Below are 57671 nucleotides of genomic sequence, written 5' to 3' on the forward strand. Positions count from 1 at the left end.
CGGGCCCGGAGGCATCGCCCCCACTGGCACGGGCAGGGAGCGGGAAGACTCGGGCTGCTCGGGAACGCTGTCGTTCACGCTGTGACCACCCAGACTCGGTTGAAATCCATGTCGGGACTTTGGGCCTAATCTAGTACCCCGCAGCGGCCCGCGTACACCGGCCCCACCGTCCGTCCCGTCCGACGGGGAACGGGCCGCGACGGCGCGGTCGCATCGTGTCCCAAGCTCTCCCCTCCCGCACGCCGCGAGGAGGGGCCAAACTCACTAACTGATAATCCACCAAGACCTTCGGAATAACAAGCCGTCGCGGGACGCGCCGACGCGGACTAGCTTCTTGAGCCCGCACCGGATGCCCCGCCGGGGCCGGCGCTCCACCCCATCCTACGGACCGACATGCGCCTCGTCCTGCTGACCGGCCAAGGGCCCGAACACCGATACGTGACCGGGGTGCTCTCCCGCGCCTTCCCGGACGAGCTCGCGGCCGTCGTGGTGGCGGAGCCGCCGAGGCGCTCGGCGCTGGCCCGGTGGCGCAGCTACCGCCGCCGCTACACCCTCGCCCAGATCGCCTCGCGGGTGCGGGCGAAGGTGTACGCGCGGCTCACCGGCCGCGCCGCGCGGTGGGCGGCCGCGGCGGGCCGCACCCTGTTCGCGGGCGCCGACGACGGCGCGATGCCGCGCCCCGACCTGGTGCGCGTGTTCCCGGGCCACAACGGCCCCGAGTGCCTGGCGTTCCTCGCGGGGCTCAAGCCCGACGTCATCGCGGTGTATGGCACGGGGGTGATCCGCGAGGGCGTGATGCGGCTGGCGGGGCGCGCCATCCTCAACCTCCACACCGGCGTGTCCCCCCGCTACCGCGGCTCCGACTCGGTCTTCTGGGCGCTCCACAACGCGGAGCCGGAGTGGGTCGGCGCGACCGTGCACGTCCTCAGCCAGGCGCTCGACGCGGGCGGCATCATCGCGACGGTGCGCACGCCCATCGCGGGCGACGAGGACGAGGCCACACTGTTCTTCAAGACCGTGGCGGCCGGGGCGCAGCTGTACGTGGAGACGATCCGCCAGGCGGCCGCGGGAGCCGCCCGGCCGGTGCCGCAGCGGCTCGAGGAGGGACGGGAGTACCGGTTCGTCGATCGCACCGTGGCCGCGGAGCGCCGCGTCGAGCGGCTGCTCCGGGGCGGGCTGCTGGCGCGGTACGCGGCCTCGCGGCGGCCGTGAGCCGCCTCCTGGTCGCCGTGCTCCGGGCGGCCGGCCTGCTGCTCTACCGGCTGCGGCTCCACCGCGCCGTGATGTGGCTCGGCCGCCGCCATCCCAAGGTCCTGCTGTACCACGCCTGCGAGCCGGTCGAGGGCCCCGCCACCTACGGGCTGGCCTCGAACACCCCGCCCGCCCGGTTCGCGGCCGACCTCGACTTCCTGCGCCGGCACTACACCGTGGTGCCGCTGTCGGCGCTCGAGTCCGGGCGCGCGCCCCGGCGCGCCGCGGCCATCACCTTCGACGACGGCTACCGCTCGGTGTACGAGCACGCGTTCCCGCTGCTGCGCGAGCGCGGGATGCCGGCGACCGTCTACCTCGTCACCGACGTGGTCGGCACCGGCGGCATGGTCTGGGTCAACGAGCTGAACTGGCTGCTGCACGAGCGGGGCGAGGTCGCGCGGCCGGCCGCCGCGCGGGCCCTGGGCTGCCCGGCCGGCGCGACGCCGGAGGCGCTGCTCGACGCCGCGCGGGCGCGCTACGACGCCGAGGTCGTTCGCGCGCTGCTGGCGGAGATCCGGGCGGCAACGGGGCCGCCGCCCGCCGATCTGCCGCGCATGCACCTGAGCTGGGACGAGGTCGCCCAGATGCGCGCGCAGGGCATCAGCTTCGGCAACCACACCGCGAGCCACCCGAACCTGGCCCGGCTGAGCGCCGCCGACCAGCGCGCCTCCATGGTGCGGGCCCGCGACGTGCTGCGCGAGCGGATCGGCGCGCCGACCTCGCTCGCCTATCCGTTCGGCGACCACGACGCGACGTCCCGCGCCCTGGCCGTCGAGACGGGCCACGTGTCCGTGATGGAGGTGGGCGGCATCAACGCGCCGCTCGACCTCACCCGCGTGGCGCGCACGCCCGTCCAGGCGCGCTCCGACGCCGAGCTGTTCGCCGAGCTCGAGGTGATCGGGCCGGTGAAAGGGTGGCTGCGGCGGCTCACGCGCTCCTGACGGACGCCACCGCCGGGCGCGTCCGGTCCGCGCCGGCCACCCGCTCCCACACGGCATCCAGCTCGCTCAGCCAGCGCGCCGCCCCGAAGCGCTCCTCCACCACCCGCCGCGCCGCCCGGGCGCGCGCGCGCGCCTCGTCGGGCCGGGCCAGCACCTCGCGCAGCGCGGCCGCCAGCGCGCCGGTGTCGCCCGGCGGCACGACCCGGGCGCTCGAGGCGTCCACCACGCGGCCCACGCCGCCCACCGCGAACGCGACGATCGGCACGCCGGCCGCCATCGCCTCCAGCAGGATCATCGGCGTTCCCTCGGTGCGCGAGCTCAGCACCAGCACGTCGAGGGCGCTGAGCAGCCGGGCGGCCCGCGGTCGCGCCCCCGCGAACCGGAAGCCGGCGGCCGCCCGCGACCGGGCGGCCAGGGCCTCCACGCCGGGGCGCTCCGGGCCGTCGCCGATCAGCACCGCCTGCGCCCCGGGAAGACCGGCCTGCGCGAAGGCGTCCACGAACAGATCGGCGCCCTTCTCCACGCTGAAGCGTCCGACCCAGCCCACGAGCGGCGCCTCGCCCTCGACGCCGAGCGCGCGCCGCGCCTCGTCGCGGGCCAGCGGCGCCGCACCCACGAAGCCGTTGGTGATCACCGTCAGCCGCCCTGCCGCGCACCCGGAGCGCAGCAGCGCCGCGCGCACGGACTCCGACACGCAGACCACCGCCTCGAAGCGCCGCAGCAGCCGCCGGTCCAGCCACTCGTAGAGCCGGTTGCCCGGGCTCCCGCCCGTGTGGCCGTGCACCGTCGCGACCACGGGCACGCCGGCCATGCGGGCCGCGCGCCAGCCGACGAAGTCGGCGTGGTAGATGTGGGTGTGCACGACGGCGATCCCCTGCTCGCGCGCCGCGCGGGCCACCGCGCGCGCCTCCGCCAGGTAGCGGCGGCGGCCGCAGGCGACCTCGGTGACGGCGGCGCCCTCCTCGCGCAGCTCGGCGACCCAGGCGGCCGCCCCGGGGTCCTGCAGCAGGGTCGCGACCCGGAACGGCCGGCCGGCGCTGCGGCTGGCGGCCGCCAGCGCCCGGACGACGGACTCGGCGCCGCCGAAGGGGGCGGGCGCGATGACGTGCAACACCGGGACCTGGGGACCGCCCAACGCAGTTTCCTCCACGGCGACCGATGCGGCTATCTTGCTGCGCGTCAGGCGCGGCGGGCCCCGCACGACGGGCGCCGTCCAGCCCGCCGTTCGAGGCGTTCACCCGGGAGACGAACGGAAGAATGTGCGGCATCGTCGGCATTGTCCACCACGACACGGCGCAGCCGGTCGCCGAACCCGCGATCCGGCGGATGTGCGACGCGATCCGCCACCGCGGTCCCGACGACGAGGGGCGGTACGTCGAGGGACCGGTCGGTCTCGGGATGCGGCGGCTGAGCATCATCGACCTGAGCGGCGGGCACCAGCCGATCTTCAACGAGGACCGCAGCTGCGTCATCGTCTTCAACGGCGAGATCTACAACTACAGGGAGCTGCGCGAGGGCCTGCTCGCCCGCGGACACACCCTCACCACCCACAGCGACACCGAGGCGATCGTCCACCTCTACGAGGAGATGGGCGAGCGGTGCGTGGAGCCGCTGCGCGGGATGTTCGCCCTGGCCATCTGGGACACGCGGCGGCGCCGGCTGCTGCTGGCGCGCGACCGGTTCGGCATCAAGCCGCTGTACGTGGTGGAAGGCCGATGGGGCCTGGCGTTCGCGACCGAGCTGAAGGCGCTCACCGCCCTGGGACTCACCCAGCGCACGCTGGACTGGGAGGCGCTCGACGCCTACTTCCAGCTCGGCTACATCCCCGCGCCGCTGTCGCCGTTCGCCGACGTCCGCAAGCTCGAGCCCGGCTTCACCCTGGTGTGGGAGCCGGGGAAGGCGCCGGTGCGCCGGCGCTACTGGGACCTGCCGAAGCAGCGGGTGGCGGCGCCGGCCGACGCCGAGGACCGGGTGCTGGCCTGGCTGGACGAGTCGGTCAAGGCGCACCTGGTGAGCGACGTGCCGGTGGCGGCGTTCCTGAGCGGCGGGCTCGACTCGTCGGCCGTGGTGGCGTCCATGGCGCTGGCGGGCGAGGTCCCCCACGCGTTCACGGCGCGCTACCACGGCAGCTCGGCCGGGATGGCGGACGAGTCCGGCCTGGCGCGCGCGCTGGCGGACCGCTACGGCGCCAAGCTGTCGGTGATCGACGTGCGGCCCGAGGTGACGCGGATCTTCGAGCCGATCGTCACGGCCCTCGACGAGCCGCACGCGGACGAGTCGGCGATTCCGAGCTGGCTGATCTCGGAGGCCGTGGGGGCCCAGTACAAGGTCGCGCTCACGGGCACCGGCGGCGACGAGATGTTCGCCGGGTATCGCCGGCACATCGGGCTGCTGCTGGGCGGCTACGCCTCCCGCGTGCCCGCGCCGCTGCGGCGCACGGCGTCGGCGATGGCGAACGCGCTGCCGGAGCCGCGCGGCGGCGGGCTCGGCGTGGACCGCCTCAAGCGGTTCCTGCGGACCGGCGAGGGCGAGGCGCCCGACCGGCTGCTCGGCTACTTCAGCCGCCTCCCGGGCCCGCTGCGCGAGCGGCTGTACGCGGCCGGCGTCCGCGGCGCCGTGCCCGGCAACGCGGCGCTCGAGCGGTTCCGCGACGCGCACGCGGACGGCGGGTTCGACGGGAGCCTCTCGGCCGCGCTGTACCTGGACTACAAGACGTACCTGCCCGACGACATCCTGGCGCTGAGCGACCGGATGGCGATGGCGCACCACCTCGAGATCCGCGTGCCGTTCGCCGACCACGTGCTGCTCGAGCAGGTCTTCCCGCTGCCGGACCGCCTCAAGGTGGGCCTCGGCAAGGCCAAGCGGCTGCTGCGGCGCGCCCTGCGCCAGCGGCTGCCCGACGCGCACTTCCGCGCGCCCAAGCGCGGGTTCGTGGGCCCGACGGCCTCGTGGCTGCGCCACGAGCTCAAGGGCATGGTGGAGGACGAGCTGTCGGAGGCGCGGATGCGCCGCCTCGGGTACTTCGATCCCGCGACCGTGACCGGCCTGATGAGTGACCACTTCGGGCGCCGCCACAACCGGGAAGGGATGCTGTGGGAGCTGTTGTGCTTCGGCGTGTGGCACCGCGTCTACGTCGAGAGCCCGGCCCCGCCGGCGTACGGCGCGGGGTGACCGCCTCCTAGTCCCGCGGCTTCCGCGCCGCGCCCAGGAACGCGCGGCGCCATCTGGCGTAGCGCGTCGGCCCCAGCAGGCGCCGGAGCGAGCCCAGGACCGACTCGCGCAGCCGGCGCCGCGCCGAGAGCGACGGATCCGCCTCCAGGATGCGGCGGAACTCGGCCGGCTCGGCGGCGCCGCGCACCGTGGAGCGCCGGATCCAGGCCACGCCCTCGCGCGGCGCCTCCCGGTTGACCCCCCACCGCGACGTCGCGACCACCCGGTAGCCCGCGGCGCCCAGCAGCGGCCGCAGGGACCGGCGGGGCGCGTCGCCGCCCGGCAGCGCGAGGGCGACCGTCTCCTGGCCGAGGGCCGCGTCGATCTCCGCGCGCGCGCCCCCGACCTCCCGCTCGACCCCCGCCGCGTCCAGCTCCGAGAGGAAGGGGTGCGTCCGGGTGTGCGAGCCGATCTCCATTCCCGCCTGCCGCATGGCCCGCAGCTGGTCCCAGGTGACGTAGCCGGGCTGCCCGACCCGCGTCGTGATGACGAAGAACGTCGCGGTCATGCCGCGCGCCACCAGCTCCGGCAGGGCGTGCGCGTAGTGGCCGGCGGTGCCGTCGTCGAAGGTGATCGCGACCCGCGGGCCGGCGCCCGGGCGCGCGGCCTCGCCCACGGAGCAGCCGCGGCAGCCGGCGGCGGCGATGGCGTCCAGGTGCCGGCCGAACGTCTCGCGCGAGACGGCGAAGTAGTCCGCGACCGAGCGGCCCGGCTCGGACCCGGTGACCTCGTGGTACATCAGGCACACCCAGCCGCGGCTCACGTCGCCGGGAGCGCGGCCGGCCGCGGCGCCGCCACCTCGCCCAAAATGCCGAGCAGCTCGGCGGCCCGCTTCTCCCAGGTGTGCCGGCGGGCGACGGCCTGCCGGCGCGCGCGGGCGGCCGGGTCGCGCTCGGCCAGCGCGCCCGCCACCGCGGCCGTGAACGCCGCGCGATCGGCGGCGACGGTCACGCTGTCCCGGTACTTGAGGACCTCCGGGATGTCGGTGGTCACGACGGGGATGCCGGCGGCGAGATACTCGAGCAGCTTGAGCGGATCCACCGCGCGCGTCCAGTCGTTGAGCACGTACGGGATGATGCCGACGTCGAACGCCTGCACGTAGGCCGGCAGGTCGGCGTAGGGCCGCGGGCCGAGCAGGTGGACGTTCGGGAGCCGCAACGGCTCCACGTCCACGGAGACGGGGCCCACCAGCACGACGGAGCCGCCGGGATTCCGGGCGGCGAGATCGCGGATCATGTCGAGATCGCAGCACGCGCTGACGCCGCCGGCGAAGCCCACCAGCGGCCGGGGGAGCCGCGCCAGCTCGGCCGGCACCGGCCGCGGCGCCGAGAAGTGGTCGTAGTTCACGCCCTGCGGCAGGTAGTGCGTCCGGCCCGTGCGCGGGACCTTGGTGAGCGTGAGGCTCTTCGCCGTGCACACCACCGCGTCCACGCGGGCCAGCAGGCGCTGCTCGAGCGGGCCGATCATCTCGGCGGTGGCGCTCGGCAGGTGGAGGAAGTCGTCCATGCAGAGGTAGACGGCGCCGCGCTCGCCGAGCCGCCCGAGCGCGCCCACCGACGGCGGCGAGCCGGTCACGACCAGCGGCGGCACGCGGGCCCCGAGCCCGGCGAGCGCCCCGCGGATGGCGCCCACCATCGCCCGCACGTTGTAGCGGTAGACGAGCGGATGGTCGTGCCAGGGAAAGACGCGCGGCTGCACCACCACCGCCGGGTCCGGGTACCCGGCGCCGCCCACCAGGACCGACGTCTTGGCGCCGCCGAGCATCGCCCGCGCCTTGTGGAGGGCGCGCCCGACGTCGGCCATCCCCAGCCGCGGCTTCCGGTGGCCGATCCCGTTGACCCAGACGACCGGGAAGTCCGGGATGATCCACCGGAACAGGTGCTGCATGGTCGAGACGTTGCGGCCCCAGTCGTCGCCGAAGACGACGATCGGGGTGCCCGACGGCAGCGTCACGCCGCGCGCTTCTCCAGGATGATCAGGAACTTGTTGGCGCGGAACCGGTTCGGCAGCCAGGCGGTGAGCACCTCGTAGCCGTGCCGCAGCCACCCCAGGTTGTCGGACCACTTGCGGTCCACGTAGTGCACGCCGGTGACCCCGAAGCCGAGCCGCGCGAACGCCCGCCGGACCCGCCCCGGGCGCAGCGCGCGCTGGTTCGGCGTCATGGCGGAGATGCCGATGAAGCGGTTGACCACGTTGTTGGCCAGCCAGGTGAGCAGGTTCTGCGCGTTGGGCTCGTAGGCGATGACCTTGTCGCGCGCGACGCGCGACAGCTCGAGCGGCAGCTTGTCGAGCCTCGGGAAGTGATGCAGCAGCAGGAAGGTCCACGCCACGCTGACCGCGCCGTCCTTGAGCGGCAGCCGCTCCGCGTCGGCGACGAAGAACCGGCCGGGGAGCTTCTCCTTCGCGAACCGCGCCCGGGCCGAGCGCACGCCTTCGCGGGTGAGGTCCACGGCGATGACGTCGCAGCCGCGCCGCGCGAGCCGCACGGCGTGGGCGCCCGTCCCGCAGCCGAGGTCGAGGACCGGGCCGGCCGGCGGCTTGGGGAGCGCCAGGTCGTGCAGCTCCTCGTAGCCGCTGGTGATGTGCTCGTTCTCCGGGTTCTTCTCGAACAGGTCGGCGTAGAACTTCCGTTCGGCCACAAGGTCTTGCATCTCTCTCCGGTCTCCTGCTTGGGGCCGGGCCCCGGTCGGGCCGGGCCGGCGGTCGGTTCGTGGTCGGGAGCGCAGCCAAAAATAGCGCCTCGCGCCGATCCGCGCCGCCCCGGCGGGTCCCGCGGGATCGGGGAGCCTGGTTACATTCTTCCTCGAGACCCGGTCAACTTGTGGAGTCCCCAGGCCAATGAGTCGTCACCGAGAGCCGCCACCGCTCATTCCCCCGGCCCTGCTGCGCGCCGGGGACCCCATCGGCCGCCGACAGTTCGTCCGGACGGCCGGGGGGATCTTCGTCGCGGCTTCCGGCTTCGCCTGCACCGACAAGCTGCCCGGCGCGCTGCAGGTGCTCGCGCCCGACCCCGACCTGTGCACGGTGACGGTGTCGGCCGCGGCGATCGCCGCGGGCGGCACGGCGACGCTGACGCTGCAGGCCAAGGGCACGTCGGGCGCCGACCTCACCAGCGGCGGCGCCTCGGTGGTGTTCACGGCGAGCGGCGGCACGTCCGCCGGCACGATCTCGGCGACGGTGGACCACGGGGACGGGACCTACACGGCCGTCTACACCGGGACCGCCGCCGGCACCGCGCAGTCGATCGGTGCGACCGTGAACGGCGCGGCGGTGACGACGGCCATGCCCACGGTGACCGTCACCCCGGCGGTGGCCGACGCCACCCGGTGCACGATGAGCGCGTCGCCCGCCTCGATCGCGATCGGCGCGACCTCGACCCTGACGCTGCTGGCCCGGAACTCGTCGGGCGTCGCGCTGGCGACGGGCGGCGACACGGTGGTGTTCACCGCGAGCGGCGGCACGGCGACCGGCACGATCTCGGCCACCACCGACCACGGGGACGGCACCTACACCGCGGTCTACACCGGCACGGGCGCCGGCACCGCGCAGACCATCAGCGCGACCATCGACGGATCGGCGGTCACGACCACGAGTCCCAGGGTCACGGTGACGACCGCCGCGCAGGCGCCCGACCCGACCAAGTGCACGGTGACGGTCTCGGCCGCCACCATCGCGGTGAACGGCACGTCCACGATCACCCTGCAGGCGATCAACTCGGCCGGCGCCAACCTCACGACCGGGGGCGCGGCCGTGCAGTTCACGGCCAGCGGCGGCACGTCGCGGGGCACGATCTCCTCCACCGTGGACCACGGCGACGGGACCTACACCGCCGTCTACACCGCGACGACCGCCGGCACGGCGCAGACGATCGGCGCGACCGTCAACGGCGCGGCCGTCACGACGGCGCGGCCCACCATCACGGTGACCGCGGGCTCGCAGGTGGTGGATCCGACCAAGTGCACGGTGAGCGTGTCGCCGCCCACGGTGACGGTGAACGGCACGTCCGTCATCACGCTGCAGGCGAAGAACTCGTCGGGCGCGAACGTCACGGTCGGCGGCGCGACGGTGGTCTTCACGGCCAGCGGCGGCACCTCGACCGGGACGATCTCGGCCACCACCGACCACAACAACGGGACCTACACCGCCATCTACACGGGCACCGGCGTCGGGACGGCGCAGACCATCGGGGCGACCGTCAACGGCGCGGCCGTCACGACCGCGCTGCCGACCATCACGGTGAGCGGCTCGTTCCAGGCGCCGGACATCATCAACAACTACGGCTTCGAGAGCGGCTTCGGCCCGTTCAACAACGGCGGCGGGGGCACGCCCGACTCCGTGATCGACGCCACCCTGGCGTACGAGGGCACCCACTCGCTCAAGTACGCGTTCGCCCCGTCCGGCAGCGACACGGGCTCCAGCACGTACTCCGAGGCGTCGGCCAACTACGACCGGCTGTGGGTGCGCGTGTACTTCCGCCTCACCAACCACGTCACGTCCACCTGGAAGTTCATCCGCTTCTACGACAACTCGATCAGCACCAACGCGGGCGGGGTCTGGATCGAGAAGGACGGCGGCGCCCTGGGCGGCAACGGGCTGGTGTGCGTGGGCTGGGACCAGGAGAACGGCGCGATCATCACCACGATCGGGCTCACCGAGGCGCAGGTCATCGACGGCAACTGGCACTCGCTCGAGGTGGACTTCCAGCGCAACGGCGGCGCCTCGGGCTTCCCGGAGGCCGCGTTCTGGTTCGACGGGAACCCCCAGTACCCCGAGCTGAACGGCCACTCGACGGTGCAGTACTACGGCTCCGGCAACAAGTCCACCTGGGTGAACGGGCGCGTCAACGCCGGCGAGCGCGCGTCGAGCACGAAAATCGGCGCCATCGAGTGGATGGGCACGCTGAACGGGGGCAACGCGGCGAGCGGCCAGTGCAACATGGACTACATCGGCGTCAGCTCGCTGGGGCGGATCGGGCCGTGACCGTGGCGGGCGAGCCACGCACCACGTAGCATACCGGGGCCCGACGACGGCCCCGGTTTCGCAGGCGGGACCGCGCGCGGGCGGGCCCCAGCCAGCGCCGAGCCGCGCGTGGAGGACGGGATTCCAGCCGATCTGCCGCCGGTCGTCCGCGTCACCCACGTGGTCTTCGACTTCGAGGGCGGCGGCCTCGAGAGCCTCGTGGCCGCCATGGCGGGGCGGTTCCGGGGCACCCGGGTCGAGGTCTCGCTGATCACCCTGGGCGGCCGCGAGGGCCGCCTCGGCGCGGCCACCCGCGACCGCTTCGACCAGTTCGTGGTGGCGCGGCCCACCCGCGGGCTCTCGATGCTCCGCCCCGTCGGCCTGGCGGCGGAGATCCGCCGCACCCGCGCCGACGTCGTGCACCTGCACAGCGGATCGTGGTACAAGGGCGCCAAGGCCGCGCGGCTGGCCGGCGTCGGGCGCGTGGTGTACACCGAGCACGGCCGCGAGCACGACGACCCCCGGCTCATGCGGTTGCTGGACCGCCGCGCCGCCGAGCGCACCACGGTGGTGGTCGCCGTGTCGACGCGGCTGCGGGACTACCTGGCGGACACCGTCGGCGTCGATCCCGCGAAGCTCCGGGTCGTGCACAACGCGGTGGACACGACCGCCTTCGCACCCGGCGCGGCGCCGGCCGACCTCAGGGCGCAGCTCGCGATCCCGGCGGACGCCTGGATCGTCGGCAGCGTGGGACGGCTCGAGCCCGTCAAGGCGTACGAGCGGCTGATCGACGCGGCTGCGGCGCTGCGCGGGGGCCTCGGCCGGCCGCTGGCCGTCGTGATCTGCGGCGACGGCAGCCAGCGCGCGGCGCTGCGCGAGCGGGCCGAGCGCCTCGGAATCGGCGACCTGGTGCGCCTGCCCGGCTGGACCGACCTGCCGGTGCGCTTCTACCGCCTGCTGGACGCGTTCGTCCTGAGCTCGAGGAGCGAGGGGGAATCGGTGAGCCTCATGGAAGCGATGGCCTGCGGGATCCCGCCGGTCGTGACCGACGTCGGCGCGAACGCCGAGATCGTGGGTGCCGACCTGCGCGACCGGGTGGTGCCGGCCGAGCGGCCGGACGCGCTCGCGGAGGCGATCGCCGCGACCCTGAACGCGCCCGACCGCGCGGCCACGGCGGCGCTGGTGCGGCGGCGCGCGGTCGAGCACTACGGCCTCGACGCGATGATCGCGGCCTACGAGCGGCTGTACCGCGGCGCGAACGGCGCCGCGGGGGCTTCCTGACGTGGCCGGCGCGGGCCGGCTGAAGCGGGCGGCGGCCGCGGCCGCCCTCCTCGCGTTCGCGCTGCTCGTCGCCGCCGGCCTGGCGGAGGGAGCGCTGCGGGCGCTCGCGGCGGCGGGCAACCGGCTCGCGCGGCAGGTCGCCGCCGTCGATCCGTTCGCGATCAAGATCGAGCCGCACGGAGCGTTCGGCTACCGCCAGCGGCCGGGCGCGGTGCTGGTGTACGGGAACGGCACCCGCGCCACCGCCAACGCCGAGGGATTCCGCGGCCCGGAGGTGACGGTCCCCAAGCCGCCCGGCACCTTCCGCGTCGTGCTCCTGGGCGAGTCCTCGACCCACGGCTGGTACGTGGACGACAGCCTGACCATCGACGCGTACCTGCGGCAGATCCTGGCGGCCGAGCGCCCCGACCTGCGCTGCGAGGCGGTGAACCTCGCCTACGACGGATACGACGCGTACCAGATGTGGCAGCGGCTGCTCGACGACGGCGCGCGCCTGCAGCCGGACCTGGTGGTGGTGAACGCGGGCGCGAACGACGTCCGCAACGCCAAGTACGCGGGCCTGGGCGATCCCGACCCGCGCACGCTCATCTGGGAGGCGGACCTGCGGCGGCTGCGGCAGGAGCGCGCCGCCGGAGGGCCGTCCGCGTGGACGCGGGTCAAGCACTGGCTGTACCTGGCGCGCTTCCCTGGCGTGGTGCGCGAGGACCTCGCACGGCGCCGCGGCGGCGCACGGGGGACCGCGCCCCGCGGCCCCTACCCCGACGCGGCGAACAACTTCGAGCGCAACCTCGAGCGCATCGCCGACGTGGCGCGCGGCCTCGGCGTCCCGCTGCTGCTCTCGACCCCGCCGTCGGCCCTGCTGCTGCCGGACGCGCCCCGGCACATGCCGCCGCGCGACTACTGGCTCGCGGACGCCGCGACCACCCAGCGCTATCGCGACACGCTGGCGGCCCGGCTCCGGGGTCTGGCGGCGCGACTGGAGGCGGCGGGCCGGCCCGTGCGCCTCGTGAGCCACACGATGCCCGGCCGCTTCTTCCTGGACGACGTGCACCTCACGGCCGAGGGGAACCGGCGGATGGCGGCGGACTTCGCGGCGGCCATCACGCCCTTCCTGCCGCCCAAGCGGTGAGAGGCTGAGCGCGGCGCCGGGCGTCGCGCCAGCGCCGCGCCACCATCGCGGCACGTGCTGCGGCGTTGCGCAGACGCCATACCGCGCCTCGGACGACGACCCGGCCTCGGAATGGCGGAAGGCGAGTCGCCGCATCGAGATAGGCGCGCGTTGCGGGTTTCGCCGCATCGGCATGAGATTTGTTCAGGATAGTGCGGATGAAGTGCCCCAACCGTCCCGCCGTGAGGTAGACAGCTGACTCAGGTCCCGATGCCCCAGTTCCTCCCGCTGATGGCGCCGCCGCGCCGGGCCCCCAGCCCTGCGGCGAAGGCGCCGGCCGCCAGGGCGGAGCGGACCAGCGGGATGCTGCTGTTCCTGTACCTGATGTGGGGCTTGAACGTCTTCGACCCGCAGTGGTGGATCGCCAGTCTGGGCCCGCAGATCGCCCTCAAGGTGCCCACCCTGCTGTTTGCCGTGCTGCTGGTCGTGACGATCCTCCGGGCGCCGCGCCGCCTCCTGGCACCGCTCCTGGTGTTCCTGGCGTACACGCTGGTCTCGCTGCCCTTCGCCTACGTGCGCGGCCAGGCCATGGATGTGGCCAAGGCGCTGATCGTCTACTACACGCTCGCCCTCGCGACGATGACGCTGGTGCGCACGGCGAAGCAGGCCGTGCCGATCATCCTGATGGCGCTGGCCGTGCAGTACGGTGTGTGGGTCGTCCTCGGGGCCAGGACCGGACAGGTCCTGTGGCACCCCGCGTACTTCAACTACGACAGCTTCGGCCCGTTGATGGTCCTGGGGATGGCCGGCCTGTACTGGGTCGGCATGGCGACCAAGAACCGCCGCTGGCGGCGCGTCGCCTTCCTGGTGGCCGCCGGCTGCATCGTCGGGCTGGTGGTGTCGTTCGCCCGCGGGGCCGTGCTGTCGGCGGGTGTGGTGGCGTTCTGGGTCTGGGTGCGGTCGCCGCACAAGGTCCGGACGGCCTCGATGGGCATCGCGGCCCTGGTCATCCTGGCCGTCGCGGCGCACTTCTACAACGGCGCCAAGTCCGCCGTCGAGTCGGGCAAGGCCTCCACCAACTTCTGGACGGAGATGGGCACCAGCTTCGACCCTAACGAGGGGACGCGGCAGGACCGCCAGGTGCTGTGGCAGCTGGCCCGGCGGGAGTACGTGTCGAACCCGGTGTTCGGCGTCGGGCCCAACTGCTTCGGGGCCTACGCGGCCGATCACTACGCGGCGGGCACGGTGGGCGGCCAGTACGACGAGAACCCCAAGACGCTGTGGGGCCGGGCGCTGCACAACACCTACTTCCAGCTGCTGTCGGAGTTCGGCACCGTGGGGGCGGCGATCTTCCTGTGGATGGTGTGGGATTTCTTCCGGCTCAACCGGAAGCTGCGCCACCAGCGGCGCCGGGAGACCTGGGCCGCGCAGTCCGGCGGGCAACTCGACCTCCGGTACCTGTCGTTCGGCCTCGAGGCCAGCATGCTGGCCTTCCTGCTGACGGCCTACTTCTACAACCAGATCTTCGACGTGCACTGGTTCTACACGCTGCTCACCATCAACGCGCTGCTCGTGCACCTGACGCGACCCAACGGCAAGGCGGCGCCGGCACGGGCCCGCGGCGCGGCCGGAGCGCCGGCGCTGGCGATGGTCGGCCGGCCGCGCTGACGGCGCGGCGCGGCGCTCAGAAGATCGTGTAGATGAACGGCGCCAGGGCCGACCCCTGCGCGAAGATCAGCAGCGCCCCCACCAGCAGCAGCACCACGATGATGGGCAGCAGCCACCACTTCTTGCGGACCTTCATGAAGGCCCACAGCTCGCCCAGCAGCCCCCGCTTGGCCATGGTCGGATCCTAGAATTGGCGTTCGATGTCGCTGCGCCCACCCGAGGCCGGCGGCGCCCAGAACCCCCCGTCCCGCTCGGGGTGCACCAGGGCGCGGCGTCCCAGGAGCCGCATCAGCAGGCCGATGGGCGTCACGACGACGAAGAACACGACGCCCATGAAGACCGGGGTCGTGACCTTCGAGATGAGCCGCGCGAGCCCCATCCACGCCCGCTCGAGCGGCCCGAGCCGCGTGGGCACGAGCAGCGCCGCCAGCACGAGCAGGCCGCCGAGCCCGGCGCCCACCGCCGCGGCCGCCTCGCGGTGCCGCCAGAAGTGCAGCAGCGCCGCCAGCACCAGGAACGCGAGGCCGACGGTCAGGCCGAACTTGCGGCCCTGCGCCGCGGTCAATCGAGCTGGAATTCCTGCTTCCAATTCTCCGTCTCCTTCCAGGCCGGCTGCTCCGCCTTGTGCAGCAGGAACGGGCCGAGGACCAGGGCGTCGATGTGGGTCCGCATGAAGCAGGTGTGCGCGTCCTTCGGGGTGCACACGATCGGCTCGCCGCGGACGTTGAACGACGTGTTCACCACCACCGGGCAGCCGGTCAGCTTCTCGAACTGTCCGATGAGGTCGTAGTAGTCGGGGTTGACGTCCCGGCTCACGGTCTGCACCCGGGCGGAGTAGTCGATGTGGGTCACCGCCGGGATGTCGGACCGCGGCACGTTGAGGAGGTCGAGTCCCCACAGCCGGCGCTGGTCGGTCGTCATGGGGATCTGCCGCTCCTTCTTGACCGGCGCCACGAGCAGCATGTACGGCGAGTCGCAGTTCATCTCGAACCAGTCGCATACGCGCTCGCGCAGCACGCTCGGCGCGAACGGGCGGAACCCCTCCCGGAACTTGATCTTGATGTTCATCTGCGCCTGCATCCGCGGGCTGCGCGGGTCGCCGAGGATGCTGCGCGAGCCCAGCGCGCGCGGGCCGAACTCCATCCGCCCGTTGAACCAGCCGACGATCTTCTCGTCGGCCAGGAGCCTGGCCGTCGTCTCCAGCAGCGGCTGGCGGTCGAGCCGGTGGTACACCGCGCCCGCCGACTCGAGGAACGCCTCGATTTCCGCGTCGCTGTAGGACGGGCCGAGGTACGCGCCCTTCATCGTGTCCCTGCCGGGCGTCACGGTGCGCGGCCGCTTCAGGTGGCGGTGCCAGATGAGCTGCGCCACGCCCAGCGCGCCGCCCGCGTCGCCGGCGGCCGGCTGGATCCACAGCCGCTTGAACGGGCCCTCGCGCAGGATCTTCCCGTTGCCCACGCAGTTGAGGGCCACGCCGCCCGCGAGGCACAGGTTCTCCTGGCCCGTCACTTTGTGCACCGTCCGGGCCATCCGCATCATCACGTCCTCGCACACGTCCTGCACCGAGCGCGCGAGGTCCATGTCCCGCTGCGACAGCTTGGTCTCCGGCACGCGCGGCGGCCCGCCGAACAGGTCGTGGAACCGCCCGTTCGTCATCGTCAGGCCACCCAGGTAGTCGAAGTAGTCCTGGTTCAGCCGGAACGAGCCGTCGTCCCGCAGGTCGATGAGGTGATCGTAGATCAGCTTGACGAACCTGGGCTCGCCGTACGGCGCCAGGCCCATCACCTTGTATTCGCCCGAGTTGACCTTGAAGCCCGTGTAGTAGGTGAAGGCGGAGTAGAGCAGCCCGAGCGAGTCCGGCCAGAACAGCTCCTTCAGCAGCTCGATGTCGTTCCCCTTCCCGACGCCGAACGACGCGGTGGCCCACTCCCCCACGCCGTCCATCGTCAGCAGCGCCGCCTCCTCGAACGGCGAGGGGAAGAACGCGCTCGCGGCGTGCGACTCGTGGTGCTCCGCGAACAGCATCTCGCCCTCGTAGCCCAGCTTGGCCCGCAGGTCCCGCTCGGTGAACAGCTTCTCCTTGATCCACAGCGGGCCCGCCATCAGGAACTGCTTGAAGCCCCGGGGAGCCGTGCCCAGGTACGTGTCGAGGATGCGCTCGAACTTCAGGATCGGCTTGTCGTAGAAGCCGACGGCCGTCAGGTCCTGCGCCGTGATGCCCCCCGCCTTGAGGCAGTAGGCCACGGCGTTGGCCGGATAGTTCGCGTCGCCCTTCTTGCGGGTGAAACGCTCCTCCTGCGCGGCCGCCACGATCTCGCCGTCCCGGAGCAGGCAGGCGGCGCTGTCGTGGTAGAACGCGGAGATGCCGAGAATCAGCTGTGGCGTCGTGGTCACGCAGCCTCGTGGCGGTAGATCGGGATGCCTGTCAAGCAAGAAGCGCGCACCGGAGCCCGGCGAGCGCCGTTAAACGTAAGTTGGCCTCGCTCCGTGGACTACGGCCGTCCCCGCCGACAGCGGCGGGTGCGCGAGTGCCGCGTTGTTGCGGACGTGCAACAGAAAGGACGCTGCCCACGATCAAGCCCCGTCCGCCGGCACCAGCACCTTCGCCATCCGCCTCGCCAGCGTAGCGTAGTCGAACGCCTCCGGCGTGCCCGTCACCGCCGGCGCGCGACCCCGCCACAAGGCTTCGAACAGATCGGCGAGGCCGGCCACGTCGTCCGGCGCCACCACGTAGGCCCCCAGCCTCCCGGCCTCGGCCGCCGACGCGCTGTCCGTCTCCGTGATCACGACGGTCGGGACCCGCATCGCCAGCAGCTCGTAGAGCTTGGCGGGGATCATCACCTGCTGGTCCTGCGCCAGGACGATCGAGGCCGACGACCCGGCGGCGAGGCGCAGCGCCTCGGCCCGCGACACCACGCCGGCCAGATGGACGTAGGCCTCGAGTCCGGCGCGGCTCGTCTGCGCGCGCAGGTCCGCCTGCCGGCCCTCGTCCAGGTGTCCGGCGACGTGAATGCGCGCCTCGGCCGGTCCGATCTCCGGATGCCGGTCGAGCAGCGCCCGGAACGCGCTCAGCACCGGGCCGAGGTTGCGCCTGATGTAGAGCGTGCCGGCGTGCACGATGGTGAGCCCGGGCTCCCGCACGGCCTCCACTCCGGGCAGCTGCTCCGGATCCACGCCGTTGCGCACCCAGGTGGCCTTCCGCGCCGGAAACCGCGCCGCGACCGCCTCGGCCAGCTCGGGCGTGTTCGCGATCGCCTCGCGCGCGACCTCGAACACCCGGCGCTCCAGGCGGCGCGCGAGGGCGCGCGCGATCCCGGACGCGTACAGCTCCGTGAACCAGGGGTCGCGGAAATCCACCACCAGCGGCACCCGCTCCGCCGCACAGGCCCGGGCGCCGACCACGTGCGCGGTGTGCGGCGGGCCGCTGGTGACCACCACGTCCGGCTCGACGGCACGAATCAGCTCGCGGGCCCGCCGCGTCGCGCGCAGCGTCCAGCCGCGGCTCTGATCCGGGAAGCCGAGGAGCGACGCGAGCCGGCGCCTGAGGCTCGGCGACGCCGGGACCATGGTGCCGTCGCCGCCCTGCGGCGCGGCCGGCGCGGCGCCGGCGCCGGCGGTCCGGCGCCGCAGCAGCCCGCGCGCCTTCCGCGCGAGGGCGTTGTACGCGTCGTTCAGCGTCGCGCGCCGCGGGCAGACGTGCACCTGCACGCCGTCGCGCAGCCCGGCCGGCGTGGCCGTCGAGCCCGTGAGGACGTGGACCTCCCAGCCCTGCCGCACGAGGTACTTCGAGAGGCCCGCCCACCGCAGGCCTCCGACCGCCCCGTCGGGCGGATAGTGGTAGCTCACGACCAGCAACCGCCTCGGGCGCCGGACGACGAGGGGCGCCGGCCGGCCGGCCGCCGGGCCCGCCACGCTCGCCGCGCCCGGCGGGCGACGAGCGGCACCCGGCTGGAGCAACGCCGCCTCGCCGACGGTGGCGAACGCGACGCTCGCCGTGCGCGCGAGGCCGTCGAGGAACCGGGCGATCCAGTCGTGCAGCCGCTCCACGTCAGCGCGCGAGCGCGCGAAGGGCGACAGGCCGGGCCGCAGCGTGGGGCTGTGCAAGGTCAGATGCAGGTGCGTCACGCCGTGGGCGGCGAGGAGCCTCGCCAGCCGCAGGCCGTCGGCCGGCGAGCTGATCTCGGGGCTCAGCATGACCTTCTGGAGCAGCCCCAGGCGGGCCGCGACGCCCGCGAGCCGCAGCCGCCGCAGCCCGCTGCCGGTCAGCGCGCCGTGGACGCGCGACCAGCGCTCGAACGGCCAGCGCGTGTACCCGCAGGACAGCGGGACTTCCACCAGGGGGCCGCCCGCGACCCCGAGGCACGGGTCGGTCGTGCCGTCGAGGGCGTAGATCGAGAGCGGCGCCCCGACGAAGTCGGCGCCGTCGTCCATCTCCACCCACGACACCCACGGGGTCACGCTGCTGTCGACGAGGTAGCCCTGCTCGATCAGGGCCTGCGTGGTGTCCCGGCCCAGGCCGTAGCGGCCGGCCCGGAACGAGGTCGGGCGCACGCCGGTCCCCAGCGCGATGGCACGGGTGAGGCCGGCGAGCTTGGCGCACTGCAGCGGCGGCGGCAGGTTCTTGGTCATCGAGTTGCGCGCCACGAACTCCTCGTCCAGCGGCGGCGTGTTCCAGGGGTGCAGGTGCGCGCCGACCTCGGCGCGCCCGCCCTGGGACAGATCTCGCAGGATGCCCGCCGCCCACGGCACGGTGGCAACCTGCCAAGTCGTGAAGTAGGTCGGCCGCAGGCCGAGCCGCTCGCAGCGGGCCTGGAAGCCGGGCAGCTCGCGGATGTTGTCCACGGTGACGCCGGTGCGCGCGCGTCCCCAGTTGTCCTCTTCCGTGTCCACCGACACCAGCACGGCCATCGGTGCGGTCACGCGTCCGCCCCGGAGTCGGATCCGTTGCGCCCCAGCAGCCTCTTCGCCATCCGCTTGACGGGCCGCGGCACGAGCCGCAGCAGGCCGGCCCATTCCAGCGTCCGGCGCAGGGCGGCCTGGGCGCCGACCTGCGGCCAGCCGTTGATGGGCTCGACCAGCACGTCGGGCCACAGGCGCCGGATCAGGGACCGGAAGAGGTAGTAGGCGGGCTCCTGGCGGTAGCGCTCCGAGACGCCGAGCAGCGTGGTGAGCAGGGTGCGGCAGCTGAACGGGGCGAAGGACTCGCGGGCGATGTCGAGCTCGGCCAGGAGCGCGGCCTGCAGCCGGCCCGCCTCCTGCTCCCAGGCGAACAGGTCCCGCAGCGGCACGTTGTGGCGGTGGGCCCGCGCGCCCGCGAGCCACCGCTCGAAGGCCGCCAGCGCGAACGGGTGCTCCGGCAGCCGGGTCAGCGCCGCGAGGTCGCGCGCGGTCAGGTCCCCGCCGGCGAAGCGCCCCGAGGCGTCGTCGCACCGGACGATCTCTCCCGCGTCGCCCGAGACGATCACGCCTCCGTCCGGGGATCCGTCGAGCACCGCCTGTGCCAGCGCGCAGTACGGCTCGAAGGCGGGGGTGACGTTGCGCCGGTAGGTCGCGGCGAACGCGTCGTCGATCCGGCTCCGGCCGTCGAGGATCGCGTGCCTCAGTCCCATGCGCGCCAGCAGCCTGGACGGCACGGTGACGTCGGGTGCGTCCTCCGTCTTCTCACCGAACAGACCCGTGTAGTAGAAGGCACTTCCCGAGGCCGCGCGGCTCGCCGCCAGCGTGATGCGGCTGTCCCAGCCGGCCGTGAGCGCGGGCATCAGCGCGAACCGCCCGCCCACGCCCTCCATCAGCCCCGTGATGATCTCGAGGCTGCGGCCGAGCGCCGCCCGGCGCGTCGTCACGGGCACGTCCGTCACCGGCCAGTACCTGGTCGGCCGCCCCGTGCGCAGATCCAGGTAGTGGTTGGGCAGGAGGACCCGGACCCCGTGGTAGGGCGTGGCGTCGCCGGGGAACCACAGCAGGCTCGTGTGGCGATCCGGGTCGGCCGATGCGAGGAAGGCGGCGGCCTCATCGTCCGTCCTCGCGCCGACGACCTCGGCCAGCAGCGCGGGCTGGGAGGCGCACCACCGCTGTCCGGGCGCCGGCCCTTCGGTGTAGGCGACCTGGCGCAGGCCGGCCGCGTCGGCGAACAGGATGGTCCGCTCGCCGTCGTGCACGACGAGCACCCACCGTCCCCCGAGGGAGGCGGTCCGCTCCAGCACGTCGCCGCCGGCGCGGGCGCCGTCCAGCAGCGCGGCGAGGATCTCGGCGTCGCCGGCCGCGGGGTGCGACGGGTCGACGACGTAGCCCAGCAGGACGGCCGATCGCTCCCCGGCGGCGACACGGGTGACGCCGAGGTCAGGATGGACGGTCAGCCAGAGGTCGGGGCCGAGAGCGACGTGCTGCCACGAGGGAAAGCGGTCGACCGCACGGGGGCCGAGGACGAACTGGCGCCGGAACAGCAGCCGCTGGAGCGCCGCCGGATCGTACCGGCTCATGGCGGCGGCCGTCGCGGCGGCGGCAGCGTCGGGGCGTTCCGGTCGCCGGGGCGCGGCACTAGGCCGTGCGCGCCGCGGCGGGGGCCCCGTCCGCGAGCAGCTCCCCGCCCCAGGCCAGGATCAGGCGCGCGAGGGCCGCCTGGCTGGCGAGGGTCGTGGCCTGGTGATCGGAGTCGGGCAGGAACTCGACCGGAATGCGGTCGCCGATGCCGAAGGGCGCGAACGTGTCGCGGAACTGTTCCCGGTAGTTGTAGTGCCGGATCTCGCCACCGGAGTAGACCATCCCCAGCCGGACGCCGCGCGCGAGCAGGACCTTCAACCCCTCGGCGAACACCTCCTTGGACGGGATGAAGTTCACCCGGCCGAGCTCCGGGACCGGGTGCTCGGCGGCGATGCGGCCGGCGGGCGGCCGGCGCCAGCGGCCGAGGCCCGAGAGGCCGCGGCCCACGAAACCGAGGACCCGGCGCGCGAAGTGCGGCTGGCGCAGCGCGGTCAGATAGTGGTAGGCGTGGGTCTTGAAGGTCGGGTAACGGTAGGCGTCCAGCATCAGCAGGCCCACCACCCGCTCGTCGGCCAGCGCCGCCCCGTAGCCGTGGTAGGCGCCGGAACAATGCCCGAAGATGCCGAAGCGCCGGACCTGGGCCGCCGCGCCGAGGGCGTCCATCGCGGCGCGCACGTCCACCACCGCCTGCTCCTCGAACGAGTGCTGGCCCGTGAGCCGCGCGCTGTCGCCGTGCCCGGCCAGGTCGAAGCGGATGGACGGAATGCCGCGCGCCGCCAGCTGGCGGGAGAGCCGCACGTTGAAGCGATGCGGCCCGACGCGGTGCACCATGCCGGCGTTGAACAGCAGGACGCCGATGCCGGCGGCCGCGCCGCCGGGCCCGTCCGGCAGCACGATCGTGCCCACGAGGCCGTCGTCGGCGCCGAAGGTGACCGACCGCTCGATCATGCGTCCTCCGAGAGCGCGGCGACGAGGCTGCGGATGTCGTCCGGCGGGATGAGCGAATCGTTGAGCATGTCGTTGAGCAGCCACACGACGTCGGAGGCCGTGGTCCGGGTGGCGACGGCGGCGCCGCCGGCGGCCAGCTGCTCCGCGAGGCCGGCCCACGCTTCGCCGGCGCGGGCGCCCACCAGGGTCACGCGCCCGGCGCGCGCGCCCCGGAACGACGCGGGCCCGAGCGCGCCCAGCTGCGCCGTGAAGTCCGGGGTCAGCGGGTAGCCGAGCGACTCGGACTTCGCCTCCTCCAGCGCCTGGGCGCGGAGCCGGCTCTCGGCTTCCCACCGCAGCCCGAAGGCGTCCTTGCGCGCGGCGACGTGCGCCTCGGCCAGCTCGGCGACGTAGGCCGCCCCGTCGGTCACGGGATCCCACAGCACCAGGCGCCGGGGGGGCCGCGCCGCGTTCCGCGAGGCCAGCGCCGCCAGGGTCGCGCCGAGCCGCAGGCCGAGCCACGCGACCTGCGACGAGCTGCTGCGGCGCACGATCTCGTCGCTGGCCCGCACGACGTCCTCCGTCCAGACGGCGAGGCTGCCCTCCTCGTCGGCGCCGGCGGAGTCTCCGGTGCCCAGGTAGTCGAACCGCAGCACGTGCAGGCCGGCGCGCGAGAGGCGGTCGGCGAGGATCCGGAACACGCGGTGCGAGCGGACCGCCTCCTGGCCGAACGGGTTGCACAGCACGCAGCACTCGCGCCGGTCCTGTCCGCCCGACGGCGGCTGGTAGAGGCCGAACAGCTCGCGGCCCGGCGGGCCGAAGCGGATCGGCACCGGGTGTGCCTCGCCGGCCGGCGCGGGCGCGGCCACGCTCGGCGGGGCGGCCGCCGGCGCGGGCGGCGCCGCGGCGGCGGCGGGCCGGCTCTTGCGGCGCGCGGCCTCGAGCGCGGACGCCATCTCGGCGACCGTGGGGTTCTCGAACACCGTCTGGATGTGCAGCGCCACGCCGAACGCGGCCTGGATCTGGGTCACCGCGGACACGACCATCAGCGACGTGGCGCCGAGGTCGAAGACGTCGTCCTCGACGCCGACCCGCTCGAGCTTGAGCAGGTCCGACCACAGCGCCGCGAGCCGCTGCTCGGTCTCGGTGCGCGGCGCGGCGTACGCCTGCGCCCCGGAGGCGTTCTCGTAGGTCGGCGCCGGCAGCGCCCTCCGGTCCACCTTGCCGTTCTGGGTGAGCGGGAACGTCTCCAGCAGCACGAAGTGCGCGGGCACCATGTACTCGGGCATCCGCTCCTTCAGGAACCGGCGCAGGTCGTCCGGCGCCGGCGCGCGGTCCGCGCGCGGCACGACGTAGCCCACCAGCTGCTTGTTGCCGGGCGAGTCCTCGCGCAGCAGCACCGTGCACGAGCGCACGTCGGGCTGGCCCGCGAGCGTCGCCTCGATCTCGCCGAGCTCGATCCGGTAGCCGTGCACCTTGACCTGGTCGTCCACGCGGCCGAGGTACTCGAGGATCCCGTCGCTGCGCCAGCGCGCGAGGTCACCGGTCTTGTAGAGGCGGGCGCCGGACCGCCCCGAGAAGGTGTCGGGCAGGAAGCGCTGCTGGGTGAGGTCGGGCCGGTTCAGGTAGCCGCGCGCGACGCCCGCGCCGCCGATGTACAGCTCGCCCATCTCGCCGATCGCGACCGGCTGGAGCGACTCGTCGAGCACGTACAGCTCGGTATTCGCGATCGGACGCCCGATGGCGATCGCTCCGCTGTCCGGGTCGTCGGGCCGGACCTCGTGGATGCAGCAGCCGACCACCGTCTCCGTGGGCCCGTACTCGTTGATCAGGCGCGTCCGGGGCGCCGCCTGCCGCCACAGCCGCAGGCTCTCGGCCGTCAGTGCCTCGCCGCCGATGATGAAGGCGCGCGTGATGTTGGCCGCCTCGCCCGCGCCGACCTGCTGGTTCAGCAGCTCGAGGTGGGCGGGCGTGATCTTGACCAGCCCGCGCTGCCGGCCGTCCCGGAGGCTCGCCACCAGGCTCTGCGCCCCGACGTCCTCGGGCACCAGCTCCACGTGCCCGCCCGCGAGCAGCGCCGGAAACAGGCTGGTGACCGTGAGGTCGAAGGAGATCGAGGAGTGGACCGGGACCGAGTCGCCGGCCACGACGCCGTAGTGCCGGATCGCGTACCACAGGTAGTTGACCAGGCCGCGGTGCTCGATCAGCGCGCCCTTGGGCTTGCCGGTCGAGCCGGAGGTGTAGATGACGTAGGCCAGGTTCGCGGGCGTCGCCGCGGCGCCCGGATTCTCGCCGCTCTCGCGCTCGAGCGCCGCCCAGTCGGTGTCGAGGCACACCAGCTTGTCCTCGAAGCGCGGGAACAGCGGCCGCGCCTTCGCGTCCGCCAGCAGCACGTGCACCGCCGCGTCGTCCACCAGGAACGCGAGCCGCTCCGGCGGATAGGTGGGGTCGAGCGGCACGTACGCCGCGCCGGCCTTCCACACGCCCAGGAGCCCGGCGACCATCAGCGGCGTGCGGTGCAGCGACACCCCCACCAGGGTGTCCGGCCGCACCCCGCGGCGGCGCAGGTGGTGCGCGATCCGGTTCGCCCGCTCGTTCAGCTCGCCGTAGGTCAGCCGCCCGCCGGGGTGCACCACGGCGGTCGCCGCGGGGTCGCGCGCGACCTGCCGCTCGAACAGCTCGTGCGCGCACGCGTCCGGAAACTCGGCCCGCGTGTCGTTCCACTCCTTGAGGATCCGGTCGCGCTCGGCGCCGGCCGGCGCCGGCCGGCCGGGCCCGCCGCCGGCGGACGCCGCGCCGACCGACGTCAGAGCGACCACGCGATCAGCTCCTTCATCGTTTCGTTGGTCCCGGCATAGATGCGCTGCACCCGGCTGTCGGCCCACATCCGGGCGATCGCGTACTCGGTCATGTAGCCGTAGCCGCCATGCAGCTGGACGCACTCGTCCACCACGCGGCACTGGGTCTCCGTCATCCAGTACTTGGCCAGCGCCGCCCCGACGTCGTCGAGCGCGCCGGCGATGAACCGCACGACGCAGTCGTCCACGAACACGCGGCCGACCCGCGCCTGCGCGGCGCATTCCACCAGCTTGAACCGCGCGTTCTGCAGGTCGAACAGCGGCTTGCCGTACAGGGCCCGCTCCTTGGCGTAGCGGAGCGTGATGGCGACCGCCTCCTCGGCCATCGCGACCGCGCCCACCGCGATCGACAGCCGCTCGAACGGCAGCCGCTGCATCATCTGGGACATCCCGCGCCCCTCGGCCGCCCCGAGCAGGTTGGCGGCCGGCACCCGCACGTTCTCGAAGAACAGCTCGCAGGTGTCCTGGCCGTGCATGCCCACCTTCTCGAGCGGCTTGCCGACGCCGTAGCCCTTGAGGTCCTTCGTCTCCACCATCACCAGGGAGACCGCGCGCATCGGCGGCGCCGCGGGGTTGGTCTTCACCGCCAGGCACACCAGCCCGGCGTGCCAGCCGTTGGTGATCATCGTCTTGGAGCCGTTGACGACGTAGTGGTCGCCGTCCCGGACCGCCGTGGTCTTGATGCCGGCGAGGTCCGAGCCCGCGGCCGGCTCGGTCATCGCGATCGCACCCACCAGCTCGCCCGCGGCCATGCGCGGCAGCCAGGCGCGCTTCTGCTCCTCGGTACCGTAGCCGTGGACGTAGTGCGCCACGGTGCCCTGCACGTTGGAGCCGAAATGCACGCCGGCGCGCGCCAACTCCTCCAGCACGACGCACTCGTGCGCGAACGTGCCGCCGCCGCCGCCGTACTCGGCCGGCACGTCCGGCAGGAGCAGGCCGACCTCGCCGGCCTTGCGCCAGTCCGCCGCGTCGGGATGGTGCTGCTCGCGCCACTGGGGCTGGCGCGGGACGAACTCCTCCTGGATGAAGCGCCGGACGCTGTCGCGGAACAGCCGCAGCTCGTCGTTCATCCACGGAGACTCGTAAGCGGACGACGTCATGGTGTTCTCTCGCCGATCAAAGACGCGCGCGGCACGCTGGCGCGCCGCGCGCCCGACGGACTAGGCGCATTCCCGGCCCGGCGGCGCCTCGCCGCCCGCCGGCTCCGCACGGCCGCGGCGCCCCGCGCGCCGCTCCCCGCCCGCCTCCAGCAGGGCCCCCAGCATCTCCCACGGCCGGGCGCGGATCGCCGTGCCGCGGCCCTCGACCGCCACGGCGCCCACGTAGCCGGGCGCCGGCTGTACGGCGCGCAGCGTGTAGCGGCCGGGCGCGTCCGGCGCATCCTCGACCCTGAGCAGCCGCGCCGGCTCCCCGGGCACCAGGGTCACGTCGAACGAGTCGAGCGGCCGCGCCAGGCCCTCGCCCAGCGCCTTGAGGAACGCCTCCTTGCGCGTCCAGCCGGCGAACGCCGCCTGGAGCCGCAACGGCCCCGCGATCGCCGCGAGCGCGGCCCGCTCCGCCGGCGAGAAGCAGGCGTCGGCCAGGGCGCGGAGGCTGCCGATCTCCCGGATCCGCTCCACGTCGATGCCGACCTCGCGGTCCCGGCTCACCGCGACCAGCGCGAGATCCTCGGCATGCGAGAGGTTGAAGCGCGGGCCCGGCTGATCGGCCAGGCGCGGCTTCCCGCCGGGGCCCTCCTCGAACGTGATCTCCCGCGGCCCGCGGCCGACGTACCCGCTCAGCACCAGCCGCAGCAGGCCGTGCGCACATACGTAGCGCCGCCGGTCGGCCGCGTGCACGAAGCGGTGGGCGCGCGCGACTTCCGCCGCCGACAGGAAGGCCTCCAGCCGATCCTGTGCCGCCCGATCGAGATCGAGCCGGAGCGTCCAGACGTGAACCTCGCCGTCCCGCAGCAGGCTCGCGGCGCCGCCGTCGCGGTACCGGGCGACGCCCCTGAGGATGTTGTGAATCGTCGTCACGGAGCCCTGACCTGGTGTGGTCGGGACGTCCCATGCGCAAGAACCGCGCACTCGGACGGGCTCGTGCCGGGCGAAACGTAAGTGACCAACAGCCAATGTGCTACGCCGCCCGCCGCGGCGCGCGGCCATGCGGCGCGCGCGCGAGTCCGTTGCGGAAGCGCAACAACCCGCCGTCAGTTGCGCTCGAGCCACGCCGCGAGACGGTCGAGGTCCGCATCGCTCAGCAGGCCGTGGGTCGGCAGGGTGACGAGACGCTCGGCCAGCGTCCGCGCCCCGGCGAACGGGTCGCGGCGGTTCACCACGCGCGCGGCGAAGCCCGGCAGGTCGCAGAGCGCCTGCGGGTAGCCCGGCATGATCCCGAGCGCGCGCGCGCCGCTCGAGGCGCCGGCCGCGCGGGCGGCATCCCCGGCGACGAACGGCAGTCGCAGGTAACCCGCCACGCCGCCCGCCGGCACGCGCACCGGCGTCACGCCCGGGCCTCGCCGCGCGAGCAGGCGGCCCGCGTTGGCGCGACGAATCTCCGCCTCGGCCTCGCCGAGGGGCAGTGTCACGGCCAGGGCGCGCGCGGCCACCGCGCTCATCGCGCCGGCGGGCGTGGGCGCGTGGTACACGGTTTCGCCCAGCCGCAGGAACGGCAGCGCCGACGGCAGCGCGTACAGCGAAGGACGTCCGAGCAGCCACTGCGCCTTGAGCTGCACCAGCTCCTTCAGGCCGCCGCCCGGCACGAGGTCCGCCGTGCCCGAGCCGGCCAGCAGGGCGCGGCCGCGCTCGCCGTTGGCGAGGAGCGCCCCGCCCCGGCCGCCGGTGTTGCCCTTCCCGCGGCCGAAGCTCAGGACGGCGAGGTCGCCGAACGAGCCGAGGGGACGGCCGCCGAAGCTGGCGCCGGCGCCCTGGGCCGCGTCCTCGATCAGCACCGCGCCCGCCGCGCGCGCCGCGGCCCGGACCGGCTCCGGGTCCACCGGCACGCCGTAGAGGTGCACGAGTACGACCGCCCGCACGCCGCCGCCGAGGGCCCGCCCCAGCGACGCGAGGTCGGGCGCGAGGGTGGCCGGATCGACGTCGTACAGCAGCACCGGGAACCCGGCGCCGTCCGCGGCGGTGGCGACGTCGTAGCAGGCGTAGGCGGGCAGCGCGACCGGGGCGTCCGGCCGGCCGGCGGCCGAGCCCCGGATGGCGCAGGTCAGCGCGCTGGTGCCGCTGTCGGTGAGCACGACCTCCGCCCCGCCGTACGATCGCCGCAGCTCCTCCGCGACGCGGACGCGCGCCGCGGCGGCGCCCGCCACGAGGCCGGCCGCGCCCGCGCCGACCGCCCGCAGCGGCAGCGGCGAGTAGGCGGGCAGCTGGCGCCGCCAGCTCACGGGATGCCGCGGACGATGTGCGGCCCGAGCGCCGTCGCCACCGGCACCGGCAGCCGGGACCACAGCTTCGGCCCCCAGCGGTACGCGCCGTCGTCGGGCGAGGGCGTATGGGCATCGCCTCCCCCGGCGGCGCGCTGGTACCAGTGCAGCGGGACGTCGCGTCCACCCCACTGCTGCTTGAAGCGATGCGTGCCGCTGCCGGGCGTGCACCGGCCGAAGTTGAACAGCGCGACCCCTTCCCGCGCCGCCCGCTCGATGAACGCCCAGTAGAGCGCCATGTTCGGCGACAGGCGGTTGTAGACGACGAGGGCCGACGCCCACGTCATCTCGAACTCCCCGCCGAAGCGGAAGCCCGCGCCGCACGCGATCGGCACGTCGCCGAGATAGGCGCATCCGAACCAGGCGTCGTCCCCGAACTCCGCCGCGATCGCCTCGAACAGGCTCCGCGGCTGGGTGGGCGTGCCGAGGTCCCGCATGTGCCGCGCGAACACCTGGAAGAACGGCGCCACCTGCTCGCGGCCGAACCGGACCGCGACCCCTTCCTTGGCGGGACGCCGGACCTGGCTCCTGAGCTTGGCCGGGAACTTCGCGAACACGCCCTCCGGGTTCCCGGGCACCAGATCGAGCACCACGGTGATCTTGCGGTGCGACACCGGCAGATCCACGGGGAGCGGCTCCCGGCTCCGCAGCTCGAGCAGCTTCACGCCGTCCCGCTCGGCGATGCGGACGGCCTCGTCCGTCAGCGCGCGCACCGCTGCCGCACCGCCCAGCGGTCCGCCGTAGTTGAGGAACGGCATCGAGACGAGGTAGTGCCCGAACAGCCGGCTCTTGACCCGCACCAGCGGCAGCACGCCCGCGAGCGCGCCGTCGGCCGTGGCCGCCAGGTAGATGCAGGAGTGGCGATGGGTCCGCTCGAGGACCGGCTTCCAGCCCCACAGGTGGAAGTGGCTCCAGCCGCTCGCCGCGCGGACGAACGCGTCCCACGCCGCCGGGTCGCCGTCGAACGGCGCCACCACGAGGCCGCTCACGCCGCGGCGGCTCCCGCGGCCCGCATCCCTTCCGCGACGCTGACGAAGCGGAACTCGCGCATCAGGCGCTCCAGGCGCCGCCACGTGCCGGCGAGGCCGCCGTAGTGGCGCACCCGGGTGAGGAGCGGCACGTCGAACCGCGGCTGCCCGGGGTCGATCTCCCAGGGATGCAGGTAGAAGGTCCCCGGCTGCCCGCGCCGCTCGGCGTCGCGCAACGCCGAGCGCACCAGCACGGGCGGCAGGAGGCGGAAGTACGCTCCACCGGCGGCGGGCAGGTTGAGACCCGCCCGCCGCAGCGTCGTGGGCGGCACCTCGAACAGCTTCCCCGCCGGGCGATCGAGCCAGTACGGGTCCCGGCCGCCGCCCGCGTAGCCGTAGCCCGGCCGCGTGATCGGGAACAGCGACGAGTCGTAGCGGTAGCCTTCCTCGACCAGGATGTCGAGCGCCCACTCGCGGCCCGCGACGATCGAGTAGTTGGGCGCGCGATAGCCGAGGCACGGCTGCCCGCTCAGGGCCTCGAGGATCGCCTTGGTGCGCCGGACCTGGTCGCGGAACGCCTCGGGCGAGAGCTCCACGACGCGGCGGTGGTCGTAGCCGTGCGACGCCACCTCGTGCCCCGCCGCCGCGATCGCCTTCACCATCGCCGGCTGCCGCTCGGCCACCCAGCCGAGAGTGAAGAAGGTGCCCGTGGCGCCGTGGTCGGCCAGCAGCTGCAGCAGCCGGTCCACGTTCCGGGACACGCGGCTCTCGAGGGAATCCCAGCGCTCGCGCGCGACCCAGGGCGCCAGCGAGAGCACCTGGAAGTGCTCCTCGACGTCGACGGTGAAGTAGTGGCGGATCACGGCCAAAGTCTAAGGGCGCGGCGCCGGGCACGCCACCGCGCGCCGCGCGCCGACGCGCGGCCGCGCCGGCCCGGGCCGATTGACCTCGTTCGGGTGGGCCGCGCATACTTGAGGCCCGACCGATCCCTCCAACCCGGTGGAGCCACGTGGGCCGCCAGTCGAATCCGCACGCGCCGCTGCCGCTGACGTTGCCGCACCGCGGCCGGCTCAAGGTGCTCTGCGTCGGCGCGCACCCGGACGACATCGAGATCGGGTGCGGCGCGACCGTCCTGGACCTCGTCCGCCAGGGCGCGGACGTCCGGTGGGCCGTCTTCAGCGGCAACGACCGCCGCGCCGAGGAGGCCGCCCACAGCGCGCGACTGTTCCTCGGCAAGGACGCGGCGCGGCGCCTCGTGCTGCACCAGTTCCGCGACGCGCACTTCCCGGCGCACTTCACCGCGATCAAGGACGCCTTCGAAGCGCTGGCCGCGCGGTTCTCGCCGGACCTCGTCTTCACGCACTTCCGCGACGACCGCCACCAGGATCACCGGGTCCTGTCCGACGTCGCCTGGAACACCTTCCGGCGCCAGACCGTCGCGGAGTACGAGATCCCGAAGTGGGACGGCGACCTCTCCACTCCCAACCTGTACGTGCCGGTCGCCGCCTCCGCGGCGCGGCGCAAGGTCACCAGCCTGATGCGCGCGTTCGCCAGCCAGCGGCACCGCGACTGGTTCGGCGAGGGCGTCTTCTTCGGGTTGATGCGGCTGCGCGGGATGGAGTGCCGCTCGCGCTCGGGGTTCGCCGAGGCCTTCTTCGGCCGCAAGCTGGTCTTTCGCCCCTGAGGTGAGCCGCCGACACGAGGCGACGCGGTCGCGATGACTCCCGGCGTGCGACGGATCCTGGCGCGGCTCGGCTGGACGGGGGAGCCGCCGGCGGCGCCCACCTGGGTCGCCTATGCGATCGTGCCCGGCGACGAGGTCCACAACTTCGTCCGCCGCGCCCAGGCGCGGGTGCTGGCGCGCTACCGCCCCGGCTCGCTCGACGACTGCCCGCACATCACCATCAAGCAGGCGTTTCAGGTCGAGGCGCTGGAGCCCGCCGAGCGCTACTTCGACCGGCTGGCGGGCGAGACCGAGCCGTTCGATCTCGAGACCGACGGCGTGGGCCGCTTCGAGGGCCACGGCATCGTGTACCTGGGCATCCGGACGGATCCGCGCCTGGAGGCGCTGCGCCGCAGGATCCTCGCGGACCTCTCCGCACAGTTCGGCGTCAGGCCCTACCCGCTGGAGGACGACCGCTACCGTTACCATGCGACGCTGGCCTCCGGTCTCTCGGAGGCGGACGCCGCTGCGGCGCTGCAGGCGCTCGGTGACACCGGCGTCGGACTCCGCCTCCGGTTCGACACGCTGGGGCTGCTGTGCCGGACCGCGGGCAGGCGCTGGGTCACCTACAAGCGAACCGCGCTGGGGCGCGCGGAGCCGCGGCCTTCCGCGTAGGCCGCGCGGGAGCGCCGGGCGCGCGGACGGCCGGCGGTGTCGCGCGTGCGCCACGATTGTGGCGGGTCCCGGCCCGGGCGGTCCGCGTGAATCCGAGGCGATCCAGCCGCCGCGCCACGAAATCAGGGGAACGATTCCTGCGTTACGGCCGAAGCGATCGTCCGTCGTCGCCACGACGCGGGAGAAGGTCCGACGATGCCTGATGCAGCCGGCGGAGTGCGAGGACACCCACTGGTGTCGGTGGGCGTTCCGGTCTACAACGCGGAGCGGTTCCTCGCGCGCGCGCTCGACTCGCTGCTCGGCCAGACGCTCTCCGACTTCGAGCTCATCATCTCGGACAACGCGTCGGCGGACGGAACGGCGGGCATCTGCGAGCAGTACGCGCGCGCGGACCGCCGCGTGCGCTACGTGCGCCAGGCGCGGAACATCGGCGCCGCGCGCAACTGGAACGTGGTGGCGCGCGAGGCACGCGGCGTGTTCTTCAAGTGGGCCTCGGGGAACGACACCTGCGCACCGACGATGCTCGAGCAGTGCGTCCGCGCGCTGCAGGCCGATCCCGGCGTGGTGCTGTGCTACGGCCGCACCGAGCTGGTGGACGAGCGGGATCAGCCCATCGAGCGGTACGCGGGCGACCTCGCGTTCGAGGAGGAGCGGGCGGCCGAGCGGTTCGAGCGCGTGTGCTCGGAGATGGCGCTGAACAACGCCCAGTGCGGCGTGATGCGGCGCGACGCCCTGCGGCGCACCGCGCTGGACCGGCCGTTCGCGGCGGGCGACGTGGCCCTGATGGCCGAGCTGGCGTTGTACGGGAAGTTCCGGCTGCTGCCCGAGGTGCTGCTGTACCGTCGCCAGAGCCCGGGAGCGTTCTCGTTGCTGCTCTCGCCGCTGGAGCGGCGGCGCTTCCACGACCCGCAGGCGAAGGCGCCGATGAAGCTGTTCCGCGTGCGCCACCACGTGGACCACCTGCGCAGCATCGCACGCGCGCCGCTGCCGGCGCGCGAGAAGCTCCGGGTGTTGGGGACGGCGCTGCGTCTGGCCCGATGGGACCGGGTGCACATATGGCGCGAGCTGCGCTCGCTGCTCGGGGGCGCGCCGGCGGCGGGATGATCCCCGCGGGCGCGCGGGACGTGCCGGCGGCGCGGGCCGCGCGAGGCTTGCACCCGTCCCGACGATTGGTACAATGAAGGACCGAAGGGACACCGTGACCATCATGGAGAGCCTGGAACAGCTCCTGCACACCGATCTCGAGTACCTCTGCGCCAGCGCCCGCGAGGCGTTCGGCCGGATGGAGGGCCGGCGCCTGCTCCTCACCGGAGGGGCCGGCTTTCTCGGTTACTACCTGGTGCACGGGGTGCGGCACTGGAATCGCCACCACGCCAAGGCGCCGATCGCGCTGACGGTGTGGGACAACTTCATCCGGGGCACGCCGGAGTGGCTCACCGCGCTCGGGGCCGAGCCGAACCTCACGATCCGCACGGTGGACCTGATCCAGCCGCTGCCCACGGACATGGGCCAGTACCAGTTCATCATCCACGCGGCGGGGATCGCGTCGCCGACCTACTACCGGCGCTACCCCATCGAGACCATGGACGCGAACATCAACGGCCTGCGGGCGCTGCTCGAGTACGCGCGGCGCCGCCAGGACTCCCGGGACCCGGTCGAGGGGTTCCTGTTCTTCTCGAGCAGCGAGATCTACGGCGATCCGCCGGCCGACAAGATCCCCACCTCGGAGGACTACCGCGGCAACGTCTCGTGCACGGGGCCCCGCGCCTGCTACGACGAGTCGAAGCGCTACGGCGAGACGCTGTGCGTCAACTTCGCACACCAGTACGGGGTGCCGGTCCGCTGCGCGCGGCCCTTCAACAACTACGGCCCGGGCCTGAAGATCTCGGACCGCCGGCTGCTGCCGGACTTCGCGCGCGACGTCTTCTCGGGGCGCGACATCGTGATGCTCTCCGACGGGTCGCCCACGCGCACCTTCTGCTACAGCGCCGATTCGATCATGGGCTACTACAAGGTCCTGGTGCAGGGGGGCAAGGGCGAGGCGTACAACATCGGCATCGACCGGCCCGAGATCTCCGTGGCCGAGGTCGCCGAGAAGGTGGTGGCGCTGGCCCGGGACCTCATCGGGTACAAGGGCAAGGTGGTGCGCGGCGCCGCGCAGGAGCGGGACTACCTCGTGGACAATCCCGCCCGCCGCTGCCCGAACATCGACAAGGCGCGGCGCCAGCTGGACTACCACCCCACGGTCCTCGTGGACGAGGGGCTGCGGCGCGCGATGGTCTGGTACAGCTACCACCGCACGGCGGAGGACGCATAGTGCGCATCTCGGTGATCGGCACGGGGTACGTCGGACTCGTCTCCGGGGTCTGCCTCTCGGAGAAGGGCCACCAGGTCTGCTGCGTGGACAACGACCAGGCGAAGGTGGACAAGATCCGCAGCGGGGTCGCTCCGTTCTTCGAGGAGGGGCTCGAGCCCCTGCTCCGCAAGCACCTGGGCCGGGGCCTGACCGTCGCCACCGACATCCGCGCGTCGGTGCACGACTCCGAGATGACGCTGATCGCGGTCGGCACGCCGTTCGACGGCCGGGAGATCGACCTCAGCACCGTGCGCGAGGTGGCCCGGCAGATCGGCGCGGCGCTGCGCGACAAGCCGGCCTATCACACGGTCGTGGTCAAGAGCACCGTCGTCCCCGGCACGACGGACGGCCCGGTGCGCGCGATCCTGGAGAAGGAATCGGGGAAGAAGGCCGGCGCCGACTTCGGCCTGGGGATGAACCCGGAGTTCCTCACCGAGGGCCAGGCCATCGAGGACTTCCTCGAGCCCGACCGCATCGTCATGGGGGGCATCGACGCGCGCACGGTGGAGGCCCTGGACCGGCTGTACGCGCCGTTCCCCGACACGCCGAAGCTCCGCACCAACTGTCGCACGGCGGAGATGATCAAGTACACCTCGAACGCGATGCTGGCGACGGCCATCTCGTTCGCCAACGAGGTGGGCAACCTGTGCGAGGCGCTCGGCGGCATCGACGTGGTGGAGGTGATGGCGGGCCTGCACCTGGCCGCCTACCTGCGCCCGTACGCGGAGCGGCCGGGCTACGTGCAGGCCCCGCTGTCCGCCTTCTTCGGCGCGGGGTGCGGCTTCGGGGGCAGCTGCCTCCCCAAGGACGTGAAGGCGCTGATCGCCCACGGCGAGCGGGCGGGCAGCCCGATGCCGGTCCTGGCCGCCGTGATGGAGACCAACCAGGGGCAGCCGCACCGGATCGAGGCCCTGCTCCGCAAGCACTTCGCCTCGCTCCAGGGCATCCGGGTGGCGGTGCTCGGCCTGGCCTTCAAGCCGGACACCGACGACATCCGCGAGACGCCGGCCCTGCCCATCATCCGCGACCTGCTCGCCGCCGGCGCGGCGGTGCGGGCGTACGACCCGGCCGCCGTGGCCAACGCGAAGGCCGCCCTCAGGGACGACCGGGTCGCGTTCGCGGCGTCGCTCGAGGCGTGCATCGCCGACGCGCAGGCCGTCGTCCTGGTCACCCGGTGGAGCGAGTTCCAGAAGCTCCCGGACCTGCTCGCGGGACGGCCCCAGCCGCCGGTCGTGGTGGACGGGCGCCGGGCGCTGGACAAGACCCGCATCGCACGCTACGAGGGCATCGGCCTCCGGGCCCAGGAGACCCCATGAAGGTGGTGCTGTTCTGCGGCGGCATGGGCATGCGCCTGCGGGAGTACTCCGACGCGGTGCCGAAGCCGATGGTGCCCGTCGGGCCGCGGCCGATCCTCTGGAACCTGATGAAGTACTACGCCCACTACGGGCACAAGGACTTCGTGCTGTGCCTCGGTCACCAGGGCGAAGTGATCAAGAACTACTTCCTGAACTACAACGAGGCCACGTCGAACGACTTCGTCCTGTCCGCCGGCGGGCGCAAGCTGGAGCTGATCAACCAGGACATCGACGAATGGACCATCACCTTCGCCGACACCGGCCTGCGCTCGAACATCGGCCAGCGGCTGAAGGCCGTGGAGCGCTACCTCGAGGGCGAGGACGTGTTCCTGGCGAACTACGCCGACGGGCTGACGGACCTGCCCCTGCCCGACACGATCGCGCACTTCCAGGCCAAGCAGGCCATCGCCAGCTTCGTGTCCGTGCGTCCGAGCCAGAGCTTCCACGTGGTGCGGATGCGCGACGGCGACGCGGTCGACGCGCTCCAGCACGTGACCAAGACGGACATCTGGGTGAACGCCGGCTTCTTCACGCTGCGCAAGGAGATCTTCCAGTACCTGCACGAGGGCGAGGAGCTGGTCTACGAGCCCTTCCAGCGGCTGATGAAGGAAGGCCGCCTCTACTCGTACAAGTACGACGGCTTCTTCCTCGCGATGGACACCTTCAAGGAGAAACAGCAGCTGGACGAGATGTCCGCCCAGGGGAACACGCCGTGGGAGGTCTGGAGGACCGCGAGGAACCGCCGCGCCGGCGGCGGGAAGCCGGGGGCCTGACGGGGCGATGATCTTCACCGAGACCGCGATCCCCGGGGTGGTCATCCTGGACGTCAAGCGGATCGAGGACGCGCGGGGCTGGTTCGGCCGGGTGTGGTGCGAGGACGAGCTGCGCCAGCACGGCATCGAGGCGCGGGTGGCGCAGGTGAACGCCGCCCACAACCTGCGGCGCGGCACGGTGCGCGGTCTCCACTTCCAGGCGGACCCGCACGCCGAGACGAAGGTCGTGCGCTGCACCCGCGGGGCCGTGTTCGACGTCGCCGTGGACCTGCGCCCGACCTCGCCGACCCGCACGCAGTGGGTCGGCGTCGAGCTCTCGGCCGACAACGGCCGGATGCTGGTCGTGCCCCCGGGCTGCGCCCACGGCTACCAGACCCTCGAGGACGACACGGACCTGCTGTACCTCACGTCCGCCCTGTACGCTCCCGCCGCCGCCGGCGGCGTGCGCCACGACGATCCCGCCTTCGGCGTCCGCTGGCCGCTGCCGGTCGCCGTGATCTCGCCGGCGGACGCCGGCTGGCCGCGGTTCGAGGGCTAATGGGTCCCGGGTCACCGCATCTCCCTTCCACGGGCAGAGGACGCTGAGGCCATGGTCATCGTCGACGCTGCGCTCGAGGCCCGCCAGGCGGCGGGGAAGCCGCTGCGGGTCGGACTCGTCGGAGCCGGAGTGATGGGGCGGATGATCGCGCTCCAGTTCCTGACGCCGCTGACGGGCCTGCGCCTGGTGGCCGTCGCGAACCGGACCCTGGCGCGCGCCCAACAGGCGTACCGCGAAGGCGGGGTGGACACGACCGTCACGGCGACGTCCGCCGGCGCCCTGGAACGCGCGATCGAGCAGAACGTCTGCGCGGTCACCGACGACGCGCGGCTGCTGTGCGAGGCCGGCAACGTCGACGTCGTCATCGACGCCACGGGGGCCGTGGAGTTCGGCGCCGGCATCGCCCTCGACGCCATCCGGCACCGCAAGCACGTGGTGTTGGTGAACGCCGAGCTCGACTCGACGCTCGGACCGGTGCTCAAGGCGCACGCCGACCGGGCCGGCGTCGTGATCACCAACACCGACGGCGACGAGCCCGGCGTGGCGATGAACCTGCTGCGCTACCTGCGCACGCTGGGGCTGCGCCCCGTGGCCGCCGGCAACCTCAAGGGCATGATCGACGTCTACCGGACCCCCGAGACGCAGAAGGGATTCGCGGAGAAGTACGGCCAGAATCCCGCGATCGTCACGTCGTTCGCCGACGGCACCAAGCTGGCGATGGAGGAGACCATCCTCGCCAACGCGGCGGGCTTCCGGGTGGGCAAGCGCGGGATGTACGGGCCGAAGTGCGCCCACGTGAACGAGATCGCCGGCCTGCTCCCGGCCGAGCAGATGCTGGACGGCGGGCTGGTGGACTACGCCCTGGGCGCCGCGCCGTACACCGGGGCGTTCGTGGTGGTGCACGAGGTGCACCCCGTCAAGCAGAAGCACCTCGCCTACCTCAAGATGGGCGACGGCCCGTTCTACGTGTTCTACACGCCGTTCCATCTCCCGCACGTGCAGGTGCCGTCCACGGCGGCGCGCGCGGGCCTGTTCGGCGACGCCACCACCGCGCCGCTCCGGGGGCCGGCCACCGAGGTGATCGCCGTGGCCAAGAAGGACCTGGCCAAGGGTGAGCGCCTCGACGGCGTCGGGGGATTCGCCGCCTACGGCGTCATCGAGAACAGCCCGGTGGTGCGGCGCGACGGCCTGCTCCCGATGGGACTCGCCGAGGGCTGCGTGGTGCAGCGGGCGCTGCCGAAGGACAGCCCCATCCGCCTCGCCGACGTCCAGCGGCCCGCGGGGCGGTTGTGCGACACCCTGTACGCCGAGCAGTGCGAGCGGTTCCCGAGCTGATCGCCCTTCGCGCCTCCCGGTGAGGCGCCCTTCAGGAGCGTCACCATGGGTTTCGAGAAGTCGCTGCGCCTCCGGCCCCGCTTCAACGAGATCATCCCGGGCGGGTGCCACACCTACGCCAAGGGCGACGACCAGTTCCCCGAGTTCTGCGCCCCGTACATCGTGCGCGGCAAGGGCTCGCACCTCTGGGACGTCGACGGCAACGAGTACATCGAGTACGGCATGGGCCTGCGGTCCGTGACCCTCGGGCACGCCTACCCGGCCGTGGTCGAGGCCGCGCACGCCCAGATGCTGCTGGGCAACAACTTCAACCGGCCCGCCACGATCGAGCTGGAGTGCGCCGAGGACCTGCTCGGCTTCATCGCGGGCGCGGAGATGGTGAAGTTCGCGAAGAACGGCTCGGACGTGCTCAACGGAGCGGTGCGGCTGGCCCGGGCGCACACCGGGCGCGACCTCATCGCCATCCCCGCCGAGCATCCGTTCTTCTCCGTCGAGGACTGGTTCATCGGGACGACGGCAATCAACGCCGGCATCCCGCAGGCCATCAAGGACCTGACGGTGAAGTTCCACTACAACGACATCGCCAGCGTCAAGGCGATGTTCGAGGCCCACAAGGGCAAGATCGCCTGCGTCATCCTCGAGGCGGAGCGCGAGACCCCGCCGAAGGACAACTTCCTCCACGAGCTGCAGCGCCTGTGCCGGGAGAACGGCACCGTGTTCGTGATCGACGAGATGATCACCGGGTTCCGCTGGGACAACGGCGGCGCACAGAAGGTCCACGGCATCGTGCCCGACCTGTCCACCTTCGGCAAGGCGATCGCCAACGGCTTCTCGCTCGCCGCCCTGGTGGGGAAGAAGGAGCTGATGGAGGTGGGCGGGCTGCACCACAAGAAGGAACGGGTGTGGCTGCTGTCGCTGACGCACGGCGCCGAGAACCACTCGCTGGCGGCGGCCCGGGCCACGATGCAGATCTACCGCACCGAGCCCGTGATCGAGACGCTGCGTCAGCGGGGCGAGCAGCTGCGCGCCGGCATCGAGCGCTCGGTCGCGGAGCTGAAGCTCGACGGGTACTTCGGCGTGATGGGGAAGGCCTGCTGCCTGCTGTACTTCACCCGCGACCCCGAGAAGAAGCCCTCGCAGCCGTTCCGGACGCTGTTCCTGCAGGAGACGATCAAGCGCGGGCTCCTGGCGCCGCAGCTGATCGTCAGCTACTCGCACAGCGAGGCCGACGTCCGCCGCACCGTCGAGGCGATCCACGAGGCGCTGGTGGTGTACCGCAAGGCGCTGGACGAGGGGGTCGGCAAGTACCTCGTCGGCCGCCCGGTGGCACCGGTGTACCGGAAGTTCAACTAGCCCGCGCCAGTCACCCGACCGCCGGGACCATGACCACCGACGCCACCGCGCCAGCCGGCCGGCGCGCCCACCCGGGCGCGCCATGACGACGCCCGCCGGGACGACGCCCGCCGCAACGGCGCCCGCCGGCCAGCGCGTGACGCGCCCCCGGACCACGCGCAACGTCCTGCTCGCGTGGGCGGCGTTCGCGTTCAACGTCGTCATCTCCTTCTTCCTCTCCCCGTTCATCGTCCACCGGCTCGGCAACGCCGAGTACGGCGTGTGGGTGCTGCTGGGCTCCCTGGTGGGCTACATGGGGCTGCTCGACCTCGGCGTCCGCAGCGCCGTGATGCGCTACGTCGCGCGGCACCACGCCCGGGGCGAGGACGAGGACGCCGGCCGCGTCGCCTCCGCCGGCCTGATGATCTTCACGGCGGCCGGCCTGGTCGCCGTCACCGGCTCGGTGGTGATCGCGGTGCTGCTGGAGCACCTGTTCAAGATCCCCCCCGAGACGCTGCTCATCGCGCGGATCGTGGTGATCGTCGGGGGCCTCAACGTGGCGGTCTCCCTGGTGACCGGCGTGTTCGGGGGGACGGTCACCGCGATGCAGCGGTTCGACCTGGACGCGGTCATCGGCATCGCAATCGGCGCGGTGCGCACGGTCACGCTGGTGGCGGCGCTGCGGGCCGGGGGCGGCCTGCTCGCCCTCGCGTTCATCCAGCTCGGCTGCACGGTGCTCCAGGGCGGCGTGTACTTCGCCGTGACCCGGCGGCTGTACCCGCAGCTCCGCTACCGCCTGCACAAGCTCCGGCGCGACGAGCTGCGCACCATCTTCTCCTTCAGCATCTACTCGAGCCTGATCAACCTCTCGTCGGTGCTGACGTTCTCGCTGAACTCCGTCATCATCGGGGCCAATCTGCCGGTCGCCATGATCACGTTCTACGCGATTCCGGCCACGCTCATGGACTACACCCGCTCGATCATCAGCGCCATCTCGCAGACGATGACGCCGCGGGCCAGCGCCCTGGACGGTCTGGGCGCGCACCGGGAACTCGAGAAGGTGTTGTTGCAGGCCGGCATGATCTCGTCGCTGGTGGCGCTGCCGATCACCATCACGTTCATGCTCAGGGGCAGCGCCTTCATCGGGCTGTGGATGGGGCCCAGCTACGCCGCGACCTCCGGCCAGATCCTGCTCATCCTGGCGGTGGCGCTCTCGATGGCCGCCGGCCGGCAGGTGGTCGGCAGCACGATGATCGGCGTGAATCGCCACCGCGACCTGGTGCCGTTCTACCTCGGCGAGGGGCTGATCAACCTCGGTCTCAGCGTCTACTGGATCCGCAGCCTCGGGCTGCTGGGCGTCGCGCTCGGCACGGCCGTGCCGAACCTGGTGACCACGCTGCTCGTGGCGCCGTGGATCGTGCACCGGGTGCTCGGCACGCCGGTGCGCACCATGATGACCGCGCTGTGGCTGCGCCCGCTCGCGGCGATGATCCCGTTCACGGCGGCCACCTGGGCCGTGGAGCGCCTGTGGCCCGCCCGGGGGCTGCTGACCTTCTTCGCCGGCGTCGCCGTCACGCTTCCGGTCGCCGCCGCCGGCGCGTGGTTTCTCGCCATTTCCCCCGCCGAGCGGAGCAGTCTGGCGGCCTCGCTGCGGCGGCTGGTGCGCTCCACCCTGGGGCGCGGCTAGGGCGACCGCTCCGGCGGGACGCCGGCCCGGCGCGGGGCCCGACCCGACGCGAGCGTCTGGCTAGAAGAGCTGGAGGGCCGGCTGCGGCGTCGGCAACCCGGACGATGCGGCCGCGGTCCCCGCCAGGCAAAGCAGGTGATCGTACTGGACCAGGAGCTCGGCGAGGTCGCGTCCGCGCCGCTCCGCCAGAGCGGCCCGCACGGACGGCAGATCCGACGCCAACCGCTTCACCCGCTCGAGCAGCGCCGACCCGCTCAATCCCTCGATCGCGAGACACCAGGCTCCGAGGCCGAAGTGCTCCATAAGGTCGCGCGTCTTGGGATGGTACGCGACCGCCACCGTCGGCACGCCCGACGCGAGGGCCAGCAGGACGCCGTGGTAACGCGTCGCGACCGCGAGGTCGAAGCCCTCGATCAGCTCGAGCAGGCCCGTCACCTCCGAGATGCCGGTCGCAGTCTCGACCGCGCGCGCCGCGTCCGGTGCGAGGGAGCGCAGGCGCTCGACCACGTCGCGGATCGGCTCGGGATCCATGACGATCTGGGTGCCGAACAGCACCACGCGCCACCCCTGCTCGACGAGGCCGCGCGCCGCCACGGCGTGCGCCTCCACGTAGGCGTCGTAGGGTGCGCGGTCGTGCAGCTGCCAGTTCGCCCCGCCGTAGATCGACAGCGGGTTGATGCCCACGCAGGGCGTCCGCGCGGCGCGCGCCGGCAGCGCGGATGCGGCGAGCCGCGGGTGACTGAGGGCCAGGTCCCGCACCAGGAGGTTGGGCTCCGGCGCGCCGAGGCCGCGGGCGACCGCCAGCGAGGTCGGGTCGCGAAACGAGCGGTGGGCCGCGAGCCGCAGCGCGAGACGGAGGAACAGCCGGCCCAGGCGGGTGTCCGCGGGGCCGGCGCCCATGCTCGCGATGCTGACCGCCGCGCCCCGGAGCCGGGCCAGGACCGACCAGCGCAGGACCGTCAGGGGATAGGCGAACGGGCCGCCCACGTCGTCGCTCAGCTGGGCGGACCCCGTGAAGACCACCACCCGCACGCGCCGCAGGCGCCGATACGACTGGACGTCGAAGCGGAGCTCGCGCCCGACGCCGATCGCGGCGCGCACCACGAGGGCCGCGGGTCGCAGCAGCGCCTTGAGCCACCGGATCCGCCGGACGCGATCGGCGGCGCGAGCGGTCCAGGCGCGCGGGCCGTCGGCCTGCGGCTCCGGGCCGCGAGCCGCCGACAGCGGGCGGATCGGGAACGCCGGGACCCCGTGACGCGCGGCGGTGTCCGGCGGGTTCGACGTGAACGCCGTCAGCTCCACGCCGGGTGCCGCCGCCCGCAGCCGCGCCACGACCGCGGCGACGATGGTTTCGTCGCCGAGGTTGCCGTTCCCGACGTGGCCGAGCAGGGCGATGCGCGGCGTCGCAGTCACTCGGTGCGTCCCCCCCCCGCGGTGGACAACCATCCTAACTCCGGGGCGCCCCGGGGGACAACGCACGGCCGTGTATCGGACCTGTCACGGCCCCTGGCGGGGGCGGCACGCCCCTGGTTACGGTTGCTGCCGTGCAACAGCCCGGCGATCAGGCCGCCCAGCCGCGTTCCGAGCGCGTGACCACGCCGCGCACCGCCCGCAACGTGCTCCTGGCGTGGGCCGCGTTCGCGTTCACCGTCGTCGTCAACTTCTTCCTCTCCCCGTTCATCGTCCACACGCTGGGCAACACCGAGTACGGCGTGTGGGTGCTGCTCGCGTCGCTGGTGGGTTACATGGGGCTCCTCGACCTCGGCGTCCGGGGCGCCGTGTCGCGCTACATCGCGCGCCACCACGCCCGGGTCGAGGACGAGGAGGCCGGCCGCGTCGCGTCCGCCGGCCTGGCCATCTTCTCCGCCGCCGGCCTGGTCGCCCTCGCCGCCTCGGTGGTGATCGCGCTCGCGCTCGAGCACCTGTTCAAGATCCCGCCCGGGACGCTGCTCGTCGCCCGGATCGTGGTAGTCCTGGGCGGGCTCAACGTCGCGGTCTCGCTGGTGAGCGGGGTGTTCGGCGGCGCGGTGACCGCGATGCAGCGGTTCGACCTCGACGCGGTGGTCGGCATCGGCATCGGCGCACTGCGCGCGGTGGCCCTCCTGGCGGCGCTGAGCGCGGGGGGCGGCCTGCTCGCGCTGGCGCTGGTCCAGCTCGGCTGCACGCTGCTCCAGACCCTGGTGTACTTCGTGCTGACGGCCCGACTGTATCCGGAGCTGCGCTACCGCCTGCGCGGCCTCGACGGCGCCGAGCTGCGGAAGATCTTCTCCTTCAGCGTCTACTCCAGCCTGCTGCACTTCTCGGCGGCGCTGATCTACTCGGCCGACGCGCTGGTCATCGGGGCCTTCCTTCCGGTCGCCAGCGTCACCTACTTCGCCATCGCGTCCACGCTCACGGACTACACCCGCTCCATCATCGGCGCCATCTCGAGAACGATGACCCCGCGGGCCAGCGCCCTCGACGGCCTCGGCGCGCGGCAGGAGCTGGAGCAGGTCCTCCTCAAGGCCGGCGCGGTCTCCTCGCTGGTGACGCTCCCGATCACGATCACCTTCATCCTGCGGGGCGGCGCGTTCATCGGGCTGTGGATGGGGCCGGGCTACGCGGCGACCTCGGGCCGGATCCTGGTCATCCTCGCCGTCGCGCTCTCCCTGGCCGCGGGCCGGCAGGTGGTGGCGAGCACGGTGATCGGCGTGAACCGCCACCGCGAGATGGTGCCGTTCTACATCGCCGAGGCGCTCATCAACGTCGGCCTCAGCGTGTACTGGATCCGCAGCCTCGGCCTGGTGGGCGTCGCCCTCGGCACCACCGTGCCGAACCTGGTCACGACCCTGCTGGTGACGCCCTGGATGGTGCGCCGGGTGATGGGCACCCCGCTGCGGACCATCTGGCGGGAGATGTGGCTGCGGCCCATCGCCGCGATGGTCCCGTTCGCGGCGGCGACCTGGGCCGTGGAGCACCGGTGGCCCGCGCACGGGCTCGCGTCGTTCTTCGCCGGCGTCGTCCTCACCCTCCCGGTCGCCGCCGCCGGCGCCTGGCTCGTCGCGCTCACCGCCGACGAGCGGCGGGCGCTCCGCTCCGCGCTGCGCCGGCTCCCCCCGTTCGCGGCGAGTCGCGCCTGATGCGGCGGCCCGGCGGGGCGTGGCTCGCCTGCTGCGCCGCCGCGCTGCTGGCGGCCTGTGACCCCGGGACGCCCTGGCGCCCGCCGGCGCGGACGCCCGCGTCCGGCCCGCTGCGCGTCTCCGCGCGGAACCCCCGCTACTTCGCCGACCCGTCGGGCCGCATCGTGCTGCTCGCCGGGGACCACGACTGGACCGACTTTCAGGACTACGGCTACGGCGACCCGCCGCCGCGGTTCGACTACGGCGCGTTTCTCGACACGCTGGCGGGCTACCGGGAGAACTTCTTCCGGCTGTGGCGGTGGGAGCAGGCGACCTGGCAGACCGAGGTCCGCGAGCCCTACTACTTCGCGCCGCAGCCCTACCTGCGCACCGGCCCCGGCCTCGCCAACGACGGCAAGCCGAAGTTCGACCTCACCCGCTTCGACCAGTCGTACTTCGACCGCATGCGCGAGCGGATCGTGGAGGCGGGCCGGCGTGGCATCTACGTGTCGGTGATGCTGTTCGACGGCTGGAGCGTGGCGCCGATCGGCGCCGGCCTCGGGAATCCGTGGCGCGGCCATCCCTACAACCGCGCCAACAACGTCAACGGCGTGGACGGGGACCCCGCGGGCACCGGCTCCGGGAACGCGGCGCACACGCTCCTGGTGCCGGCCGTGGTGCGCTTCGAGGAGCAGTACGTCGCCAAGGTGGTCGAGACGGTGGGCGACCTCGACAACGTGCTGTACGAGGTCTCCAACGAGAGCCCGCCCGGGTCCGCGCCGTGGCAGTACCACATGATCACGTTCGTCAAGTCGCTGGAGGCGCGGCGGCCCGAGCAACACCCCGTGGGGATGACGGCGACGTTCGAGGGCGACGACTCGGTGCTGTGGGCGAGCCCGGCCGACTGGATCTCGCCCAGCGCGCCGAAGGGCGCGATGGAGGCGCCGCCGCCGGCCGACGGGCGCAAGGTGGTGCTGTGGGACACCGACCACTTCTGCGGCGTGTGCGGCGATCGCGTCATCCCGTGGGCCGCGCTGACGCGCGGGGCGAATCCCGTCTTCATGGACCCGTTCGACCGCACGGCACCGGAGATGGACGCGGACCTGCGGCCGGTGGGCTACGATCCGCACGCGCCGAACTGGGACGAGATGCGCCGCAACCTCGGCTACGCGCTCGCCTACGGCGACCGCCTCGGCCTCGCGCGGGCGGTTCCCTCGCCCGCCGCCTGCTCCACGGGCTTCTGCCTCGTGGTCCCGGCGCCCGGCGCGCGGTACCTCGTCTACGCACCGCGCCGCGGCCCCGTCACCGTGGACCTCACGGCGACGCCGGGACGCTTCGATGTCGAGTGGCTCAGCCCCAAGACGGGGCACGTGGTGCTGGGGGCGCGCACCGACGGGGGCGCGCGGCGGACGTTCGCGCCGCCGTTCCTGCGGGATGCGGTGTTGTACCTATCGGAGGAGGCGGCGCGCTAGCGCCGCCGGGAGGCGCCGGGTCCCGCGCCCCTAGTGCTTCACCAGGTCGGCGGGCGACCTCGGCTTGAGCGTCCAGGTGCCCGAGCCGGTGGGCACGAGTATCCCGACGATGTCGAACACGTTGCTGACCACGTACACGCCCGGGACGACGAACCCGCCCAAGGCATCCAGGACGACCGTGAGGTTCCCGCTGCCGTCCGAGACGGTCATCGTGTAGTTGCCCAGGACCAGGGCGGTCGCGCTCACCGTGGCGTTCAGCACCAGCACGAGCTGCGCGTCGCGCGTCCCGCCCACCGCGTTCGCCGCCGCCGCCGTGGTCAGCGTCGGCGCCGCCGGGAAGAGCCCGCGCCCGAGCGCCGTCGCGGTGCCGCCGTCCAGCGTCGGCTGGCCGCTCCGCGTGGACGTCACGCCCTGCACGCGCACGGAGTCGCCCGCCGCGACGGTGGTCCGCAGCCGCGTCAGCCGGATCGCCCCCGACGTGTCGGCCAGGCTCACGGTGGTATCCGAGTAGGTGCTCGAGCTGTTGAGCGCCGTGCCGATCACCGTCACCGTCAGTCCCGGCCCGAGCAACCGCGCCGCCCGGATGCTGATGGGCGTCGGCGGAATCAGGGTCAGGTCCGCGGACGACCGCGGCCTCAGCTGCCACACGCCGGGGCCGGTGGCCGCCAGCACCCCCAGCAGGTTGAACTTGGCGCCCGGCACGTACTTCCCGGGCAGCTGGGCAGGCTGGAAGGCCGCGTCGGCGGTCCCGTCCAGCTGGACCTGCAGCGGCCCGCTGCCGTCGCTCACGGTGAGCAGGAAGCTGGTCGAGGTGCGCGACGTGTCGGTGATCGTCGCGTTGTTCACGATCACCATCTGGGCGTCGCGGGCGCCGCCGGCCGCGCCCGCGGCGACGAAGGTCGTCAGCGTCGCCGCCGTGGGGAAGAAGCCGCGACCCAGGGCGGTGGTCGTGCCGCCGTCGAGGGTCGGCTGGCCGTTGCGGCTGGCCGTCGTGCCCCGGACCCGCACCGAGTCCCCCGCCGTCACCGTCGTGCGCAGCCGGGTCAGCCGGATCGCGCCCGAGGTGTCGGCGATGAACACGCTGCTGTCGGCGAAGGTCGTGGAGCCGTTGAGCGCGACGCCGACGACCGACGCCGTCCGGCCGGTGGGGAGCAGGCGCGCGGCGGCGATGCTGATCACCGGGGGTGGAATCAGGCTCGCGTCCACGGCCGAGCGCGGCCGCAGCCGCCAGGTTCCCGTCCCCGTGGGCACCAGGACGCCGAGCAGGTTGAAGCTGCTCCCCGGCACGAAGTTGCCCGGGAGGTTCACCGTCGTGAACGCCGGATCGGCCGTCTGGTCCAGCTGTACCACCAGCGATCCGCTGGCGTCGGCCACGGTCAGCACGAAGCTCTGGGGCGTCCGGGCCGTGTCGGTGACGGTGACGCCACTCACGCTCACCAGCTGGGCGTCCAGGGTGCCGCCGGCGGCCGCCGCCGCCGCCGCCGCCGTCAGGCCCGTGGCGGTCGGGAGGTGCCCCGGCCCCAGCGCGAACACGGTCGGGTCGTTCAGCACCGGCTGGCTGTCGCGCACGCCGAGGGTGCCGAGCAGCCGCAGGCTGTCGCCCGCCGCGAAGGCGGAGCGCGCGCGCGCCACCCGGAGGCCGCCGGACGTGTCGGCGATGTCGGTCGTCGTGTCGGCGAACGCCGTGCCGGACGCGAGGGCGACGCCGACCACGAAGACCTTGCGGCCGGCCGGCAGCGCCCGCGCCTGCGCCATCGTCACCAGCGGGCGGCCGGCCAGGACGTTGATCCGCGAGGTGGCACCGGGCGCCACCGTGAAGGTCTGGCTGTCGGTCCGCACCAGCACCAGGGTGTCGGCGAAGGTCGTGGTATCGAGCACCAGCGAGTAGTCGCCCACGGGAACCGCGCTGAACACGAAGGTCCCGTTGGCGGCGGTGGTCTGCGTCAGGCCGATGTCCTGCCCGCCGGAGTGCACCAGCCGCACCTTGACGTGGCCCAGCGAGTCGTCGCCGGCGTCGATCACGCGGGAGCCGTTGGCGTCCAGCAGGACGGCCCCGGTCACCGTCCCGGTGCTGCCGAGCGACGTGACGTGGTTCTCGCCGGCGTTGGTGCAGCCCAGCACCGCGCCGGCGGCGACGGCCAGGGCCCGGAGCAGCGCGGCGCGCCGCATCAGAAGTTGAACCTCAGGCCCGCCTGCACCGTCGCGCCGGGCGTGCTGCGGGCGAGCACCTTGCCGAAGTTCGGGTTCGCCACCAGCGGCACGGTCACGACGCCCACGCCGTTGGTGGTGAGCGCCCGGGTCGGATCGATCAGGTACAGGGCCCGGTCGATGACGCCGGTGTTGGTGCTCACCAGGTTGAGGCCGTCGACGACCAGCGACAGCGGAGCGTGCACCAGCGTGGACAGGCCGATCACCAGCCGCGCGTCCAGGCTGGTCACCGCCGGCCCGCGGCACGAGTTGCGGGACGCGAACTGCCCGACCTGCGACTTGAGGCACGACTGCCCGCCCACCACCGCGGCCGCGCCCGACACGGTGTCCGAGACGAAGGCGGGGTCGTTGCCCGCCGCGCCGTCCCCGTTGGCGTCCACGCCGTCACGGAAACCCGGCGTGAAGGGCAGGCCCGACTGGTACCGCACCAGGCCGGCCAGCTTCACCGAGCCGCTCGACCACTCGAAGCCCGCGAGCGCGCGGTGCGGCACGTCGAGATCCGACCGCCCGTTCCGCCAGTCGGTGGTGCCGGCGCCGGTCGTGAGCGGCGGCGCCATCTGCGCGTCCGGCACGCTGCCCCCGAGGCCCGGCAGGTTGTCGGTCGTGTGCGAGAACGTGTAGCTCGCCCACACGCTGAGGCCCTGCTCCCGCAGGCGCTCCAGCGAGATCGTCAGGCCCCAGTAGTCCGAGGAGCCCGTCGGGTCGAGCGCCCACACGCGGTCGAACGCGCCGAACTGCCGGTTGCTCCCCGGCGTCGCCACCAGCAGGGAGCCGTCCTGCTGCAGCGTCCCGTAGATCGCGCGGCCGAACTGATCGGTGAACTGCGGGCTGGTGAGGAGGTTCAGGTCGGTGCGCCGCGGCAGGAAGTCGGTGTGGCGGTACTGGCCGGCGACCTGGACCGACGTCCCGGACGCGAGCGCATGCGCGATGCTGAAGCCGGCCCGGGAGGTCCGCGGTGCCTGGAAGTGCGAGTTCACGAGGCTCAGCACCGGCCCCGTGATCGGCGCGGCGGTGAAGTCCGGGACGGCCGGCCAGGGGCCGAACACGCCGACGCCGCGCCGCATCTCCGCGGTGCCGTCGTGGTTGAGGACCTCGGCCAGCACCGAGGGATCGACGCTCTCCGACGCGGTTCCCGCGTCCCCGCGCAGCAGCCAGTCACGCCGGGCGCCGGCGGACCACACGAACGAGAACCGCGGGTTCACCTGCGTCTTGAGCGACGGGATGCCCTGGTTGGGGATGCCGCTGACCCGGAGCCAATCCGCGTCCGGCGTGACGCCGCCGGTGGGCCAGTGCTCGCGCTCGAGCCGCAGGCCGACCAGCATGTCGAGGCCCGCGACCGGCGACCACGAGTCCTGGGCGAAGAAGGCGGTCGCGCTGATGGTGAACGTGGCGTCGGGCACGCCGCCCACCGACTGGACGAACGCGCCGCGGCCGAGGCCGAGATCGGCGGTGCTCCCGAACAGGAACTCGCCGCTCCGCAACGGATCGTAGGTGATGTCGTGGTTGGTCCAGTCGGCTGCAGCGCCGAACTTGAGCGCGTGGATGCCGAGGCGGTACAGCAGGGCCGCCGACGCCCGAGTCGCGTCGCGCTCGAACCGGCCGGGCACCGCCCCGTCGGCGCCGGCCGACAGCCCGTCCGCGGTCAGCACGGTGAGCGGCAGCGACGGCGCGGAGTAGTCGCGCAGGCTGCGATCGATGGCGAGCGACACCTCGGAGCCGAGGCGGGCGTTGAAGCGCGAGTTGAACGCCAGCGAGGCGGAGACGTCGCGCGCGTCGAGCGAGGTACCGAGTCCGGTGAAGCGCCCCTCGCCGAGGCCGACGTCGCTGGCCGTGGCGTTGGTCACGGCCGCCCGCAGCGCGATCGACTGCCCGCGCGCGATCTCCCAGTCGAACCGGCCGAAGGCGGTGATCACGTCGGTCTGCTGGGTCAGCGCCTTGAGGTACTCCGAGAGCTGCGGCGCGGCCGCGACCACCGCGCTCGCCCCCGTGTCGTCCGGCCACGGCGACTTGAGCGGCGTGTTGATGCGCCGGGCGTCCACCCCGACCAGCCCCCACGCGGTGTCGCGCACCACCGGCCCGCCGGCCACCACGGCGCCCCGATACCCGTTGGTGCCGGCGTCGGCGAAGCCCCGCACCTGCCCGGAGCGCGGCCCGCGCGCGCTGAACGCGCTGAGGAGCTCGCCGCCGATGCCCGGCCACTCGACGTCGGTTCCCGACGCCAGCTCCACGTGCTGCAGGCTCGCCAGCGGCAGCCCCAGCGTCGACCAGTCGGAACGCGACACGCCGGGGCTCGCCGCCGCGGTCCGCGGAATGCCGTCCACGCCCACCCAGCCGAGCCGGTCCGGGAGTCCCTCCATCGCGAGGCCGCCCGTGGTGGCCGACGCCAGGGCGGCGACCGACGAGACGCGGCCCAGCGGATCCACCAAATCGGCGAGGTCCGTTCCCGGATCCCACGTCCCGCGGGCGAGCGACGCGTGGAGCGCGCCCTCGACGAAGGACATCGTATCCGCCTGGGTGACCGGAGGATCCGCCGGCGTGAGCCGCAGGTCGAGCGTGACCACCGCGGCCGGGCTCACCGACACGTCGAGCACGATCAGCGGGCGGTAGCCCAGGCGCTCGGCCCGGATGTCGTAGCGCCCGGGCAGCAGCGCCGGGCTGCGGTACGCGCCGAGGCCGTCCGAGAGGACCGACCGCGCCCACGCCGTGGCGTGGTGCGTCATCGTGACGCGAACTCCCGCGATGATCTGACCGGAGGTGGAGACCGCGGCGCCGCGGATGGCGCCCGTCGTGACCGTCTGCGCCCGGGCTCCGGGAGCGGCCACGAGGCCGATCGCGATCGCACCCGCGATGGCCGGCACCATCCACTCCCGTGACAGGCGCGGCAAGCTCATTGGTCCGGGCAAACTTAGAGCCGGGGACCCAAAGGGGCAATGCGCCGCCCGGGAGCAGGCGCGGCAACGTGACGCAGGATACATTCGTGGCTGTGGCGCCCGAAGAGCTGCCGTCCCCGCCGCGCACCGCGCCGAACTTGCCCGGGCGCGTACTGCACTGGTGGCGGCGCCGGACGGCCCTGCGACGCCTGTCCCGGCGTCCTCACCCGCCCCCGCTGCTGTTCCTCTGCCACGGCAACCTGTGCCGCAGCCCGTTCGCCGCGGGCGTGGCGCGCCAGCTGCTCCCCTCGTGGGTCGACGTCGCCTCGGCCGGGTTCCTGGCGCCGGGACGCCGTTCGCCGCCCGAGGCGCTCGCGGCCGCGGGCGAGTTCGGCGTCGACCTCTCGGCTCACCGCTCGGAGATCCTGACCGTCGACCATCTTCGCAACACGGACCTCGTGGTGGTGATGGACCGCGACCAGCGCCGCCGCCTCGTCACCATGCAGCCCGCCCTCGCGAGCCGCGTCGTGCTCCTCGGCGACCTCGATCCCGTGCCCACGGCCGAGCGCGACGTGCCGGACCCCGTCAACCAGCCGCTCGACGCATTTCGCTCAGCCTACGGCCGCATTCACCGCTGCGTCCGCGCCCTCGCCGGCGCGTGGAGCCAGCAAGCCGGCACCCAGCCCCGCGGCTGAGGCCGCGAGCTGCGCGGCCGGCGTGGGCAGCAGACCCACCACCGGCGCCAGCGCGGCGACGCCGCCCAGCGCGACGAGCGCCGTCACGGCGCCCGCGCCGTTCCTCCTCACCAGCAGTCCCACCGGCAGCAGGAGCAGCGCCGCGAACCCGCAGTCGAGCGCAGCCTCCGCGGCGGCCGGCAGGCCGGGGACGAAGCGCACCAGCGCCCACGCCCGCCCGGCCGGATAGCCCAGGCCGCAGCGCTCGCGGCCGTCGAGCGCGAGGCAGTAGCCGGATCTCCCGCGGCGCGCCTCCAGCGCGAGCGTGTCGCCCGGACGGGCGGCCGCGAGCGCGCCGCGCCACCGCAGGTCCGGCTGAAAGAGACCCAGGTCCGCCGCCCGACGGCGCACCCGGAGCACCAGGTCGTCGCGGTCCGCCCCCACGACCAGGATCTCCCGGTAGGCGGAGTCGGCGACGCTGAACAGCGGCGCGAGCCGCGCGGTGCGCGGACCCGCGACGGCCCGCACGACCAGCGGCTCGCCCGCCGCCAGGCGCTCGCGCGCCCCACGCGAATCGTCGAGACGCCCGTCGCCGAGCGGCGTGCCGCCGAGGGCGACGCTCAGCAGCCGGCCCCGGTACCACTCGAACTGCCCCAGCGCCGCCGTCCACTGGCCGTACCAGACGGTCGGGGGCAGGCTCGGGCGCAGGGCGAAGCCGGTGGCCGCGATCACCGCCCAGGCGGCCGCAGCGGCGAGCAGCCCGGCGCGCGCGGAGCGGCGCGCGGCCCACCGGCGCCGCGCGAGCACGACCAGCGCCGCGCCCAGCGTGGCCGCGACGACGTCGCCCAGGGTGGAGTCGCGGCCCGGGATGGCCAGCTGCGCGATCTCGATCAGCGCCGCGAGGAGGAACGCGGCCGCCACGATCCGCCGGCCGGCCACGCCGGACCACACGAGCCCGGCGGCGAGCGGCACGAACAGCAGCACGTTGGCGATGAAGTCGGACAGGCCGAGGTCGCCGCACAGCAGGCACCAGCGGAACGTCCCGGCATCGGGGCCGGCCGCCGGCGTGAGCGTGAGGCCCAGGACCAGAGCGAGTCCCGCCGCGGCGACCGCGACGCCGATCGCGCGCCGTCCGCCGATCACGGCGCGCGCCTGGTTCGGCCGGGGCCGGAACCCATCGTCTACGGGCGGGCGGGTGCGGCCGGCAGGGGGCCGGGCGCGAACGCCACCACCCGGGGATGGAGGTTCGCGATCCCCCGCACGTCGCGGTCGGCCGCGACGATCAGCGACGCGGCGGGGAACCAGCGATCGTACTCCCGCTGGACGTCGTAGCGGACCAGGGCCGCTCCGACGTGGAAGGTGCCGGGCGCGAGGTGCAGGTCGAGCTCCACCGAGCAGTGGAAGGACTCGCCGGCCGGGAGGCTGATGGCCTCCAGGCCGAGCCGCTGGGTGGAGGTGTCGAACACCCCGACCGCGCTCCCGTCCTGCAGGTACAGGGTGACGGACATCCGGTCGCAGGCCGTGCGTGCGGCGATCTCCACGTCCACCCACGCGCGCTCGCCGGACTGGAATACCGTGCGCGGGCCGTCGGCGCCGCGGACGGCGACGCGCGCCACGTACGCGTCGCGGCCTTCCACGTCGTGGCGGCCGGCGAGCGCGCCGACCAGGTACGCCTCGACCACCCGCTCCGGCTCGCCCGCCGCGGCGACCCGGCCGTGGTCGAGCAGGAGCGCCCGGCTGCACAGGTCGGTCACCGCGCGCAGGTTGTGCGACACGAACACCACCGTGGTGCCCTGGCGGATCACCTCGCGCATCCGCTCCATGCAGCGCCGCTGGAAGACGAGGTCGCCGACGCTGAGGACCTCGTCCACCAGGAGCACGTCGGGATCCACGTGCGCCGCGACGGAGAACCCGAGGCGGGCGAACATCCCCGACGAGTAGCGCTTCACCGGCGTGTCCATGAACTCCTCGAGGCCCGAGAACGCGACGATCGCGTCGAACCGGCGGCGGATGTCCTCGCGCGCCATCCCGAGGATGGTGCCGTAGAGGAACACGTTCTCGCGCCCGGTGAGGTCGGGATGGAACCCGGCGCTGACCTCGATCAGCGCCGAGAGCCGGCCATGGATGCGCACCGCGCCGCGCGTGGGCCGCAGGATGCCGCCCAGCAGCTTGAGGAGGGTGCTCTTGCCCGCGCCGTTGCCGCCCACCACGCCGAGCGCCTCGCCGCGGCCCACGGCGAACGACACGTCGTGCAGCGCCCAGAACTCGCGGGCCGCCAGCTCCGGCGGCGGGCCCCGGCGCACCACGCGGCGCACCAGCGCGGGCACCAGGTCGCGGAGCGAATCGTGCAGCTCGCCGCGGCGGAACTTCTTGGAGACGCGCTCGACCTCGACGGTGGTGTCGACCATCGGGCTCAGATCCGCTCCGCGAACCAGGGCTCGAGCCGCCGGAAGGCGAGCACGCCGCCCGCGCAGCAGGCCGCCGCCACGCCCAGCGCATACGCGGTCCACGCCGGATCCGGCGCCCGGCGGCTCACCACGGCGTCGGCCAGGCCCACCAGGAGCGGCGCCACCGGGTTGAGGAGCGCCGTCGTGGCGTGGCGGCCGAAGATCTCGACCGGGTAGAACACCGGCGTGAAGAAGACCGCGAAGGTGATCACCACGTCCACCAGGTACTTCACGTCCCGAAAGAACAGCGCCGCGGCCGACAGGAACATCCCCAGGCCGAGGCACAGCACCACCAGGCCGAGCACCAGCAGCGGCACCCACAGGAGCGCCAGGCTCGCGCCGACGCCCGCCAGCGCGAGGACCACCGTCAGCACGGCCGTGGCCACGCCGAAGTCGGCGAACTGCGACAGCACCGCCGCGACCGGGAACACCTCACGCGGCAGGTAGACCTTCGTCACCAGCTCGCTGTTGGCGATCAGGCTGTTGGTGGCGAAGCGCAGCGACGCGACGAAGAACGCCCACGGCACGGACTTGACCGCCACCGCCGCGAGGTTCCGGGTGTCCACGCTCCGGCCCGCGTACCAGCCCAGACCGTACTGGACCGCGACGCCGGCCCCGACCACCAGCGCGGGCATCAGGATGGCCCACAGGAATCCCATCACGGACTGCTTGTACTTGATCCGGATGTCGCGCCAGGCCAGCATCGCCACCAGGTCCCACCAGCGCCGGAGGCCGCGGCGGCCGCTCACCGGCTGGCTCATGCGGCCCTCCCTCGCGCGCGTTCGCGCGCCACGGCGCGCCAGCCGCGATATGCCAGGCGCGCCACCCGGCCGGCAGCCCAGCGACGCGCCTGCCTCAGCGGACCCGTGCCCTCCACCACCGGCGTGGCCGCGATGCCGAGCTCCGTGCGCGTCCCCTCCTCGAGCAGCCGCTCCCGGAAGCCGTCGCCACCGCGGCCGCCCAGGACCGTCAGCCTCCACGCCAGCGCGCGGGCCACGTCGAACTCCGGCGCGTCCCCGCTCACCGGCGCCGGCGGCGGCCCGGCCAGGTCGGCGGCGGCCCGCAGCCACGCCCGCGCCAGGCGCGGGTCCACCTCCGCGCCGGTCGCGACTCGCGCAGCGAGCCGTTCCCAGTCGAGCGGCAAGCCCGAGGCGAGGATGGCCGCGGCGTCCAGGAAGCAGCGCAGCCGGAAGCCGGAGGCGCCGGCGACGAGCGCGTGAGTGAGTCCGTGCCACAGCAGCTCGGTCGCGGGCGGCACCCGGACGCGCACGCCGTGCCACTCCAGCTCGTCGCCGCCGCTCGCCCTGAGCCAGGCCTCCGCGGCCGGGACCGCGCCTCCCGTGGACCGGTGCAGCTCCACGCCCACGCCGTGCGGCCCCTGCAGCGGCGGCGGATGGTAGTGGCCCGCCGGAGTGCGGGACGGGCTGCCGGCGAACGGCCAGCCGCGCGCCCGGAGGTCGTCCCAGACCCCCTGCACGTGCTCCGCCGGCAGCAGCACGTCCACGTCCACCGTCAGGCGCGCGTCGGCGCCCGGGTAGCGGGAGGCCGCCGCGCGCCGCGCCGTGCCCTTGATGAGCACGCACGGAACGCCGCGCTCGCCCAGGTAGCGCACCAGCCCCTCCGCCTCGGCGTCCACGAGCAGGCATCGCGCCTGCTCGGCCGCCGCCCGGCCGCGGAGCGCCGTGCGCAGCTCGGCGGGAAGCGCGTCCTCGATGCCCAGCGCCCCGAGGCGCCGCAGCAGCCACTGCGTTCCGCCTTCCCACGCCAGCGCGCGCGCCATCGGACGGCCGGCCACCCGGCTCCAGGCCGCGCGCAGGTCCGCCCCGTCCGGCGCCCCGCGGAGCCTGAGGGTGCGCACCAGGGTCACGGCTCCCTCCGCGATCATCCGGCCGCCGGCGATGGGAACCGCGCGATCTCGGTGAATCGCGCGCTGTGCGCCGGATCCGGCTCGAGGTAGGGCGCCCCGTCCTTCACCAGCCACGCGTGCGCCGCCAGCGCGCCCGCCTCGTCCTTGCGCACGCCGATGTGCAGCGCCACCGGCCGGCCGGCCCGGCGCAGCAGCCAGTAGAGCACGACGCCGCGCTTGAGGCAGGTGTAGCGCCACGGCGGCGGCAGGCGATACAGCAGCTGGCCCACGTAGGCGGCCAGCAGGGTGTCCTCGGGCGCGGTAGGGCTCGCGCGCCGCGGCGTCGCGGCGGCCGCCCGCGCGATCCGCTCGAGCGAAACCACCGACAGCAGCGGCGGAAGCGCGGCGCAGGCCGCCAGCGCACGCAGGCGCCAGGCGGGCGGGAGGTCCCCGCTCAGGGGCGCTCCTCCACCACCAGCACGCCCGTCTTCACGCCGCGCTCGACGAACTCGCGGGTCGTGTCGGTCGCCACCGCCTCGGTCACCTCGTACCTGGCCGTGAGCACCGCCACCAGCTCGTCCAGGGTCTTCGGCGTCGCGAGCGCCTCGAGCAGGTCGAGGCCGCTCTCGCTCACCGTGTAGTAGCGCCGCGTGCCGAGGTGGAGGGCCACGCCCTCGCCCTCGAGCGCCGTCAGCCTCAGCTCGGGATGCCGCCGGTAGCGGCGCGTCATGGCACGAGCTCCATCAGCAGGTCGCGGCGGCGGAACAGGTCGGGCGCCAGGGCGACGCGGTAGCACCGCGCCTGGCGCGCGAGCGCGGTGAGCAGATCGAGATGCTCCTGCGCCAGCTCCGGCTCGAGCACCACCCAGGCCGACCAGCGCACCAGCTCCGCCAGCGCCTCCCGCGCCGGGACCGGCGCCGCACTGGTGCGCTCGCCCTCGATCCGCGGGAACACCAGGATGCGAGGCTCCACGCGCGGCGCCCAGGTGCCGCCGAGATCCTCGGGGAAGAACGCACTCTTCCGACCGCCGCGCGCGGCGGTGCCTCCCGCGAGGCCGAGCAGCGCGCGGCCGGCGGGCCGCAACGCGACCGGGGCGCGCTGCGCCACGGCCTCGACGCTCGCCCGGCTCCGCACCAGGAAGGCGGCGTCGTCGCACCCCACGGCCCAGCCCCACGAGGCCAGCAGCGCCGCCGTGGTGGACTTGCCCGACTGGGCGTTGCCCGCGAACAGCCAGTCGCGGCCCCGCGGGTCGCGGGCGAGGGCCGCGTGCACGTGGTGCCAGCCGGCGCGCCGCAACAGCAGGATCAGGACCACCGAGAAGAAGCTCTGCGCCAGCGGCTCCGGGTCCGCCAGCGCCGCGGGCGTGACCTCGACGACGGCGTCGTGCGCGCCGCCCGCGATCCGCGCGCGCGCCGGTGCGGCCAGCCAGCGGACCCGGACGTCGCCCTGCGGCGGGCCGCTGCGGATCTCGATCCCGGGCTGCAGAAACGGCGCCCGCTCGTCCACCTCGTCTTCGGAAAGCGCCGGCACGGCCCGCAGCTCGATGCCCAGGGGCACCGGCGGCGCCAGGCGCATGCCGTCGATCCACGCCGCGACCCAGCTCACCAGCGCGTCGTCGTCCCCCGTCACCCCGATTCCCGCGCGCATCAGCTAAGGGTGCGGGGGGCAAAGCAAACGCGCCAGCCCGCGAGGGGCTGGCGCGTCCGCGACGCTACACTTCCGACGCTAGGTGGGGAGTCCGCCGCCGCCGGTTTCGCTCACCAGCGTCACCTCAGCCAGCGAGGCCTCCTCATTCAACGTCGGTGGCACGAAGGGCTTCCTCTCCATAGACGGCTGTGCCTCCTTCCGAGGGGCTGAAGTTCCGGATTCAGGGGACGTCGGTGAATCCGGTGACCATCAATTCGCAATTGGCGGGCCCGATCGCACGCCTCGACCCGCGCCACGCTAATCCGTTGTGCGACAGGCCATTACGATCCAGGGTCGGAGACCGCCCGTCGCCCGACCGTCGCGCTCGCGCAACGAAACCTGTGCTCCGGACGCACCGAGGTGCGTAGTGGCCGCAGCAGACCCGCCCCGGGGCCGCGGCTCGACCGCCGGCGCGGCTACCCGGCCCGCTCGACCTTCCAGTACACGACGTACCGCTGGTCGAGTACCGAGTGGAACGGCGCGAGCGTGACGTCCTGCGCCTGCCCCGTGGTCCGGAACGCCAGCGGCTGCGGCTCGCCCGCGCGGCCCGAGGGTGCGCGGGTGCTCGAGGCGGCGCCGTCCGCGCCTCC

Annotated in this window: 47 protein-coding genes (1 of these 47 running past the window's edge); 20 read left to right on the forward strand and 27 right to left on the reverse strand. The window is 73.6% G+C overall.

Annotation, left to right across the window (positions count from 1 at the left end; genetic code table 11):
• Positions 1-393: 393 nt before the first annotated feature.
• Both VMF70_01070 and VMF70_01075 read left to right on the forward strand, forming a co-directional pair.
• Positions 394-1212 carry a formyl transferase gene (locus tag VMF70_01070; protein ID HTT66594.1) on the forward strand — a complete coding sequence of 273 codons (819 nt, stop codon included), beginning with the start codon at positions 394-396 and terminating at the stop codon, positions 1210-1212.
• The gene (locus tag VMF70_01075) at positions 1209-2192 is read left to right on the forward strand and encodes a polysaccharide deacetylase family protein (GenBank protein ID HTT66595.1); all 984 of its coding nucleotides are present in this window, start codon (positions 1209-1211) and stop codon (positions 2190-2192) included. The genes VMF70_01070 and VMF70_01075 overlap by 4 nt, the downstream gene beginning before the upstream one ends.
• Here the strand turns inward: VMF70_01075 and VMF70_01080 are convergent.
• Positions 2179-3306 (reverse strand): glycosyltransferase, encoded by a 1128-nt coding sequence (locus tag VMF70_01080; protein ID HTT66596.1) that lies wholly within the window; start codon positions 3304-3306, stop codon positions 2179-2181. The genes VMF70_01075 and VMF70_01080 overlap by 14 nt on opposite strands.
• 143 nt (positions 3307-3449) lie before the next feature.
• Between VMF70_01080 and asnB the strand changes: the two genes are divergently transcribed.
• The gene (asnB, locus tag VMF70_01085; GenBank protein ID HTT66597.1) at positions 3450-5363 is read left to right on the forward strand and encodes an asparagine synthase (glutamine-hydrolyzing); all 1914 of its coding nucleotides are present in this window, start codon (positions 3450-3452) and stop codon (positions 5361-5363) included.
• 7 nt (positions 5364-5370) lie between these two features.
• Here the strand turns inward: asnB and VMF70_01090 are convergent, their stop codons facing one another.
• Genes VMF70_01090 through VMF70_01100 form a run of 3 tightly spaced genes read right to left on the reverse strand, consistent with a single transcriptional unit; the run spans position 5371 to position 8053 of the window.
• Positions 5371-6165: a polysaccharide deacetylase family protein gene (locus VMF70_01090; GenBank protein ID HTT66598.1), complete on the reverse strand. Its 795-nt coding sequence runs from the start codon at positions 6163-6165 to the stop codon at positions 5371-5373.
• On the reverse strand, positions 6162-7355 hold the full coding sequence (locus VMF70_01095) for a glycosyltransferase (protein ID HTT66599.1): 1194 nt from the start codon (positions 7353-7355) through the stop codon (positions 6162-6164). The genes VMF70_01090 and VMF70_01095 overlap by 4 nt, the downstream gene beginning before the upstream one ends.
• Positions 7352-8053, reverse strand: a complete 702-nt coding sequence (locus VMF70_01100) for a class I SAM-dependent methyltransferase (protein ID HTT66600.1) — start codon at positions 8051-8053, stop codon at positions 7352-7354. The genes VMF70_01095 and VMF70_01100 overlap by 4 nt, the downstream gene beginning before the upstream one ends.
• 187 nt (positions 8054-8240) lie before the next feature.
• On the opposite strand from VMF70_01100, the gene VMF70_01105 reads away from it, so the two are divergent.
• From VMF70_01105 to VMF70_01120, 4 genes are all read left to right on the forward strand, one after another.
• Positions 8241-10382 carry an Ig-like domain-containing protein gene (locus tag VMF70_01105; GenBank protein HTT66601.1) on the forward strand — a complete coding sequence of 714 codons (2142 nt, stop codon included), beginning with the start codon at positions 8241-8243 and terminating at the stop codon, positions 10380-10382.
• A 108-nt stretch (positions 10383-10490) separates the two neighbouring features.
• Complete coding sequence (locus VMF70_01110; GenBank protein ID HTT66602.1) at positions 10491-11642, forward strand: glycosyltransferase; 1152 nt, start codon at positions 10491-10493, stop codon at positions 11640-11642.
• 1 nt (position 11643) lies between these two features.
• Positions 11644-12771, forward strand: a complete 1128-nt coding sequence (locus tag VMF70_01115) for an SGNH/GDSL hydrolase family protein (GenBank protein ID HTT66603.1) — start codon at positions 11644-11646, stop codon at positions 12769-12771.
• A gap of 249 nt (positions 12772-13020) precedes the next feature.
• A complete protein-coding gene (locus tag VMF70_01120; GenBank protein HTT66604.1) occupies positions 13021-14418 on the forward strand; it encodes an O-antigen ligase family protein in 1398 nt (465 codons plus the stop codon).
• Between the two features lie 16 nt (positions 14419-14434).
• Here VMF70_01120 and VMF70_01125 read toward each other — a convergent pair whose 3' ends face one another.
• The 12 genes from VMF70_01125 to VMF70_01180 form a co-directional block, all read right to left on the reverse strand.
• Complete coding sequence (locus VMF70_01125) at positions 14435-14593, reverse strand: DUF5989 family protein (GenBank protein HTT66605.1); 159 nt, start codon at positions 14591-14593, stop codon at positions 14435-14437.
• 9 nt (positions 14594-14602) lie between these two features.
• Entirely contained in the window at positions 14603-14983 is a 381-nt protein-coding gene (locus VMF70_01130; GenBank protein ID HTT66606.1) for an SxtJ family membrane protein, read from the reverse strand.
• Positions 14980-16812 (reverse strand): carbamoyltransferase, encoded by a 1833-nt coding sequence (locus tag VMF70_01135; protein HTT66607.1) that lies wholly within the window; start codon positions 16810-16812, stop codon positions 14980-14982. Before VMF70_01135 ends, VMF70_01130 begins: the two co-directional genes overlap by 4 nt.
• Before the next feature lie 180 nt (positions 16813-16992).
• On the reverse strand, positions 16993-19338 hold the full coding sequence (locus tag VMF70_01140) for a glycosyltransferase (GenBank protein HTT66608.1): 2346 nt from the start codon (positions 19336-19338) through the stop codon (positions 16993-16995).
• A complete protein-coding gene (locus VMF70_01145) occupies positions 19335-20897 on the reverse strand; it encodes a hypothetical protein (protein ID HTT66609.1) in 1563 nt (520 codons plus the stop codon). Before VMF70_01145 ends, VMF70_01140 begins: the two co-directional genes overlap by 4 nt.
• Positions 20898-20955: 58 nt before the next feature.
• The gene (locus VMF70_01150; GenBank protein ID HTT66610.1) at positions 20956-21846 is read right to left on the reverse strand and encodes an alpha/beta fold hydrolase; all 891 of its coding nucleotides are present in this window, start codon (positions 21844-21846) and stop codon (positions 20956-20958) included.
• A complete protein-coding gene (locus VMF70_01155) occupies positions 21843-24644 on the reverse strand; it encodes an amino acid adenylation domain-containing protein (GenBank protein HTT66611.1) in 2802 nt (933 codons plus the stop codon). Before VMF70_01155 ends, VMF70_01150 begins: the two co-directional genes overlap by 4 nt.
• A complete protein-coding gene (locus VMF70_01160) occupies positions 24632-25753 on the reverse strand; it encodes an acyl-CoA dehydrogenase family protein (protein ID HTT66612.1) in 1122 nt (373 codons plus the stop codon). Before VMF70_01160 ends, VMF70_01155 begins: the two co-directional genes overlap by 13 nt.
• Positions 25754-25843: 90 nt before the next feature.
• Positions 25844-26701 (reverse strand): 4'-phosphopantetheinyl transferase superfamily protein, encoded by an 858-nt coding sequence (locus VMF70_01165; protein ID HTT66613.1) that lies wholly within the window; start codon positions 26699-26701, stop codon positions 25844-25846.
• A 173-nt stretch (positions 26702-26874) separates the two neighbouring features.
• A complete protein-coding gene (locus VMF70_01170) occupies positions 26875-28059 on the reverse strand; it encodes a DegT/DnrJ/EryC1/StrS family aminotransferase (GenBank protein ID HTT66614.1) in 1185 nt (394 codons plus the stop codon).
• Positions 28056-29087, reverse strand: coding sequence for a FemAB family XrtA/PEP-CTERM system-associated protein (locus tag VMF70_01175; GenBank protein HTT66615.1), 1032 nt, complete (start codon positions 29085-29087; stop codon positions 28056-28058). Before VMF70_01175 ends, VMF70_01170 begins: the two co-directional genes overlap by 4 nt.
• On the reverse strand, positions 29084-29929 hold the full coding sequence (locus tag VMF70_01180) for an XrtA system polysaccharide deacetylase (protein HTT66616.1): 846 nt from the start codon (positions 29927-29929) through the stop codon (positions 29084-29086). The genes VMF70_01175 and VMF70_01180 overlap by 4 nt, the downstream gene beginning before the upstream one ends.
• 146 nt (positions 29930-30075) lie before the next feature.
• Between VMF70_01180 and VMF70_01185 the strand changes: the two genes are divergently transcribed.
• The 10 genes from VMF70_01185 to VMF70_01230 all read left to right on the forward strand — a co-directional run bounded on the left by VMF70_01185 (position 30076) and on the right by VMF70_01230 (position 40780).
• The gene (locus VMF70_01185; GenBank protein ID HTT66617.1) at positions 30076-30750 is read left to right on the forward strand and encodes a PIG-L deacetylase family protein; all 675 of its coding nucleotides are present in this window, start codon (positions 30076-30078) and stop codon (positions 30748-30750) included.
• A gap of 33 nt (positions 30751-30783) precedes the next feature.
• Positions 30784-31404 carry a 2'-5' RNA ligase family protein gene (locus tag VMF70_01190; GenBank protein HTT66618.1) on the forward strand — a complete coding sequence of 207 codons (621 nt, stop codon included), beginning with the start codon at positions 30784-30786 and terminating at the stop codon, positions 31402-31404.
• Positions 31405-31620: 216 nt separating this feature from the next.
• Positions 31621-32508: a glycosyltransferase family 2 protein gene (locus VMF70_01195; GenBank protein HTT66619.1), complete on the forward strand. Its 888-nt coding sequence runs from the start codon at positions 31621-31623 to the stop codon at positions 32506-32508.
• Between the two features lie 73 nt (positions 32509-32581).
• Complete coding sequence (locus VMF70_01200) at positions 32582-33721, forward strand: NAD-dependent epimerase/dehydratase family protein (protein HTT66620.1); 1140 nt, start codon at positions 32582-32584, stop codon at positions 33719-33721.
• Positions 33721-35076, forward strand: a complete 1356-nt coding sequence (locus VMF70_01205) for a UDP-glucose/GDP-mannose dehydrogenase family protein (protein ID HTT66621.1) — start codon at positions 33721-33723, stop codon at positions 35074-35076. The genes VMF70_01200 and VMF70_01205 overlap by 1 nt, the downstream gene beginning before the upstream one ends.
• The gene (locus tag VMF70_01210) at positions 35073-35888 is read left to right on the forward strand and encodes a sugar phosphate nucleotidyltransferase (protein ID HTT66622.1); all 816 of its coding nucleotides are present in this window, start codon (positions 35073-35075) and stop codon (positions 35886-35888) included. The genes VMF70_01205 and VMF70_01210 overlap by 4 nt, the downstream gene beginning before the upstream one ends.
• Positions 35889-35895: 7 nt before the next feature.
• Positions 35896-36426: a dTDP-4-dehydrorhamnose 3,5-epimerase gene (rfbC, locus tag VMF70_01215; GenBank protein ID HTT66623.1), complete on the forward strand. Its 531-nt coding sequence runs from the start codon at positions 35896-35898 to the stop codon at positions 36424-36426.
• Positions 36427-36477: 51 nt separating this feature from the next.
• On the forward strand, positions 36478-37761 hold the full coding sequence (locus VMF70_01220; GenBank protein ID HTT66624.1) for a Gfo/Idh/MocA family oxidoreductase: 1284 nt from the start codon (positions 36478-36480) through the stop codon (positions 37759-37761).
• 45 nt (positions 37762-37806) lie between these two features.
• The gene (locus VMF70_01225; protein ID HTT66625.1) at positions 37807-39114 is read left to right on the forward strand and encodes a glutamate-1-semialdehyde 2,1-aminomutase; all 1308 of its coding nucleotides are present in this window, start codon (positions 37807-37809) and stop codon (positions 39112-39114) included.
• Between the two features lie 82 nt (positions 39115-39196).
• Complete coding sequence (locus VMF70_01230; protein HTT66626.1) at positions 39197-40780, forward strand: oligosaccharide flippase family protein; 1584 nt, start codon at positions 39197-39199, stop codon at positions 40778-40780.
• A 60-nt stretch (positions 40781-40840) separates the two neighbouring features.
• Here VMF70_01230 and VMF70_01235 read toward each other — a convergent pair whose 3' ends face one another.
• Positions 40841-42193 (reverse strand): polysaccharide pyruvyl transferase family protein, encoded by a 1353-nt coding sequence (locus VMF70_01235; GenBank protein HTT66627.1) that lies wholly within the window; start codon positions 42191-42193, stop codon positions 40841-40843.
• Positions 42194-42324: 131 nt separating this feature from the next.
• On the opposite strand from VMF70_01235, the gene VMF70_01240 reads away from it, so the two are divergent.
• On the forward strand, positions 42325-43899 hold the full coding sequence (locus tag VMF70_01240; GenBank protein ID HTT66628.1) for an oligosaccharide flippase family protein: 1575 nt from the start codon (positions 42325-42327) through the stop codon (positions 43897-43899).
• Positions 43899-45350 carry a DUF6298 domain-containing protein gene (locus tag VMF70_01245; protein HTT66629.1) on the forward strand — a complete coding sequence of 484 codons (1452 nt, stop codon included), beginning with the start codon at positions 43899-43901 and terminating at the stop codon, positions 45348-45350. Before VMF70_01240 ends, VMF70_01245 begins: the two co-directional genes overlap by 1 nt.
• A gap of 30 nt (positions 45351-45380) precedes the next feature.
• Here VMF70_01245 and VMF70_01250 read toward each other — a convergent pair whose 3' ends face one another.
• Together VMF70_01250 and VMF70_01255 are read right to left on the reverse strand one after the other, a co-directional pair.
• Entirely contained in the window at positions 45381-47519 is a 2139-nt protein-coding gene (locus VMF70_01250) for a hypothetical protein (GenBank protein ID HTT66630.1), read from the reverse strand.
• Positions 47519-50449, reverse strand: coding sequence for a carboxypeptidase-like regulatory domain-containing protein (locus tag VMF70_01255; GenBank protein ID HTT66631.1), 2931 nt, complete (start codon positions 50447-50449; stop codon positions 47519-47521). Before VMF70_01255 ends, VMF70_01250 begins: the two co-directional genes overlap by 1 nt.
• A gap of 86 nt (positions 50450-50535) precedes the next feature.
• On the opposite strand from VMF70_01255, the gene VMF70_01260 reads away from it, so the two are divergent.
• A complete protein-coding gene (locus VMF70_01260; GenBank protein HTT66632.1) occupies positions 50536-51123 on the forward strand; it encodes a hypothetical protein in 588 nt (195 codons plus the stop codon).
• On the opposite strand, the gene VMF70_01265 is transcribed toward VMF70_01260, so the two are convergent.
• The 8 genes from VMF70_01265 to VMF70_01300 all read right to left on the reverse strand — a co-directional run.
• Positions 51040-52245 carry a VanZ family protein gene (locus tag VMF70_01265; GenBank protein HTT66633.1) on the reverse strand — a complete coding sequence of 402 codons (1206 nt, stop codon included), beginning with the start codon at positions 52243-52245 and terminating at the stop codon, positions 51040-51042. The two genes, VMF70_01260 and VMF70_01265, sit on opposite strands and share 84 nt — an antisense overlap.
• A gap of 38 nt (positions 52246-52283) precedes the next feature.
• Positions 52284-53510 carry an ABC transporter ATP-binding protein gene (locus VMF70_01270; GenBank protein ID HTT66634.1) on the reverse strand — a complete coding sequence of 409 codons (1227 nt, stop codon included), beginning with the start codon at positions 53508-53510 and terminating at the stop codon, positions 52284-52286.
• A 5-nt stretch (positions 53511-53515) separates the two neighbouring features.
• Positions 53516-54310: an ABC transporter permease gene (locus VMF70_01275; GenBank protein ID HTT66635.1), complete on the reverse strand. Its 795-nt coding sequence runs from the start codon at positions 54308-54310 to the stop codon at positions 53516-53518.
• On the reverse strand, positions 54307-55434 hold the full coding sequence (locus VMF70_01280; protein ID HTT66636.1) for a nucleotidyltransferase family protein: 1128 nt from the start codon (positions 55432-55434) through the stop codon (positions 54307-54309). The genes VMF70_01275 and VMF70_01280 overlap by 4 nt, the downstream gene beginning before the upstream one ends.
• Positions 55431-55853, reverse strand: a complete 423-nt coding sequence (locus VMF70_01285; GenBank protein ID HTT66637.1) for a lasso peptide biosynthesis B2 protein — start codon at positions 55851-55853, stop codon at positions 55431-55433. The genes VMF70_01280 and VMF70_01285 overlap by 4 nt, the downstream gene beginning before the upstream one ends.
• Positions 55850-56125, reverse strand: coding sequence for a PqqD family protein (locus VMF70_01290; protein HTT66638.1), 276 nt, complete (start codon positions 56123-56125; stop codon positions 55850-55852). Before VMF70_01290 ends, VMF70_01285 begins: the two co-directional genes overlap by 4 nt.
• Positions 56122-57042, reverse strand: a complete 921-nt coding sequence (locus tag VMF70_01295; GenBank protein HTT66639.1) for a hypothetical protein — start codon at positions 57040-57042, stop codon at positions 56122-56124. The genes VMF70_01290 and VMF70_01295 overlap by 4 nt, the downstream gene beginning before the upstream one ends.
• Positions 57043-57497: 455 nt before the next feature.
• Positions 57498-57671, reverse strand: the 3' end of a protein-coding gene (locus VMF70_01300) for a beta-L-arabinofuranosidase domain-containing protein (protein HTT66640.1). Its footprint extends 1791 nt past the window's final position; 174 of the gene's 1965 nt are visible here — the last part of the coding sequence; its start codon lies beyond the right edge, outside the window; it ends in the stop codon at positions 57498-57500.

The sequence above is a fragment of the Gemmatimonadales bacterium genome (genome assembly GCA_035502185.1).
Taxonomy (GTDB): Bacteria; Gemmatimonadota; Gemmatimonadetes; order Gemmatimonadales; family JACORV01; genus Fen-1245.

Excerpts from the sequence above, each read along its gene's own strand:
- VMF70_01070 (HTT66594.1), top strand. The coding sequence starts at position 394 with ATGCGCCTCGTCCTGCTGACCGGCCAAGGGCCCGAACACCGATACGTG.
- asnB (HTT66597.1), top strand. The coding sequence starts at position 3,450 with ATGTGCGGCATCGTCGGCATTGTCCACCACGACACGGCGCAGCCGGTC.
- VMF70_01100 (HTT66600.1), bottom strand. The coding sequence starts at position 8,053 with ATGCAAGACCTTGTGGCCGAACGGAAGTTCTACGCCGACCTGTTCGAG.
- VMF70_01105 (HTT66601.1), top strand. The coding sequence starts at position 8,241 with ATGAGTCGTCACCGAGAGCCGCCACCGCTCATTCCCCCGGCCCTGCTG.
- VMF70_01120 (HTT66604.1), top strand. The coding sequence starts at position 13,021 with ATGCCCCAGTTCCTCCCGCTGATGGCGCCGCCGCGCCGGGCCCCCAGC.
- VMF70_01125 (HTT66605.1), bottom strand. The coding sequence starts at position 14,593 with ATGGCCAAGCGGGGGCTGCTGGGCGAGCTGTGGGCCTTCATGAAGGTC.
- VMF70_01145 (HTT66609.1), bottom strand. The coding sequence starts at position 20,897 with ATGAGCCGGTACGATCCGGCGGCGCTCCAGCGGCTGCTGTTCCGGCGC.
- VMF70_01150 (HTT66610.1), bottom strand. The coding sequence starts at position 21,846 with ATGATCGAGCGGTCGGTCACCTTCGGCGCCGACGACGGCCTCGTGGGC.
- VMF70_01160 (HTT66612.1), bottom strand. The coding sequence starts at position 25,753 with ATGAACGACGAGCTGCGGCTGTTCCGCGACAGCGTCCGGCGCTTCATC.
- VMF70_01190 (HTT66618.1), top strand. The coding sequence starts at position 30,784 with ATGACTCCCGGCGTGCGACGGATCCTGGCGCGGCTCGGCTGGACGGGG.
- VMF70_01200 (HTT66620.1), top strand. The coding sequence starts at position 32,582 with ATGAAGGACCGAAGGGACACCGTGACCATCATGGAGAGCCTGGAACAG.
- VMF70_01210 (HTT66622.1), top strand. The coding sequence starts at position 35,073 with ATGAAGGTGGTGCTGTTCTGCGGCGGCATGGGCATGCGCCTGCGGGAG.
- rfbC (HTT66623.1), top strand. The coding sequence starts at position 35,896 with ATGATCTTCACCGAGACCGCGATCCCCGGGGTGGTCATCCTGGACGTC.
- VMF70_01220 (HTT66624.1), top strand. The coding sequence starts at position 36,478 with ATGGTCATCGTCGACGCTGCGCTCGAGGCCCGCCAGGCGGCGGGGAAG.
- VMF70_01225 (HTT66625.1), top strand. The coding sequence starts at position 37,807 with ATGGGTTTCGAGAAGTCGCTGCGCCTCCGGCCCCGCTTCAACGAGATC.
- VMF70_01230 (HTT66626.1), top strand. The coding sequence starts at position 39,197 with ATGACGACGCCCGCCGGGACGACGCCCGCCGCAACGGCGCCCGCCGGC.
- VMF70_01245 (HTT66629.1), top strand. The coding sequence starts at position 43,899 with ATGCGGCGGCCCGGCGGGGCGTGGCTCGCCTGCTGCGCCGCCGCGCTG.
- VMF70_01250 (HTT66630.1), bottom strand. The coding sequence starts at position 47,519 with ATGCGGCGCGCCGCGCTGCTCCGGGCCCTGGCCGTCGCCGCCGGCGCG.
- VMF70_01255 (HTT66631.1), bottom strand. The coding sequence starts at position 50,449 with ATGAGCTTGCCGCGCCTGTCACGGGAGTGGATGGTGCCGGCCATCGCG.
- VMF70_01270 (HTT66634.1), bottom strand. The coding sequence starts at position 53,510 with ATGGTCGACACCACCGTCGAGGTCGAGCGCGTCTCCAAGAAGTTCCGC.
- VMF70_01275 (HTT66635.1), bottom strand. The coding sequence starts at position 54,310 with ATGAGCCAGCCGGTGAGCGGCCGCCGCGGCCTCCGGCGCTGGTGGGAC.
- VMF70_01280 (HTT66636.1), bottom strand. The coding sequence starts at position 55,434 with ATGATCGCGGAGGGAGCCGTGACCCTGGTGCGCACCCTCAGGCTCCGC.
- VMF70_01290 (HTT66638.1), bottom strand. The coding sequence starts at position 56,125 with ATGACGCGCCGCTACCGGCGGCATCCCGAGCTGAGGCTGACGGCGCTC.
- VMF70_01295 (HTT66639.1), bottom strand. The coding sequence starts at position 57,042 with ATGCGCGCGGGAATCGGGGTGACGGGGGACGACGACGCGCTGGTGAGC.